A 56276-nucleotide genomic window follows, 5' to 3' on the forward strand; every position below is an offset into this window, starting at 1 on the left:
TGACTCACAACACACACGCGCCACAGAGCGCCTTGAGGCACCCCGCCCCAAAACCGCCTTATTCAGCAGGCTCCTAGGCCCAGCGGTTCGCCAGCAGCTTGAAACTCGGCATATCTTCCAGCGACGTGAGCGCCTCGTAGATGCGCTGGTACCCGGTGCCGGCGATCCGCCACACACCGTCCTCGTCCTTGCGGTAGGTATCCGAGTAGTAGCCCGAGCCGCGGATCATCGCGTGCCCCGGCACGATCACGGTGTCCTCGAACACCCACGACCCGTGCGCCGTGGTGTCGGAGTCGAGTTCGATCTCGGGGTGGCTGGCGATATGGGTCGTGACGATGCCGTTGTCGAGGTTGGTTCGCATGAAGTCGACGACGGCGTCGCGTCCCTCGTAGTGCACCGGCTCACCCATCGCGTGTGTGCCATAGCGGGTGACGACATCTGCCGTGAGGCAGTCCCCGAAGGTGTCCCACTCCTTGAGGTCCAAGGACCGGAAGTACCGGTACTTGAGTCGTTGAATGTCAGCGATCGCCTCCAGGTTACCCATGCCCAGAGACTAGAACGTGTTTCAGTTTCTGTCACGGAAATACGGAATGCAGGTCGCCACATGGCGGTATCGAAACTACGAAGCGTGCGGTGATGCGGGGCTTGACCTGAACCTAAGTTGAGGTTCTAGCGTGGCATGCATGTCCTTCAAACCACACGAAATCGAATTCATGAAGGCGGCAGACCTCGGGCGACTCGCCACGATCCAGCCCGACGGCACACCGCAGGTCAGCCCGGTGGGCTTCACCTACAACGAAGAACTCGGCACCATCGACATCTCTGGCTACAACATGGCCAAGAGCCGGAAGTTCCGCAACCTCGCCCACCACGACAAGGTCGCCTTCGTCGTCGACGACATCGCCTCTCGCGACCCGTGGCGCGTGCGTTGCCTGGAGATTCGCGGCACCGCAGAGCAGGCCGTGGCAACGCCAGGACAGCGCGGCCCCGCCGGAGATGCCCTCGATTCGGCGATCATCCGCATCACGCCACGTCGCATCATCAGCTTCGGCATCGACGACACCGATACCGAACCCCACTTGCTCAAACCCGACATCCGTAACGTCTGAGCCCGGGGCTTGCCGGCAAGACCCCAGCGACGCAGTCAAACGAAAAGGCCCGGCTCGTATTCGAGCCGGGCCTTTCTGGTGGAGCTGCCGGGAATTGAACCCGGGTCCTACGGCATTCCCTCAAGACTTCTCCGTGCGCAGTTCGCTATGCCTCTACTTGGATCTCCCGGTCACGCGAACAAGCCGAGATGACGATCCCAGTCGCTGTTTGATGTCCCCACGGGCCCCGCGACCGGCCCCGTGGGTGGGTCCCTCTAGTCGATGCCAGGGTCCGGGCCGAGGGCGCTCCCGGTCTGACAGACACGCGGTCGCTACTTAGGCAGCGAGGGCGTAGTCGCGCTGATGAGAATCGGCGCTTAATTGGTTACAACGACGCTTACGGTGGTCTCTTGCCTGCACCGGCACGCTTCCCTTGATTCGATGCGCGAAGTCGAAACCGTTCAGCCCCTCGCACCCCCGCCGACTTTCGGCAGGACCAACAATCTTACGCCAGACCCAACGGCGAACGCCAAGCCATTATTCCGAGCGCGTATACGAGGCCCGGTGCTGCCGTCCGACCAGGTCAGATGACGTAACCGAGGTTCTCCACGATGCGCCGTCCGACCTCGGCGTCGCCCTCGAACTCGATGGCGACCGGGCGCACCGCGCCCAGCGGACGCCCGCCACACAGCCGCGTGAACTGCCAGCCGTCCATCCGTATCACCGTGGTCGGCTCGGCGCCGCCGAAGTCTTGGACGACGGCCGCCCGCTCACCGACAGCGACCCGGATGGTGCGCGCCATGGGTCCGGTCAGCTCGATGGCGATCCGCGATCCGGCCGGCGCTCCCCCGCGCTTGGCGACGACGAAGCCCATCATCGTCTCGATTTCGTCGAGCGACAGCTGCGCTTCCGGCTTCTGCAATGCCGCGTCCGGCGCCGGGCGGGCGACGGATTCCCGGATGTCCTGCTCATGCATCCACGAGTCGAACGTCCGAATCCGCATGAAGCGACCGACGCTGTCCTGTCCGGCCGGCGTCATCGTCGGGGTGTTCCACTCTTCGTCCGACATCGCGGTCAAGGTGGCCCGCCGCTCGTCGGTGACGGCGCGGAACTTCTCCAACAGCTCGGCGCTCGAGAGCGCGGCCATCGACCGGTTCCAGCATTCGTTCATCACACCGATGGGGTTGTGCACGTGGTCGAGTTCGGACACGTCCATGTCGGCCTCCGGCACCGGTTCGCCCTTGAGCATGAGCTCGGTGCCGATGATGTGCGCGACGACATCACGGACATGCCAGCCGGGGAGCTCGGTCTGCGTGGTCAGCAGCTCTGCTTCGGAGATGGTGGCCAGCAGTTTGTCGAGGTCGTCCCACACCCCGAAGAGGGCGGGCAAGACGTCGGATTTTTCCAGGACGGTCACGGGTCGCGTTGAGCTGCTCACCGGCTGACCGTACGACGAGCGGACCCGTCCGCACCGGGAATTGCGCGATGCGTCCCAATTCGGTCATGCGACGATGGCCATATGGGGGACGACCGGGCCGAGGCGCAACGCCTGCGGGACATCACGGTGATCCGCAAGGTGCGGGACCGGATCGACCGGGAGTACGCCAAGCCGCTCAATGTCGAAGACCTGGCCCGTGGCGCGCACATGTCGGCCGGTCACCTGAGCCGCGAGTTCCGGCGCATCTACGGGGAATCGCCCTACTCGTACCTGATGACGCGGCGCATCGAGCGGGCGATGACGCTGCTGCGTCGCGGCGACCTCAGCGTGACGGATGTCTGTTTCGCCGTTGGCTTTTCATCACTGGGCACGTTCAGTACGCGGTTCACCGAGCTCGTCGGGGTGGCGCCGAGTGTGTACCGCCGCGACCATTCGCAGGCGGCCGACGGCATTCCCGCCTGTCTGGCCCGGCAGGTCACCAGACCGATCAGGAATCAAGAAGCACCGCCGCACTGACCGCCACTACCGTGACGGGCATGGACATCTCGATTCACTACGCATTCCTGCCCCATACCGACGCCGAGGCCGCGCTGAAGTTCTACCGCGACGATCTCGGTTTCGAGGTGCGCAAAGACGTTGGCTACCAAGACATGCGGTGGATCACGGTCGGCCCGCCCGGACAGCCGGGCACGTCGATCGTGCTGCACCCGCCGGCCGCCGACCCCGGCATCACCGACGACGAGCGTCGCACCATCCTGGAGCTCATCGCCAAGGGTTCCTACGGCGCCGTCACCTTGGCCACCGATGACCTGGACGCGTTGTTCGCGCGCCTGGAAGCGGCGGGGGCCGACGTGCTGCAGGAACCGACCGACCAGGATTATGGCGTGCGCGACTGCGCATTTCGCGATCCATCGGGCAACCTGATCCGGATCAACCAGCTGTAGTGCTGCCGGCTATCCCGCGGCGATCATCGCGACCGAGCCCAACGCCAGCACCATGCCGACGGCCTGCCAGGCCCGAACCCGCTCTTTGAGCACCACCATGGCCAGGGCGACGGTCGCCGCGGGATAGAGCGAGATCAGCACGCTCGCCAACGACAGCATCGAGGCCTGCAGCGCCAGCAGCATCGCGACGTTCGCGATGACGTCGAGTCCCGCCGCGATGAGGGCGAGCTTCAGCGGATGTCCGGCCGGCAGTGCGAAATTGCGGGTCACCACCGCGGCGATCATCACGACCGCGGTGGCCGCGAAGCGGGCGAACACCAACGGCCAGAGCTTCGCGTCGTGCGGCACCTGGTGGATCACGGCGAAGCTGAGCCCGAAGGTCAATCCAGAGCCGACGGTCAGCCAGGCGACCTTGGCCGTGAACCGGTGCGGCGTCTCGTCCTCATCGGTGGCCTGCGCGCTCACCAGCGCGACGGCGACCAACGCCAGCGCGATCCCGGCGATCGCCAGCCCGCTGGGCCGCTCCCCCATGGCGACGCCGACGGCGATCGGCCCTGCCGACACCAGGATCGCGGTCAACGGCGAGACGACGGATATCGGTCCGGAACCCAACGCGGCGTAGAACCACCAGATTCCGAACGCCTGCAGCACGCCGCACGACACACCCAAGAGCACCGCGTTCGACGAAACCTGGCCGCCGACAACGCATGCCATCACCGTCAGCAGTACCCCGGCGATGGGGTATGACACCAGCACCACCCGCAGTGCCGCGACGCGCCGTGCCGCGATCCCACCGACGAAATCGCTGATGCCGTAGCCCAGCGCCGACAGCAGCGCGAGCAGAACCCCGGTCAGATCTTGCCCTTGAAGCGGCGGCCCATCTCACGGGTGATCTCGCGCTGCGCATCGCGCTTGGCGATGTCGTGGCGCTTGTCGTGCGCTTCCTTACCGCGGGCCAGCGCCAGTTCCACCTTGACCCGGCCGTCGGAGAAGTACAGCTTCAGCGGAACCAGCGTGAAGTTGCCGTCGCGCAGCTTGCCGACCAGCGTGTCGATCTGCTTGCGGTGCAACAACAGCTTTCGGTTGCGTCGCGGCGCGTGGTTGGTCCAGGTGCCGTGGTGGTACTCGGCGATGTGCAGGTTGCGCAGCCACACCTCGCCGTCGTCGACGGTGGCGAACGCGTCGGCCAGCGATGCCAGGCCCTCGCGAAGGCTCTTCACCTCGGTGCCGACCAGCGCGATGCCGGCTTCGTAGGTGTCGATGATCGAATAGTTGTGTCGCGCTTTGCGGTTGGTGGCGACGACGGAGTTGTTGCCCGACTTGTCCTTGTCGTCCTTCTTCTTTGCCATCGCTACCGCCGGATGTACGCGCGCAGCGTGACGTACGCGGTGAGGCCCGCCATGCCGAGCCCCAGCAGCAGCATCCACGGCGCGCAGAACACGAGGACGTCGGCGTAGTCGACCTTGGCGATCAGGCCGGCTTGATAGAACTGGTTGAGCACGTCCTCGAGGAACATCGCCCGCACGATGATCAACCCGACCACGGCAAGCACCACACCGACCAACGCGGCGATCAACGCTTCGACGAAGAACGGCAATTGGGTGTACCACCGGGTGGCGCCCACCAGCCTCATGATGCTGATCTCGGTGCTGCGGGTGCGTGCGGCGATCAACACCGTGTTGGCGATCAACAAGGTCGCGGCGATGGCCTGCACGAGCGCCACCGCGAAGGCTGTCGCACTGATGCCGTCGAGGATGCCGAACAGCCGGTCGACCAGTTCCTTTTGATCGGTCACCTGGCGCACGCCCGGACGGCCGCGCAGCGCGTCCTCGAATCCCTTGTGCTGCTCGGGATTGTCGAGCTTGACGACGAACGACGCCGGGAACGCCTTCTTGCTCGCGTAGTCCTTGAACGCCGGGATGCGCCGGACGGCGTCGTCGTACGCCTGGTCCCGGTTCATGTACCGCACCGACTTGACGTCCTTGCGGTCGTCGATCAGCTTGCGCAGCGACTTGCACGGGTCGGCGTCGCAGTTGGGGTCGTTGGACGAGACGTCGTCGGTCAGGAAGACCTGGCTCTCCACGCGGTCCAGATAGATCTGCTTGGACTGGTCGGCCAGGCGGACGATCAGCAGACCACCGCCGAACAGGCCGATGGAGATGGCGGTCGTCAGGATCATGGCGACCGTCATGGTGACGTTGCGACGAAATCCAGTCAGGACTTCATTGACGAGAAAGCCGAAGCGCACTTAGCGATCCATTCCGTAGACGCCGCTCTGCTCATCACGGATGAGGCGGCCGAGTTCGAGTTCGATGACGCGCTGACGCATCGAGTCGACGATGTGATGGTCGTGGGTGGCCATCACGACCGTCGTACCGGTGCGGTTGATCCGCTCCAGCAGGTCCATGATGTCGTTGCTCGTCTCGGGGTCCAAGTTGCCGGTGGGTTCGTCCGCAAGGAGCACCAGCGGCCGGTTGACGAAGGCCCGGGCGATCGCGACCCGCTGCTGTTCGCCACCGGACAACTCGCCGGGCAGCCGGTTGGCCTTGCCCGACAAGCCCACCATCTCCAGCACATCGGGCACGATGCGGTTGATGGTGTCCGGGCGCTTGCCGATCACCTCCAGCGCGAACGCCACGTTCTCGAACACCGTCTTCTGCTGCAGCAGCCGGAAATCCTGGAACACGCAGCCGAGGACCTGGCGCAGGCTCGGGATGTGCCGGCTGGGCAGCTTGTTGACGTGGAACTTCGAGACGCGGATGTCGCCCGAGGTCGGCACCTCGGCACCGAGCAGCAGACGCATGAACGTCGACTTCCCGGAACCGGACGGACCGATGAGAAAGACGAACTCACCCTTGTCAATCTTGAGCGACACGTTGTCCAGGGCTGGGCGTGCCGAAGACTTGTAGTTCTTGCTCACGTGGTCGAGGGTGATCATCACGGCACGCCAGTGTAGTCGGACGCTCAGGTGTGACGGCTGAGGCTGATGCCGCTAGCTCGGCGCGGGTGCCGCGCCGGGCGAAATGATCGTGGTCGTGACCGGGCCATCCGCCGGTGCCGCGGCCGGGAGCGGTCCCGGTGGCGGGGACGGCGCGGGTGCCGGCGTCGGTGCCGGGGCCATGCCGGGCAACAACGGCAGCGTGACGGGCGGCAGGCCCGGCGCCGGCGTGATGACCGTCGTGGTGGGCGGCGCCGTCGTCGTGGTCGTGGTCGGCGTGCTCGAGGTCGTGGTCGTGGTGGTCGTCGGCGTCTCGGTGGTCTCCGTCGGCGTCGGCCGGTACGTCGTCTTCGGTCGGGTGTTCACGTCGGTACGCGGCACCCAGGTGTACTCGGGGTTGGGCACGAAGCCCGGCGGCACCACCGCGGGCTGTTGCGGGGGCGGCGGTGGCGGTGGCGCGTAGGTCTGGTGCAGCCAGTACGCCACGAAGAACGCCACGATCAGGCCGACCGTGGACGTCCGGACCCGGCCCAGGATGTAGGTGGGCCAGGAGCGGTCGGCGCGTTTGACGGCGATACGGGAGAGGGCGTTCATCACTGCTCGTCCCCCGGACCCTGGGTCTGTTCCGCGGCGCCGCCGACCGTGGCGGGATGCACCATGGCCTCCACTTCGGGCTCGTGGTCGGCAGGACTCTCGATGCCGGCCCGTCCGAACGCGGAGACGACCATCACGCGCAGTCGCCGGCCGACCTCGAACTGCTTGCCGGGCAGCGTCCGCGCCACCATCCGCAGGTTCACGGTGTCCAGCTCGATGCTCTCCACACCCATCAGCTGGGGCTTGTCGAGCAGCAGCGTGCGCAGCTGGCGGTCCTCCATCGCGCGTTCGCACACCCGGCCCAACACGTCGTTGACCTTGCCGAGGTCCGCTGTCGTGGGCACCGGGATGTCCACGACCGCACGCGCCCAGTCCTTCGACAGGTTGACGGTCTTGGCGATCTGGCCGTTGGGAATCGTGTACACCTCGCCGTCGCTGGAGCGCAGCTTGGTGACGCGCAGCGTCACGTCCTCGACGGTGCCCTCGGCCGGCACCGCGATGCCGGTGACGGTGAGCGACACCAGGTCACCGAACCCGTACTGCTTCTCGGTGATGATGAAGAACCCGGCCAGCAGGTCCTGCACGATGCGCTGCGCACCGAAGCCGAGCGCGGCGCCCAGCACGGCGGCGGGCGCGACCAGCGAACCGATGGGGATGCCGAGGATTTCGATGACGTCGACCAACACGACCACCGACACCAGCGCAATCGTCACCCACGAGATCACCGAGGCGACGGCCTGCCGGTGCTTGGTGGTCTCCGACCGGACCAGCGCGTCGCTCTCCTGAAAACGCTCGTCGATGCGGGCGGTGACGCGGTGCGTCAGCCAGCCGACGAACCGCGCGATGAGCATCGCCGCGATGACGAGCATGACGATCCGCAGCCCGCGGGTGATGATCCACTCGCCGATCGAGCCGCGCCAGAAGTCATGCCATTGCTGCGCCCACCAACCGAGCGATTGCGGTTGGCTCGCGGCTTGGAGAGAGAAAAAGTTAGTCATCTTCTTTTCGGTTGCGCCAGCGGATCCCGGCTTCGAGGAAGCCGTCGATGTCGCCGTCGAGCACCGCGGCCGGATTACCGACCTCGAACTCGGTGCGCAGGTCTTTCACCATCTGGTAGGGGTGCAGCACGTACGAGCGCATCTGGTTGCCCCAGGAGCTGCCGCCGTCGCCCTTCAACGCGTCCATCTCGGCGCGCTCTTCCTGGCGCTTGCGTTCCAGCAGCTTGGCGCTGAGCACTCGCATCGCGGAAACCTTGTTCTGCAGCTGCGATTTCTCGTTCTGACAGGTCACGACGATGCCCGTCGGGATGTGCGTGAGCCGGACCGCCGAGTCGGTGGTGTTGACGGACTGACCGCCCGGGCCGCTGGACCGGTAGACGTCGACCCGGACGTCGCCTTCGGGGATGTCGATGGAGTCGGCGGTCTCGACGACCGGCAGCACCTCGACGTCGGCGAACGACGTCTGACGGCGACTCTGGTTGTCGAAGGGGCTGATCCGCACGAGACGGTGGGTGCCCTGCTCCACCGACAGCGTGCCGTAGGCGAACGGGGTGTGCACCGCGAACGTCGCGCTCTTGATGCCCGCCTCCTCCGCGTACGACGTGTCGAAAACCTCGACCGGATACCCGTGCTTCTCGGCCCAGCGGATGTACATGCGCATCAACATCTCGGCCCAGTCGGCAGCGTCGACGCCACCGGCGCCGGAGCGGATGGTGACGACAGCTTCCCGCTCGTCGTATTCCCCCGACAGCAGCGTTCGAACCTCGAGCGCCTCGATGTCCTCACGCAACTTGGCCAGTTCGGCGTCGGCGTCGGCGATGGCGTCGGTCTTGGCCGCGCCTTCTTCCTCCTCGGCCAGCTCGTAGAGCACGGGCAGGTCCTCGACCCGACCGCGCAGCTCCTCGACCCGGCGCAGCTCACCCTGTGCGTGCGACAGGCTGCTGGTCACCTTCTGGGCGTTGGCCTGGTCGTCCCACAGCTTGGGGTCAGACGCCTCGTCTTCGAGTTTGGCGATTCGCGCGCGCAGACCTTCGACGTCGAGCACCCGCTCCACAGTGGTCAGGGTGCTGTCGAGGGCGGCAATGTCGGCTTGACGGTCGAGGTCCACAAAGGATGAGGGTACCGACCAGTGAGACGGACTTTCACATTGCGAGCCCTGATCGCTTAGACCGGTTTAGCATCGCCCTGTAGGCCCGCTCGGCCGCGTCGCGACAGCCCCTTGCGCGCACTGAGCAGAACAAGAAGGCAAACCATACATATGCGCCCTTACCATGTGGCGGTTGTCGGATCCGGCCCGTCAGGGTTTTTCGCTGCCGCGTCACTGTTGAAATTCGCCGATGCCAAGGCCGCCGCCGATGATCCGGTCGACGTGCGCATCGACATGCTCGAGATGCTGCCCACCCCCTGGGGTCTGGTGCGCTCCGGCGTGGCTCCGGACCACCCGAAGATCAAGACGGTGACGGCGCAGTTCGACAAGATCGCCGACGACCCGCGGTTCCGCTTCTTCGGCAACATCACCGTCGGTGAGCACGTGCAGGCCACCGAGCTCTCGGAGCGGTACGACGCCGTCATCTACGCCATCGGCGCCCAGTCCGACCGGCCGCTCGGCATCCCCGGTGAGGAACTGGAAGGCAGCGTGGCCGCCGTCGATTTCGTCGGCTGGTACAACGCGCATCCGCATTTCGCGGCCATGAACCCCGACGTCACGCAGGACCGGGCCGTGGTCGTCGGCAACGGCAACGTGGCGCTGGACGTGGCCCGCATCCTCGTCAGCGATCCCGGCGAGCTGGCGGCCACCGACATCGCCGACCACGCGCTGACGGCCCTCGGTGCCCGCGGCGTCCGCGAGGTCGTGATCATCGGCCGGCGTGGCCCACTGCAGGCTCCGTTCACGACGCTGGAACTGCGTGAGCTCGGTGATTTGGCAGCCATGGCCGACGTCGACGTGATCGTGGATCCGGCCGATGTCGACGGCATCACCGACGCCGACCTGGAGGCGGCAGGCAAGACCGTGCGGCAGAACATCAAGATTCTGCGCGGCTACGCCGAACGCGGGGCCCTCGGGCGCGAGCGCCGCATCGTGTTCAAGTTCCAGACGTCGCCGATCGAGATCAAGGGCACCGATCGTGTCGAGTCGATCGTGTTGGGCCACAACGACTTGGTCGACGAAGGCGGCCGGATCGTCGCGAAGGACAGCGGTCATCGCGAAGAACTGCCGGCGCAGCTGGTGGTGCGTGCCGTGGGTTACCGCGGCGTCCCGACCGCGGGCCTGCCGTTCGACGAGCGTGCGGCGACCATCCCGCACACCGACGGCCGGGTCGAGGGCAGCCGAAACGAGTACGTCGTCGGCTGGATCAAGCGCGGGCCGTCGGGTGTGATCGGCAGCAACAAGAAGGACTCGCAGGACACCGTCAACACCCTGATCGCGGACATCTGCGGCGCCGAGCTGGCCGACTTCGGGTCCACGCACACCGAGGATCTGGAGGCCTGGTTCCTGTCGCGGCAGCCCGCGTTGGTGACCAACGACCATTGGCGCCTGATCGACGCGCACGAACGGTCGGCCGGCGAAGGCCAGAACCGGCCGCGGGTGAAGCTGACAGATGTGGCCCACATGCTGCGGGTCGCGCACGGCTGACCAGCGGTGCGCTTCCGCTGCGCTCCCCCGGCTGCCTAGTGGCCGGGCCGCAGGATGCCCTGCACCGCGAATGTCGTCAGGTTGCCGCCTGAATTGAGCAGGGACGACGTGGCCGTCGACCCCGACAGCACGCCCGAGCTCAGCGACCCCACGCCGGCCTGCAGTCCGCCGGCGTTGATCGCGGCGATGCCCTCGAGTCCCCCGATGTTGTGGGTGGTGAAGTGCTGGGCAAAACCGACCTCGTTGGTCAGCGCGCCACCCAACCCGTCGAGTGGCCCGCCGTCGGCCGATGCCAGGCCGGCCGGCGCGAGGAGCATCAATCCGCCCGCCGCCAGGCCCACCCCGATCATCTTGATGGCGCTACCGGTCGACAACATCTGAGACTCGGGCATGTGCGTTCTGGTCCCCTTCTGCGGAAAACTCTGTCCGATGGTCGGATCCGAGCGCTGTGCGCCACTAGCCCAGCAAGCTCGATGCGATAGCTGGCCCATCGCACAGTGAATCTATTAGCACAGGGAAATACCCGAAATGGCCCAATCGCCGGAAATTTCAGCCGAAGCTGAGCAAACGGCCGGACCGTTATGAGGGACAGGGCCGGCAGGCCGGCGGACTACGCCTGCGGAGCGTGGGGCGCGAAGTTCCAGTTGTCGGGATTCTTGGGCGAGTAGACGACGGGCACCAACTGACCCACCGCGGGCCACTCGGCCACATCGATGGCGATCCGGCCGTACACCTCATGCTCGTTGACACTGGGGCCGTTGATGACGCCGGCGACGGTGACGAACTGCTCCCCCGTGGCATCGGGGCGGGGACTGACGCCGGTGATCAACAACGTCCCGCTCTCCCCGCTCCGCGTCCGCCGCAGCCATGGGGCGGCCAGCAACACGAGCGCTCCGAGCAAGACGATGAGCACGACGAATTCCCACACGTACTCATGGTAGGACTGCACTCATGAGTGCCACCCAAGCAAGTAGCGCAGCGGATTGCGCGTCCCGCCGAGACGACGTCACTTTGGCCTTGGCCCTGGCCGATCAGGCCGATGCCGTGACGCTGGACCGCTTCGGCGCGCTGGATCTGCGCATCGAGACCAAGCCGGATCTGACGCCGGTGACCGATGCCGACCAGTCCGTGGAACGGGTGCTGCGCGAGACGCTGGCGGCGGCCCGGCCGGACGATGCGTTGCTGGGCGAAGAGTACGGGGGCACAGCGGTTTTCGCGGGCCGGCAGTGGGTGATCGACCCCATCGACGGCACCAAGAATTTCGTCCGTGGCGTGCCGGTGTGGGCGACGTTGATCGCGTTGCTCGAGGACGGTGTGCCGGTCGTCGGTGTCGTCAGCGCCCCGGCCCTCGGACGCCGGTGGTGGGCCGGCACCGGCGATGGTGCGTTCAGTTCGTTCGGCGGGCGGACGCGCCCCATCTCGGTGTCGGGCGTCGACGCACTGGACGCCGCGAGCCTGTCCTACTCGGATTTGACCACCGGTTGGGAAGACCGGCGCGACGCGTTCGTCGCACTGACCGATGCGGTGTGGCGGGTGCGGGCCTACGGCGACTTCTGGTCCTACTGCCTTCTGGCCGAGGGCGCGGTCGACATCGCCGTCGAACCGGAGGTCAAGCTCTGGGATCTGGCGGCGCTGGACGTCGTCATCCGGGAGGCCGGCGGGTCGTTCACCAACCTGGCCGGCACACCCGGGCCGCACGGCGGCAGCGCGGTCGCGACCAACGGTCTATTGCACGAAAAAGTGCTCGCCGCCCTCTCCTGATTACGGAATCTGTGCCCGAAAACCCGCGTTCAGCGCGGGTTTTCGTGCATCAGCCACCGAGTCCTCGAATGTGAAGTTGATAACACGAGCGTCGTACCTTACTCCGGAGTAAGATACGGTCATAGCGCACTGCCCCAACGACGCGAGGCTGTCGAAATGACCAACACCCTTCCTCAGAACGGCACAAAAGCCGGCTCCGCCCAGCGCCCTGTGCGCAAGGGCCCGGAGAGCGCCATCGGACTCCAGCGACACAAGCGGACAGCGACCGACATCGGTCTGGCGCTGATCACGCCTTTTGTCGGCCAGGAGTTCCTGGACAAGTACAACCTGCGGGATCCAATGAACCGCGGCCTGAAGTACGGCATCAAGACGGCGTTCTCCACCGCCGGCGCCGCGGGCCGGACGTTCAAGCGCATTCCCGGGATCAACGGCGCCCCGACCCGCCTGAAGCCGGGCGGCTCGGACTACTTCGACCTGAACCCGGACGAAGACCAGCAGATGATCGTGGAGACCGTCCGCGAGTTCTCCGAGGAGATCCTGCGGCCGGCCGCACATGACGCCGACGCCGCCGCGACCTACCCGGCCGACCTGATCGCCAAGTCCGCCGAACTCGGCATCACCGCCATCAACGTGCCCGAGGAGTTCGACGGCATCGCCGCCTCTCAGAACACCGTCACCACGGCACTGGTCGCCGAGGCCCTGGCGTACGGCGACATGGGTCTGGCCCTGCCGATCCTGGCGCCCGGCGGCGTGGCGTCGGCCCTGACCCGTTGGGGCAGCGCCGGTCAGCAGGCCACGTATCTCCCGTCGTTCGCCGGTGAGAACGTCCCGCAGGCGTGCGTCGCGATCGCCGAGCCGCACGCGCTGTTCGACCCGACCGCGCTGCGGACCACTGCGGTCCGCACCCCCAGCGGTTACCGCCTCAACGGCGTCAAGTCGCTGGTTCCGGCCGCTGCCGACGCCGAGCTGTTCATCATCGGTGCGCAGCTCGACGGCAAGCCGGCGCTGTTCATCGTCGAGTCCAGCTCCGAGGGACTGTCGATCACGGCCGACCCGAGCATGGGCATCCGTGCCGCGGCCCTGGGCAAGATCGAGCTGAACAACGTCGCAGTCCCGCTCGCCAACCGCCTCGGCGAGGACGAAGCGACCGACAACGACTACTCCGAAGCCATCGCGCTGTCCCGATTGGGTTGGGCCGCACTGGCAGTCGGCACCTCGCACGCGGTGCTCGACTACGTGGTGCCCTACGTCAAGGAGCGCCAGGCGTTCGGTGAGCCGATCGCCAACCGCCAGGCGGTGGCCTTCATGTGCGCCAACATCGCCATCGAACTGGACGGCCTGCGCCTGATCGTCTGGCGCGGTGCGTCGCGTGCCGAGCAGGGCATGACCTTCCTGCGGGAAGGCGCGCTGGCCAAGCGGTTCGCCGCCGACAAGGGCATGCAGATCGGCCTCGACGGCGTGCAGCTGCTCGGTGGCCACGGCTACACCAAGGAACACCCGGTTGAGCGCTGGTACCGCGATCTGCGGGCACTCGGCGTCGCCGAGGGTGTTGTCGTCCTGTAGTCGCCCGAATCGCAGAACTCTTCCCACTCACCCGAAAGACCAATCATGGCAATCAATTTGGAACTGCCCCGCAAGCTGAAGGCTGTCGCGGAAAAGGGACATCAGGGCGCCGCCGAGATGCTCCGCCCCATCTCCCGTAAGTACGACCTCGCCGAGCACGCCTACCCGTCGGAACTCGACACCCTTGCCAGCCTGTTCGAGGGCGTGCAGGAGTCGAACACCGTCTCGGTGGCCGGCGCCGGCTTCTCGGCGAACGAGTCCAAGAGCAAGCACGCAAACGTCAACGGCGCCAACATGTCTGCGCTGCTGAACGCGCTCGAGGTCAGCTGGGGCGACGTCGCCCTGCTGCTGACCGTGCCCTACCAGGGCCTGGGCAATGCCGCCATCTCCGCGGTCGCCACCAAGGAACAGCTGTCCAAGTGGGGCAAGGTGTGGGCCGCCATGGCCATCACCGAGCCGAGCTTCGGTTCCGACTCCGCGGCGGTCACGACCACCGCCGTGCTCGACGGTGACGAGTACGTCATCAACGGCGAGAAGATCTTCGTCACCGCCGGTTCGCGCGCCACCCACATCGTGGTGTGGGCCACGGTCGACAAGTCGCTCGGCCGGGCCGCCATCAAGTCGTTCGTCGTGCCGCGCGAGCACCCCGGCGTCATCGTCGAGCGCCTGGAACACAAGCTGGGCATCAAGGCCTCCGACACCGCGGTCATCCGCTTCGACAACTGCCGGGTCCCGAAGGATTACCTGCTCGGTGATCCGGAGGTCAAGGTGGACAAGGGCTTTGGCGGGGTCATGGAGACCTTCGACAACACCCGTCCGATGGTGGCCGCCATGGCGATCGGCGTGGGCCGTGCCGCCCTGGAGGAGCTGCGGGCGATCCTGACCGACGCGGGCATCGAGATCTCGTACGACAAGCCGGCCCACGCCCAGAGCGCACCGGCCGCCGAGTTCCTGCGGATGGAGTCCGACTGGGAGGCCGCGTACCTGCTGTCGCTGCGCGCCGCCTGGCAGGCCGACAACAAGATTCCGAACTCCAAGGAAGCGTCCATGAGCAAGGCCAAGGCCGGGCGCATGGGCACCGACGTGACCCTCAAGGCCGTCGAATTGGCCGGTACCACTGGCTATTCCGAGCAGACCCTGCTCGAGAAGTGGGCCCGCGACTCGAAGATTCTCGACATCTTCGAGGGCACGCAGCAGATTCAGCAGCTCGTTGTGGCGCGACGCCTGCTGGGCCTGTCGTCGGCACAGCTCAAGTGACGGGCGCTCCGCCGGCACCGTGACAAGCAAAAGGCCCCGGGATTGCTCCCGGGGCCTTTTGCTGTCGTGGTTACGAGGAGGCGTTCGCGCCCAGCACGCGCTGCAGGTCAGGCTTCATGGCCTGCAGCTGCTGGCCCCAGTAGCCCCAGTCGTGGGTGCCGCTGTCGGGGAAGTTGAACACCGCGTTGTTGCCGCCCGCGGCCAGGTAGTTGTCCTGGAAGGTGCGGTTGGTGCGGATGGTCAGGCCCTCGAGGAACTTGGCCGGCACGTTGTCGCCGCCGAGCTCGCTCGGGTTGCCGTTACCGCAGTAGACCCACAGGCGGGTGTTGTTGGCAACCAGCTTGCCGATGTTGACCATCGGGTCGTTGCGCTGCCAGGCGTTGTTCGGGTCGCCCGTCGAGCCCCACATGTCGTCGGCCTTGTAACCGCCGGCGTCACCCATCGAGACGTTGATCAGGAACGGCCACCAGCCCTCGGACGGGTTCAGGAAGCCCGACATCGAACCGGCGTAGATGAACTGCTCGGGGTGCCAGATGGCCAGGGTCATCGCGGACGAACCAGCCATCGACAGACCGACTGCCGCCATCCCGGTCGACTTGACCTCGCGGTTGGCCGCCAGCCACTGCGGCAGCTCCTGGGTCAGGAAGGTCTCCCACTTGTAGGTGGAGCAGCCCGCCTTGCCACACGCCGGCTTGTACCAGTCGCTGTAGAAGCTGGACTGGCCGCCGACCGGCATGACGATCGACAGACCGGAGTTGAGGTACCACTCGAAGGCGGCGGTGTTGATGTCCCAGCCGTTGTAGTCGTCCTGCGCACGCAGGCCGTCGAGCAGGTACACCGCGGGCGACCCGTTACCACCGCTCTGGAACTGGACCTTGATGTCGCGTCCCATGGCAGGTGACGGGACCTGGAGGTATTCGACCGGCAGGCCGGGGCGCGAGAACGCGCCGGCGGTCGCTGTCTGGCCGGCAAGTCCGATAAGACCGGGGAGCAGGACGGCGGCCGAGACGGCGCCGGCGACCCTGCGTGCCCAACGGCCGCGAATCTTGTCAACGAACATTCACAATCCCATTTCAGTGTCGGGTACCGGGTAAAGTGCCCACTCCACGCGATCGGATGGCGTTGGTGGCACGGCCGCGATTCCCGCAGCCGCGTGCGGTGAGCTCAGCCTGGTACGGGAACTGAACACACCGAATGATTCAGTTGTCTGTGGGCAGTAAAACACGCACCCGACACGCCGAGGAACCCCCGAATCGCGCTTGAGACCAGGTTGTTGCGGACTTCGTATCGTTCAGCTATCACCCGGCGGCTCTGCTGGGAGCCGTTCATCCGGCCGTAGGCTGCCGTTTGTGACGAGCGATCGGAACGACGTCGACGACCTGGCGGACACCCGGCCGGGCAGCCGGTTGGGTATCGACGACTGGCGCGCGGCCGGTTACGCGATCCTGGCGGAAGAGGGCCTGAAGGCGCTGAAGATCGATCGCCTGTGCGCCCGGTTGAACGTCACGAAAGGCAGCTTCTACTGGCATTTCGCCAACATCGCCGCCTACCGGACCGCCCTCGTCCAGGGCTGGGGCGAGCTCCGTGACGCCGACCGCAGCCAGATCGACGAAATCGGCGCCCTGCCGCCGCGGGACCGACTGATCCAGATGATGAACTCGCTGGTCAGCCCCCGGCACTGGACGCTGGAGCGGGCCATGCGGGAGTGGGCGCGCTCGGATGAGGCGGTCGCCGAGAGTGTGCGCGCCGCGGATCGGCGCATTCTCGCCGCGGTTCGGCGCGCGTTCGAGGATTACGGCTTCGACGGCGACGAGGCGGAGCTGCGGGCCGACGCCACCTTCGCGGTCGGCATCGGGTTCCTACACCTCTCCGGCGACTCCCCCCATCCGCGGTTGGCCGCCCGCAGCGAACGATTCCTCGACCTGATGCTCGCGACCTGATCTCCATACCAAAAGGTATGGTACGGTCCGCTCATGTTGAGTACGCAGGCCGGCATAACCGATGGCTTCGTGACCGCGCTCGGCGAACGCGCCGCCGAGGCCGAAAAACTCCGGCGCCTTCCGGACGACACCGTGCGCGACCTGATCGCGTCCGGGTTCACCGAACTTCTGGTGCCCGCGCGTTTCGGCGGACAGCAGGCGCCGTTCCCCGACATCCTCGACCCGGTACGCCGACTTGCCCACGGCTGCACCTCGAGCGCCTGGACCATCGGCTTCCTCACGCTGCACAACTGGATGCTGGCGCTGTTCGGCGAGCAGGCCCAGCAGGAGGCGTTCGAGAGCCGCCCCTTCCTGGCGCCCGCACCGCTGGCCCCCACCGGCAGAGGACTGCCGGTCGACGGCGGCATCCGACTGTCCGGGCGCTGGTCCTGGGCCACCGGGGTGATGCACGGCAACTGGATCATCGTCGCCGCGCTCTGCGGGCCCGATGACGGCATCTACCCCGCCCTGGCGCTCCTGCCGATCAGTGCCATCACCGTCGAGGACGTCTGGCACACCGACGGCATGCGAGCCACCGGATCCAACGACGTCGTCGCCACGGACGTCTTCGTGCCCGAGCACCGACTGGTCAAGGTGACCGACATCTACGCCGGCACCGCGCCCGGCGCCGGACTGCATGACAGCGCCACCTACCGCTGGCCGATGGTGCCGGCGCTGGCCCTGCTCGCCGCCATGCCCGCCCTGGGCAGCGCCGAGAGGGTCACCGAGAACTACGCGCAACGGCTGGCCGAGCGGGTGCTGCCGTACGAGGGCGTCATGCAGAAGGACAAGCCAATCGCCCAGGCGCACTTGGCCGGAGCACAGGTGCGGTTGCGGTCACTGCGCGCACTGCTCGCCGACACCGTCGGGGAGATCGAGGAGATCGTCGTCGCCGGCGATCCCGTGGAGAAGCCGGTGCGCGCACAGGCCCGGCTGACGGCCGCGCACATCGTGGCCGAATCGCGGGCGGTGATCGGTGACCTGATGGGCGCCGGCGGAGCCAGCATCCATTTCCTGGCCAGCCCGATGCAGCGGTTCAAGCGCGACGTCGACGTGTTGGCCGGGCACGTCGTCTTCGATTACGACACCAGCCGGGAACTGGCCGGCGCACTCACGCTCGGGATGAAGATCCCGCGGACGTCGATGATCTGATGAACACGAGGGTGTGAAATAGCCAGATGCCAAACCCACAGCCCGCTTTCACCAACTTCTTCCAGAAGCGGATCGCCAATCCCGTCATGCGGCGGTTGCCGTTTCAGACGCTACTCGAGACCACAGGGCGCAAGTCCGGTGAACCCCGTCGCACTCCGCTGGGCGGCAAGATCGTCGACGGGCAGTTCTGGTTCGTCTCGGAATTCGGTGAGAAGTCCCAGTACATCCGCAACATCCAGGCTGATCCCCGGGTTCGGGTGCGGTTGCATGGCAGATGGCACAGCGGGACTGCGCACCTGGTACCCGACGATGACGCGGCCGCGCGACTTCGCGAATTGCCGCAGTTCAACAGCTTCGGGGTACGCACGTTCGGCACCAACCTGCTGACCGTGCGCGTCGACCTGGACGGTTAGGCCGCGCCAATCTCCGTCGGGTCATTGACATCGGTCCATAAGTAAAACTAACGTTATTTTTAGTTCCAGGGCCACGTACAGGAGCAAGCATGGAATCATTCGTCCACCTGCGCAAAGGCAAAACTCCCAAGCGAGTGCACGCCGACCTCGATGGGCTCAAGGACGACGAACTCGGGCGCGGCGGCTTCGTCGGGCGTACCGCGAACATGTACCGGCGCAACGACCCCACCGCATACCGCACCGTCGGCCCGCTCCGGCCCACAGACGTGCTGTCCTCCGAATTGAAGCCCTCGGATGCGACCGACGCGGCGGGCGCTCCCCTGCTGATGTTCTCCAACGCCGACTGCCAGGTGCTGCTGAGCCGGCGGAGCACCGAGATGCCGTTCTTCGTCCGCTACGTCGACGGTGATCTACTCCTGTTCGTACACAAGGGTTCCGGGCTGCTGGAGACCGAATTCGGGCCGCTGCGGTACCGCGAGGGCGACTGGGTCTACATCCCGAAGGCGTGCACGTTCCGGCAGGTGCCGGATGACGAGTCGACGTGGCTCATGATCCAGGCCACCGATGACTTCCGGGTGCCGCCGGCCGGGACCTTGGGACGACACTTCCCGTTCGACCCGGCGCAGGTCACCATCCCCGAACCCGAGCCGCTTGAAACTGGCGACGGCCCGCAAAAAGACGGAGAGTACGAGGTGCGGATGTACCACGCCCCGGTCGATGGGGTTGGGACCACCTCGCTCATCTACCAACACAATCCGCTCGATGTGGAGGGCTGGCGGGGCGACAACTTCCCGTTCACCTTCAACATCGAGGACTACACCGTCATCACGTCCGAGAGCGTGCACCTGCCGCCGACCGTGCACCTGTTCATGCAGGCGACCGGCGTCTACGTGATGAACTTCCTACCCAAGCCGGCCGAGAGCGTGCCGGGTACCGAGCGCACCCCCTGGTACCACCGCAACGTCGACTACGACGAGATCGCGTTCTTCCACTCCGGCTCGCTGTACGGCATCCCGATGCCGCCGGGCCTGATCTCCCATGCGCCCCAAGGTGTTCACCACGGCGCACCGGAAGCGGCGCGGGAGCGCGCCCGCCGCAAGTTCGACCAGTACGACCGCGTCGACTGGTCGGTGATCGCCATCGATACGCGCCGACGTCTCACACCCTCCGCCGAAATCCTTGCCAATGATCTGGGGCAGCACTGATGAGCGCTTGCGCGAAGAAGAGAGAGCACTGATGACAACCGCCGAAGCACCCGTCAAGCACGACTACGACCGCATCCCGTATCTGGTTGCGTACCAGAACAACTCGGCAGTGCGCGATGTGTACGGCGGCGTGGCGGAGTTGGTGGTGCTGGAAAGCTACCTGCTGAAGCCGAAAGCCAAGCCGAGTGACACGGTGCTGGTGTTCATGCACCCCATCGGGGGCGGCGCCTACCTGCCGATGATCAACGCACTGGCGCGCGCCGGCCACCACGTCATCTACTGCAACAGCCGCTTCCGCGGCACCGACTCGGCATTGCTGATGGAGAAGGTGGTCGAGGATCTCGGTGAGTGCATCAAGGATGCCAAGAACCGGCTGGGCTACGCGAAGGTGGTCCTCGCCGGGTGGAGCGGCGGCGGCTCGCTGTCGGTCTTCTACCAGCAGCAGGCGCAGCACCCGACGGTGACGGCCAGTCCCTCCGGGGACGGGCCGGACCTGACGAAGCTGGGCCTGATCCCGGCGGACGGTCTCATGCTGCTGGCCGCCCACATCAGCCGCCACGGCACCATGACCGAGTGGATGGACGCCTCGATCCTCGATGAGAACGACCCGTCGAAGCGCGATCCCGAACTCGATCTCTACAACCCGGACAACCCCAACCAACCGCCGTACTCCCCCGAGTTCCTGCAGCGGTACCACGAGGCACAGATCGCCCGGAACCGGCGAATCACCAAGTGGGTCAAGGAAAAGCTCGCCGAGCTCAAGGCGGCGGGGCGGCCCGATGACGAGTTCGCGTTCGTCGTGCACGGCACCATGGCCGACCCGCGCTGGCTCGACCCGACGGTCGATCCCAACGAACGCACCCCGGGACAGTGCTATCTGGGGGATCCTCGAGTGGTGAACATGAGCCCCGTCGGCCTGGCCCGATTCTGTACGTTGCGCAGCTGGCTGTCGCAGTGGAGTTACGACGACGCCAACGGTGACGCCGTGAAGGCGGGTCCGGACATCGCGGTGCCGACACTGGTGATCGGCAACCTCGCCGACGACGCCTGCACGCCCAGCCACACGCGGCGGCTCTACGAGGCGATCGGGCATCCGGACAAGGAGATGCACGAGATTCCCGGCGCCAACCACTACTACTCCGGACCGGATCAGCGCGGCACGCTGCGGCAGGCCGTCGGCATCTGCACGGACTGGCTGCACCAGCGGGGGTTTTCGCTGTGACGACGGGTGCTCTGGACGGCATCCGGGTGCTCGAACTCGGCACCTTGATCTCCGGTCCGTTCGCCGGCCGGCTGCTCGGCGACATGGGCGCCGAGGTCCTCAAGATCGAGTTGCCGTCGGCCCCCGATCCGCTCCGGACCTGGGGCCAGGCCGAGCTCGACGGCCACCGGTTCTTCTGGACGGTCCACGCGCGCAACAAGAAAGCGGTGACGCTCGACCTGCGCACCGCGCGCGGCCGGGAGCTGTTCCTCGACCTCGTCGAGCAGTCCGATGTGATCGTGGAGAATTTCCGGCCCGGCACGCTCGAGAAATGGAACCTGGGTTACGACGTTCTGCGCGAACGCAATCGGGGCATCATCCTGGTGCGGGTGTCGGGCTACGGCCAGACGGGTCCCGACGCCGGGAAGGCCGGCTACGCGTCGGTCGCCGAGGCGGCGAGCGGGCTGCGGCACATGAACGGTTTCCCCGGCGGTCCCCCGCCGCGACTCGCGTTGTCGCTGGGCGACAGCCTCGCCGGCATGTTCGCCGCGCAAGGCGCGCTCGCCGCACTGTACCGGCGCAGTGTCACCGGCGAGGGCCAGGTCGTGGATACGGCACTCACCGAAAGTTGTTTGGCCATCCAGGAATCCACCATTCCGGACTACGACATCGGCGGCGTGGTGCGCGGACCGTCGGGCACCCGGCTCGAAGGTATCGCGCCGTCGAACATCTACCAGAGCGCGAACGGCAGCTGGGTGGTGATCGCGGCCAATCAGGACACGGTGTTCCGGCGGCTCTGTCAGGCCATGGACCGGCCCGAACTGGCGACCGACGAACGGTTCGCCGACCATCTGGCGCGTGGCCGCAACCAGGACGAACTCGACAAGATCATCGGCGACTGGGCAGCGCAGCGGGAGCCCCACGACATCATCGCCACCCTGTCGGAGGCCGGCGTGATCAGTGGGCCCATCAACACTGTCGCCGAGGTGGTACAAGACCCACAACTGCAGGCACGCAACATGATTGCCGACCACTGGGACGAACGGGTGCAACGCAATGTGAAGGGTCCCGGCGTCGTCCCGGTGCTCTCGGACACGCCCGGCACCATCCGCAACGGTGGCTCGGCGCGGCCAGGCCAGGACAACGCGGAGGTGTTCGGCCGTCTCCTCGGTCTCGATGCCGGGCAGTTGTCGGCACTGCGCGAGGAGGGTGTGTTGTGACCGACCTGCCGGCCCACGTGACCGTCCGCGAGGTCTGCCTGCGCGACGGCCTGCAACTCGAAGACCCGATTCCGTTGTCCGCCAAGCTCGAACTGCTCGAGGCCATCGTTGCCACCGGTGTGCAGGAGGTCGAGGCCACCGCATTCGTCTCACCGTCCAAGGTGCCCGCACTGGCCGATGCCGCCGAATTGGCCGCGGCGCTGGACGCTTTTCCCAACGTCGAGTTCTCCGCGCTCGTGGCGGGGGCCGGCGGCGCCGGCCGTGCGCTGGCGGCCGGCATGCGGTCGCTGGAATACGTGGTGTCCGCCGCGGACGGGCACAGCCGGGCGAACGTCGGGCGCTCGACGGCCGATTCGACGGCCCTGATCTCCGACATCGTCGGCCTGGCCCACGACAGCGGCGCCAGCGCCGAAGTCATCATCGCCACCGCCTGGGACTGCCCCTTCGACGGACCGACCGACCCGGGCCGGGTGGTCGATATCGCCGCGGCAGCAATGGAATTCGGGGCGGATCGGGTGGCCATCGCCGACACCATCGGCACCACCACCCCGCGGCGTGTCAGCGACCTGATCAGCCGCGTCCGCCCGGTCATCGGAGACCTGCCGCTCGGCGCGCACTTCCACAACACGCGGGGCTCCGGCCTGGCCAGCGCCTACGCCGCCGTGCAGGCCGGTGTGACGCGACTCGACGCGTCGGTGGGCGGCCTGGGCGGCTGCCCGTTCGCACCCGGCGCGACCGGCAACATCGCGACCGAAGACCTGGTCTACCTGTTGCGGGACAGCGACATCGACACCGGCATCGACCTGGACCTGGCGATCGACGCGGCCATGGTGGCGCAGCGTGTTGTGGGCCATGAGCTGCCCAGCGCCCTGCTGCGCGCCGGCGACCGGCTGCTGGGCTGAGCATGCCCACCGCAAATTTGACCGCCAAGGGCCGACAGACCCGCGAGGCCATCGAACTCGCCGCCCGGAAGCTGTTCGCCGAGCGGGGCTTTCACGGCACCACGCTGGCCGACATCACGTCGGCTGCCGGAAAGTCGTCGGCGGTGTTCTACCGCTATTTCGACGACAAGGAGGACCTGCTGGCCGAGCTGGCCGAGTCTTTCCTGCACGACATCGTCACCCCGTCGGGGATGAGTGTGCCGCTGCCGGAGTCCCCCGAGGACACCGAGTACTTCACCACCGTGGTGACGGGGTACTGGAACCTCTTCAAGCAGAACATCGGCATCATGATCGCGGTCGCCCAGCTGGGCGCCACGCAGCCGCGCTTCGCCAAGGTACAGAACGAGTTCCGGCGCTTCGGGATGGACCTGGTCGCCGATTCGGTCCGCCACGCCACGGAGCAAGGCCATGCGCAGGGCATCCACCCCGGGCAGCGCCTCGATCCCGAACACATCGCCGCGGCGATTTCGCTGCTGTTCGAGAACTTCACCGTCGTGGTGGTCGGCAACCCGGACTCCGGGCTGCAGATCAGCGACGAGGACGCCATCACCACCCTGTCGACCATCTGGAAGAAAACCCTGTACGGCTTCTGACCGACGAAAGAGATCACCGTGGATTTCGCTCTACCGGAACACCTTCCGGGCCTGCTGGCAGAGATGGATGCCTTCATCGAGGCGGAGATCAAACCGCTGGAACGAGAGAACCTGCAGTACTTCGACCGGCGCCGGGAATTCGCCCGTACGGACCTCGAGAACGGCGGTGTGCCCACCCGGGAATGGGAGGATCTGCTCGACGAGATGCGCCGCCGTGCCGACGCAGCCGGATGGCTGCGCTACGGCCTGCCCAGCGAGTTCGGTGGCCGCGACGGCACCAATCTGGACATGGCCGTCATCCGGGAACACCTGGCGCACAAGGGCCTCGGCCTGCACAACGACCTGCAGGACGAGTCATCGATCGTCGGCAACTTCCCGCAGGTCATCATGATGAGCCGGTTCGGCACCCCGGCGCAGCAAGCCGAATGGGTCGAGGCCATGATCACCGGTGAACGGTCGATGGCGTTCGGGCTCACCGAACCCGACCACGGCAGCGACGCCACCTGGCTCGAGACCACGGCGGTCCGGGACGGTGACGGGTGGATCATCAACGGCCGCAAGCGCTGGAACACCGGAGTGCACCGCGCCACCCACGACCTGATCTTCGCCCGCACGTCGGGGGATCCCGGGCAGGCGGTCGGTATCACCGCGTTCCTCGTGCCCACCGACACCCCCGGTTTCACCGTGCCGTACTACTGGTGGACGTTCAACATGCCGAGCGACCACGGCGAGGTCGAACTGAACGATGTTCGGGTGCCGGCTGATGCGGTGCTCGGCGAGGTGGACCACGGCTTGGAGGTCGGCCAGACGTTCCTGCACGAGAACCGCATCCGTCAGGCCGCCAGCAGTCTGGGCGCCGCGCAGTACTGCATCGACCGGGCCGCGCAGTACGCCGGCGAGCGCGTCGTCTTCGGTAAGCCCCTGGCGGTGAACCAGGCCGTGCAGTGGCCGCTGGCCGAGCTGCAGACCGAGGCCCAGATGGTCCGGCTGCTGGTGTATTACGCCGCCTGGCACCTCGATCGGGATCACCACATGGAGGTTTCCGACAAGGTGTCGATGGCCAATTACCGCGCCAACAGACTGGTATGCGAGGCGGCCGACCGAGCCATGCAGATCCACGGTGGCGTCGGCTACAGCCGGCACGAGCCGTTCGAGCACATCTACCGGCACCACCGCCGCTACCGGATCACCGAAGGGGCGGAAGAGATTCAGATTCGCCGGGTGGCGCAGCGGATGCTGAAGTTCGGGCGCAAGTGATCGACGCGCCGGAATTGGCCCGAGCGCTCGCCGCGGTGCTCGAACCGGAGCTCGGCGAGGTCAGCGTCGAGAACCTGCGGGAACTCACCGGCGGTGCCAGCCGCGCGACGTGGGCGTTCGCGGCGACCACCGCGGCCGACGCCCGCCCATTGATCCTGCGGGTCGGACCGCCCGACGAAATCCACGCCGGCATGGAGCTCGAGGCCGCCGCGCTGTCCCGGGCCGCGGCCACGGGCGCGCCCGTGCCCCGGGTGCTGGCGGCCAGCAACTCACCGGAGGCCCTCGGCAGTCCGTTCCTGGTGTGCGATTTCGTACCCGGGGAGACCATCGTCCGCAAGATCCAGCGCGCACTCGACGACGACGGCCGGACCACCCTTCTCGGGCAATGCGCCGCAGCGCTGGCGGCGATCCACCGCGCCGACCCCACCGGCATCGGGCTGTCGAGCGAAGACCAACTGAGTTCATGGCGGCGCGAACTCGACGAGATCGGTGACACCACAGCCACTTTCGAGTGGGCCTTCCGCTGGTTGGCGCGCAACCAGCCGGCGGACACCGGCGGTGCGGTGTTGGTGCACGGCGACTTCCGGATGGGCAACCTGATCGTCGACGGCAGCCGGCTGGCGGCAGTGCTGGATTGGGAGCTCACCCATCTGGGCTCGCGCGCCGAGGACCTGGCCTGGTTCTGCATTCGGGCCTGGCGCTTCGGGGCGCCGCGGACGCTGGACGCCGGCGGCCTGGGCCGCATCGAGGACTTCCTGACCGCCTATGAGCACTCCAGCGGAATCACTCTGGACCGCAAGGCCTTTCACTGGTGGCTGGTGTCCGCCACCTTGCGCTGGGGCATCATCTGCCGGTATCAGGCGCAGCGCCACCTGTCCGGACAGGCCAGGTCGGTGGAGTTGGCGACCATCGGCCGGCGGGTGTGTGAAACCGAATGGGACCTGCTCAACCTCGTGGCGGCCCGATGAGCCATTACCGTCCCACCGCCGCTGAACTGGTCGCCGCCGTGGCCGAGTTCCTGGAGACCGAGGTACGCGCGGCCACCGATGGCGCGGTGAACTTCCATGCCCGCGTGGCCGCGAACGCGCTGCGGATCGTCGAACGCGAGCTGTCTCAGGACGGCGCAGAACCGGGGCTGCTGGGATTCGACGACGAGCAGGCCCTGGCGCGCGCGATACGCGACGGGGAGTTCGACGACCGTGGCCCCGAACTCGAGCCCGTGCTGCGGGCGCTCGTGCGGCATCGGCTGGACGTGGCCCATCCGGGCTATGCCGACGAGTAGCCGAACCCGGCCTACCTGATCGCCGTACTGTCGTAGCCTGAGCACGTGGCCGACTCCGCGCTCAAGATCCTGGTGTACAGCGACAATCCGAACACCCGTGACCAGGTGCGCACGGCGCTGGGACGGCGCATCCACCCGGACCTGCCCGACCTGACGTATCTCGACGTGGCGACGGCGCCCGTCGTGGTGAGTTCCGTCGACGCGGGCGGGATCGACTTGGCGATCCTGGACGGCGAGGCCACACCCGCCGGCGGGATGGGGCTCGCCAAGCAACTCAAGGACGAGGTCGCGAACTGCCCGCCGATCGTGGTGCTCACCGGCCGCCCGGACGACGCCTGGCTGGCCTCCTGGTCGCGCGCGGAGGCTGCAGTGCCCCATCCGATCGACCCGATCCGGCTCGGCGAGGCCGTGGTGGCGGTGCTGTCTCCACAGCGGTGAAACCGTGCGTTAACCAGCACGAAATGGCCTGTGGCCGTTCACTCTTCGCGTCAGCGGCGATGAGACGCGGGAACGTCAGGAACTGATCATGATCCTAGCCAAAATGCGGCGGCCGTTCCGTTAACCGAGCTAAGCTGTGGGCCAGCTCACATCGACAGCTCGACGAGGGAGCCACACAGGGCATGACGAACGCATGAACGTCTACATCCCCATCCTGGTACTCGGCGCGATCGCCGCGGCGTTCGCGGTGGGTTCGGTCGGAATCGCGCTGGTCATCGGCCCCCGCCGGTACAACCGGGCCAAGCTGGAGGCCTACGAATGCGGCATCGAGCCGATGGCCCCAGGCTCCCCCGGGCATGAGACCACCGGGCAGCGGTTCCCGGTCAAGTACTACCTGACCGCCATGCTGTTCATCGTCTTCGACATCGAGATCGTCTTCCTGTATCCCTGGGCCGTTTCCTTCGAATCGCTCGGGGTATTCGCCGTGGTGGAGATGTTGCTGTTCATGCTGACGGTGTTCGTCGCCTACGCATACATCTGGCGCCGCGGCGGACTGAGCTGGGACTGAGGGCAGACCCATGGGACTCGAAGAACGCCTGCCCGGCGGCATCCTGCTGTCCACCGTCGAGAAGGTCGCAGGCTACGTACGCAAGGGGTCGCTGTGGCCCGCCACCTTCGGCCTGGCCTGCTGCGCCATCGAGATGATGGCCACCGCGGGCCCGCGCTTCGACATCGCGCGCTTCGGCATGGAGCGGTTCTCCGCGACGCCGCGCCAGGCCGATCTGATGATCGTCGCGGGCCGCGTGAGCCAGAAGATGGCGCCGGTGCTGCGTCAGGTGTACGACCAGATGGCCGAACCCAAATGGGTGCTGGCCATGGGCGTGTGCGCCTCCTCCGGCGGCATGTTCAACAACTACGCGGTGGTGCAGGGCGTCGACCACATCGTGCCCGTCGACATCTACCTGCCCGGCTGCCCGCCGCGGCCCGAGATGCTGCTCAACGCAATCCTCAAGCTGCACGCCAAGATTCAGGAGATGCCGCTGGGCGTGAACCGGGCCGAGGCGATCGCCGCGGCCGAGGAAGCCGCCCTGCAGGCCCGCCCCACCATCGAGCTGAAGGGACTGCTGCGGTCATGACGGACGCGCCGGACCAGACGGGACCCGAGGTGATCGGGACGCGGCGCGGCATGTTCGGTGTGCGCGGCAGCGGCGACACGTCGGGCTACGGCCGGTTGGTCCGGGAGGTGGCCCTGCCCGGCAGCTCACCCCGGCCCTACGGCGGCTACTTCGACGACGTCGTCGACACGTTGGCGGCGACCCTCGGTCCCGACGAGTTCGGCGCCGCGATCGAGCGCGTCGTGGTCTTCCGCGACGAACTGACCCTCGAGGTGCGCCGCGAACACCTGGTCGCGGTGGCCCAGGCACTGCGCGACGAGCTGCGATTCGAGCTGTGTCTGGGAGTGTCCGGGGTGCACTACCCCGACGACACCGGTCGCGAACTGCACGCCGTCTACCCGCTGATGTCCATCACCCACAACCGCCGCATCCGCGTCGAGGCGTGTGCACCGGACGCCGATCCGCATGTGCCGTCGCTGTATTCGGTGTACCCGACGACCGACTGGCACGAGCGGGAGACCTACGACTTCTTCGGCATCATCTTCGACGGCCACCCTGCCCTGACCCGGATCGAGATGCCCGACGACTGGGTGGGCCACCCGCAGCGCAAGGACTACCCGCTCGGCGGAATCCCGGTCGAGTACCACGGTGCGAAAATCCCGCCCCCGGACGAACGGCGGGCCTACAACTGATGACTCAGGACAACGAACCCGATGGCCGCGAACGCGTGGTCACCGTCGGCGGTCAAGACTGGGCCGACGTCGTGGCCGCGGCACGGGAGAGCGCGGTCGCCGGCGAGCGCATCGTGGTCAACATGGGCCCGCAGCATCCGTCCACCCACGGCGTGCTGCGCCTGATCCTCGAGATCGACGGCGAGACCATCACCGAGGCCCGGTGCGGAATCGGCTACCTGCACACCGGAATCGAGAAGAATCTCGAATACCGGACCTGGACGCAGGGCGTCACCTTCGTGACCCGCATGGACTACCTGTCGCCTTTCTTCAACGAGACGGCGTACTGCCTCGGCGTCGAGAAGCTGCTCGGCGTCACCGACGCCATTCCCGAGCGCGCGAGCATCATCCGGGTGCTGCTGATGGAACTCAACCGCATCTCGTCACACCTGGTCGCGCTGGCGACCGGCGGTATGGAGCTGGGTTCCATGTCGGCCATGTTCTTCGGCTTCCGGGAACGCGAACTGGTGCTGTCGATCTTCGAGACCATCACCGGGCTCCGCATGAACCACGCCTACATCCGCCCCGGCGGCCTGGCCGCCGACCTGCCCGACGAGGCCCTGCCGCAACTGCGGGAACTGCTGAAGCTGCTGCCCAAGCGGTTGCGCGACATGGAGAATCTGCTCAACGAGAACTACATCTGGAAGGCCCGCACGCAGGGGGTCGGCTACCTGGACCTGACCGGGTGCATGGCGCTGGGCATCACCGGACCGGTGCTGCGCTCGACGGGGCTGCCGCACGATCTGCGAAAGGCGCAGCCGTACTGCGGATACGAGTCCTATGACTTCGACTGCATCACCGACGACCAGTGTGATGCCTACGGCCGCTACATCATTCGGGTCCGCGAGATGCACGAGTCCATCAAGATCGTCGAGCAGTGTGTCGAGAGGCTCGGCAAGGTCACCGGGCCGGTGATGATCACCGACAAGAAGCTGGCCTGGCCCGCGGACCTGAAGCTCGGCCCCGACGGCCTGGGCAATTCGAAGGAACACATCGCCAAGATCATGGGCTCGTCGATGGAGGCCCTGATCCACCACTTCAAGATCGTGACCGAAGGCATCCGGGTGCCCGCCGGGCAGGTGTACGTCGCGGTCGAATCGCCGCGCGGCGAGCTGGGTGTGCACATGGTCTCCGACGGTGGCACCCGGCCCTACCGGGTGCACTACCGCGACCCCTCGTTCACCAATCTGCAAGCGGTGTCGGTGATGTGCGAGGGCTCCATGGTCGCCGACGCCATCGCCGCGGTGGCATCGATCGATCCGGTGATGGGAGGCGTGGACAGGTGACCGCTATCGAACTGCGTCTCGGGCCGCGTCCGGACGAGCCCGGCCCACCGATCGGCCAAGGGCCGCAGTCGTATTCGCCTGACGTGACCGAGCGCCTGGCCGCCGACGCCGCGACGATCATTGCCCGCTACCCCAGTGCCCGTTCCGCGCTGCTGCCGCTGCTGCATCTCGTCCAATCCGAGGACGGGTACCTCACCCCTGCCGGAATCTCTTTCTGCGCTGCGCAATTGGACCTCAGCACCGCCGAGGTCACCGCGGTCGCGACGTTCTACTCGATGTACCGCCGCACCCCGACAGGCGAGTACCTCGTCGGGGTGTGCACCAACACGCTGTGCGCCATCATGGGCGGCGACGCCATCCTCGAATCACTGGAGGACCACCTGGGTCTCGGCGCCGGCGAGACCACCGCCGACCGCCGGGTCACGCTGGAGCACATCGAATGCAACGCCGCCTGCGACTACGCACCCGTGGTCATGGTGAACTGGGAGTTCTTCGACAACCAAACCCCCGGTTCCGCACGTGATCTCGTCGACTCGCTGCGGGCCGGTGAGCCGGTCACCCCGACGCGGGGCGCGCCCCTGTGCACCTTCAAGGACACCGCACGCATCCTCGCCGGCTTCCCCGATGAACGCCCCGGCAGCAACGACTCCGAACCGGGCGCGGCCACCCTCGCCGGGTTGCGCGTCGCCCAGGAGCGCGGGATGGAGGCGCCGCAATGACACTCGCGCCGGTGCTGAGCAGACACTGGGATGAGCCGCAGTCGTGGACGCTGCAGAGCTACGTCCGGCAGGGCGGCTACCAGGCACTGCGGGCGGTGTTGCGGATGCAACCCGCCGAAGTCATTGCGCTGGTCAAGGATTCCGGACTGCGCGGCCGCGGCGGCGCGGGTTTCCCCACGGGGACCAAATGGTCGTTCATCTCCCCCGACGACGGCCGTCCGCACTATCTGGTCGTCAACGCGGACGAATCCGAACCCGGGACGTGCAAGGACATTCCGCTGATGCTGGCCTCGCCGCACGCGCTGGTGGAAGGCGCGATCATCGCGTCGTACGCCATCGGCGCCCGCCACGCATTCATCTACGTGCGCGGTGAGGTGGTTCCGGTCCTGCGCCGGCTGCAGGGTGCGGTCGCCGAGGCCTACGCGAACGGCTATCTCGGCACCAACATCGCCGGCACCGGCTACGACCTGGATCTGGTGGTCCACGCCGGGGCGGGTGCGTACATCTGCGGCGAGGAGACCGCGCTGCTCGACTCCCTGGAGGGCCGGCGCGGCCAGCCCCGGTTGCGTCCGCCGTTCCCCGCGGTCGCCGGGCTGTACGCCTGCCCGACCGTGGTCAACAACGTCGAGTCGATCGCCAGTGTCCCGTCGGTGATCCGCGGCGGGGTCGACTGGTTCCGGTCCATGGGGTCGGAGAAGTCGCCCGGCTTCACGCTGTACTCGTTGTCGGGTCACGTCACCCGGCCGGGGCAATACGAGGCACCCCTGGGGATTTCGCTGCGCGAACTGCTGGAATACGCCGGCGGGGTGCGGGCCGGGCACCAGCTGAAGTTCTGGACGCCGGGCGGATCGTCGACGCCGATGCTCACATCCGAACACCTGGACGTCCCGCTGGACTACGAAGGCATGGCCGGGGTCGGCTCGATGCTGGGCACCAAGGCACTGCAGATCTTCGACGAGACGACCTGCGTGGTGCGGGCCGTCCGCCGGTGGACCCAGTTCTACGCCCACGAGTCCTGCGGCAAGTGCACGCCGTGCCGCGAGGGCACCTACTGGCTGGCGCAGATCTATGCCCGGCTGGAGAACGGACAGGCCCACGCGGCCGACCTGGACAAACTGCTCGACATCTCCGACGCCATCCTCGGCAAGTCGTTCTGTGCCCTCGGCGACGGTGCGGCGAGCCCGATCATGTCCTCGCTCAAGTACTTCCGCGACGAGTACGTCGCGCACCTGAACGGCGGCTGCCCCTTCGACCCGCACGCCGCCACGCTCTTCGCCACGGAAGGAGCGGGCGCATGACGGTCACCGAGCCGGCGAAGGACGCGGCCGCGGTCGAGATGGTGACGCTGACCATCGACGACCAGCAGATCAGTGTGCCCAAGGGCACGTTGGTGATTCGAGCGGCCGAGCTCATCGGCGTCCAGATTCCCCGGTTCTGCGACCACCCCCTGCTCGACCCGGTGGGCGCCTGCCGGCAGTGCCTCGTCGAGGTGGAGGGTCAGCGGAAACCGTTGGCGTCGTGCACCACCACGGTCACCCCGGACATGGTCGTGCGTACCCAGGTGACGTCGGAGGCCGCCGACAAGGCACAGCACGGCGTGATGGAACTGCTGCTGATCAACCATCCGCTGGACTGCCCCGTCTGCGACAAGGGCGGCGAATGCCCACTGCAGAACCAGGCGATGTCCAACGGCCGCGCCGATTCTCGCTTCGAGGACGTCAAGCGCACCTTCCCCAAACCCATCAACCTGTCGGCTCAGGTCCTGCTCGACCGGGAACGCTGCGTCCTGTGCGCGCGCTGCACCCGGTTCTCGAACCAGGTCGCCGGCGACCCGTTCATCGAACTGCTGGAACGTGGCGCACTGCAGCAGGTCGGTATCGGGGGCGATGACCCGTTCGACTCCTACTTCTCCGGCAACACCGTGCAGATCTGTCCCGTCGGCGCGCTGACCGGGACTGCGTACCGGTTCCGGGCCCGGCCTTTCGACCTGGTCTCCTCCCCCAGCGTCTGCGAACACTGCGCCTCGGGCTGTGCGCAGCGCACCGATCATCGCCGCGGAACGGTGTTGCGCCGCTTGGCCGGTGACGATCCCGAGGTGAACGAAGAGTGGAACTGCGACAAGGGCCGGTGGGCCTTCACCTACGCCACGCAGGGTGACCGGATCACCACACCCTTGATCCGCGAGGCCGACGGCACCCAGCGCCCGGCGTCGTGGCCCGAGGCCGTCGCCGTCGCGGTGCGCGGCCTGTCGGCGGCCGGGGCCCGGACCGGCGTGCTGGTCGGCGGACGACTCACGACCGAAGACGCCTATGCGTATGCCAAGTACGCGCGGATTGTGCTGGGCACCAACGACATCGACTTCCGCAACCGGGTGCACAGCGACGAGGAAGCCCAGTTCCTGGCGGCGTCCGTCGCGGGTCAGCCGATGCGGGTGACGTACGCCGACCTGGAGCAGGCGCCCGTCGTGCTGCTCGTCGCGTTCGAGCCGGAAGACGAATCGCCGATCATCTACCTGCGGCTGCGCAAGGCCTTCCGCAAGCACGGTCTGAAAGTTGTTGCGGTGGCGCCGTTCGCGAGCCGCGGTCTGGCGAAGATGGGCGGCACCCTCATCTCCGCCGCACCCGGCCGCGAACCCCGCGCCCTCGACGCCGTCGAGGTGTTGCCGCCCGGTTCGGTCATCCTCACCGGTGAGCGGCTGGCCGGTATCCCAGGCGGGTTCTCCGCTGTGGCCCGGTTGGCCGAGCGGACCGGCGCGGCCGTCGGCTGGGTACCACGGCGGGCCGGCGAGCGCGGTGCACTGGAAGCCGGTGCGGCCCCGAATCTGTTGCCCGGCGGTCGTTTGGTGACCGATGTGCCGTCACGCACGGAAGTTGCCGTCGCCTGGCACGTCGACGAACTGCCCGACGCTCCGGGCCGCGACACCACCGGGATCCTCGCCGCCGCAGCCGACGGCGAGCTCGAGGCTGTCCTGGTCGCCGGTGTCGAGCTGGCCGATCTACCCGACCCAGCACTGGCGCAGCAGTCGCTCGGCGCCGCGAAGTTCGTGGTGAGCATGGAAGTACGTCGCAGCGCCGTCACCGATCTCGCGCACGTGGTGTTCCCGGTGGCACCCGTCGTCGAGAAAGCCGGCAGCTTCGTGAACTGGGAAGGCCGACATCGCGCATTCGGCGCGGCGCTGCCGCCCGCCACGCGAGCGGACATGGGGGTGCTGGCCGCGCTCGCCGACGAGCACTGCATCGATCTGGGTCTGCGCGATGTCGCGACCGTGCGCAACGAGATGAACCGACTGGGGTGCTGGACCGGACCACGGCCCGCCGCACCGGAATTCACCGCGCCCCCGAACCCCGTGCCCGGTCCCGGTCAGGCGGTTCTTGCCGGCTGGCGGATGCTGCTGGACGCCGGCCGGCTGCAGGACGGCGAACCCCATCTGGCCGCCACGGCGCGTCCGGCGGTGGCCCGCTTGTCGCCCGACACGGCCGCGAGCGTCGGCGCGTCCGAAACCCTCACCGTCAGTACCGATCGCGGCAGCATCACCCTGCCGCTCGAGATCACCGACATGCCGACCGGCGTGGTGTGGCTGCCGCTGAACTCGCCGGGTTCGCCCGTCCATGCCACGCTCGGCGTCGCCCCCGGCGCGGTCGTCTCGATCAGCGGGGCGGCAACGTGAACTATCCCGACCTCTCCTCGTTCGGCCTGGACCCGTGGTGGCTGGTCCTCGCCAAAGCCCTTGGCATTTTTGTGTTCCTGGTGCTGACGGTGCTCGTCGCGATCCTGCTCGAACGACGAGTCCTGAGCTGGATGCAGATGCGCATCGGGCCGAACCGGGTGGGGCCGTTCGGGTTACTGCAGAGCCTCGCCGATGGCATCAAGCTCGCCCTCAAAGAAGGGCTGGTCCCGGCCGGGGTGGACAAGCCGATCTACCTGCTGGCGCCGATCATCTCGGTGATCCCGGCGATCATGGCGTTCGCCGTCATCCCGATGGGGCCGCTGGTCCACGTCTTCGGGCACGAGACGCCGCTGCAGTTGACCGACCTGCCGGTCGCGGTGTTGTACGTCCTTGCGGTCACCTCGATCGGGGTCTACGGAATCGTGTTGGCGGGCTGGGCTTCCGGCTCGACCTATCCCCTGCTCGGCGGGCTGCGGTCCAGCGCGCAGGTCATCTCGTACGAGATCGCGATGGCGCTGTCGTTCGCCGCGGTGTTCCTGTACGCGGGCACCATGTCGACGTCGCAGATCGTCGCGTCACAACAGGGCCGCTGGTACGTCTTCCTGCTGCTGCCGTCGTTCCTGATCTACGTGGTGTCGATGGTCGGCGAAACGAACCGGGCGCCGTTCGATCTGCCCGAGGCCGAAGGCGAGCTGGTCGGCGGATTCCACACCGAGTACTCGTCACTGAAGTTCGCGATGTTCATGCTCGCGGAATACGTCAACATGACAACGGTTTCCGCACTGGCCACCACCCTGTTCCTCGGTGGTTGGCAGGCGCCCTGGCCCCTGAGCCTCATCCCCGGCGCCAACACCGGCTGGTGGCCGCTGCTGTGGTTCGTCGGCAAGGTGTGGGCGTTCCTGTTCTTGTTCATGTGGCTCCGGGCCACGCTCCCGCGCCTGCGGTACGACCAGTTCATGGCGCTGGGCTGGAAGGTGCTCATCCCGATCTCGCTGGCGTGGATCATGATCGTCAGCATCGTGCGGACGCTGCGTCTGCAGGGGCACGACAGCTGGCCCGTCGTGCTGGCCTTCGCCGGCGCCATCGCCGTGGTGGCCATCGCCGGTGCGTTGTGGAACACGGTGCGGCGCAAGTCGGCTCGCACGCGGGCCCCGGCCGTCGAACCGCAGCCCGGCGCGTTCCCGGTGCCGCCCATCCCGGCCAAGGAGGTTCACCATGCCCGGTAGGCCCAAGTTCATCGACGCGATTGCCGGTTTCGGCGTCACCTTCGGGACCATGTTCAAGAAACCGGTCACCGAGCAGTATCCCGAGGAGCCCGGTCCGGTCGCTCCGCGCTATCACGGCCGGCATCAGCTCAACCGGTACGACGACGGCCTCGAGAAGTGCATCGGTTGCGAACTGTGCGCGTGGGCCTGCCCCGCGGACGCGATCTATGTCGAGGGCGCCGACAACACCGAGGAACAACGGTTCTCGCCCGGCGAGCGGTACGGCCGGGTGTACCAGATCAACTATCTGCGGTGCATCGGCTGCGGGCTCTGCATCGAGGCCTGCCCGACGCGGGCGCTGACCATGACCAACGACTACGAGATGGCCGACGACAACCGGTCCGACCTGATCTACGGCAAGGACAAGCTCCTGGCGCCGCTGAAACCCGACATGACCGCGCCACCGCACGCCATGGCCGAGGGCAGCACCGACGAGGACTACTACCGCGGCAATATCACCGCGGACGGCCTGAAGCGGCGCGAGGCGGCCAAGTGACCGGAGAGGCCGTGACGTTCTGGGTGCTCGGTACCGTGTCGGTGCTCGGCGCCATCGCCATGGTGGCCGCCCCCAAAGCGGTGTACTCGGCAATGTTCCTGGCCAGCACCATGATCAGCCTGGCGGTGCTCTACATCGCCCAGGACGCGGTGTTCCTCGGTGTCGTGCAGGTGGTGGTCTACACCGGTGCGGTCATGATGCTGTTCCTGTTCGTCCTCATGCTCATCGGTGTCGATTCGGCGGACTCGCTGATCGAAACCATTCGGGGACAACGCGTTGCCGCCATGGTGGCCGGCATCGGATTCGGCATCGCGGTGATCGCCGGGATCGGCAGTCTCGGGGCCAACTTCGTCGGGCTGGAGCACGCCAACCGGGCCGGCAACGTCCAGGGCCTGGCGGTGCTGATCTTCACGCGCTACCTGTGGGCCTTCGAGGTCACCAGCGCGCTGCTCATCACCGCGGCGCTGGGTGCCATGGTGCTGACCCACCGCGAACGCTTCGAGCGTCGAAAGACCCAGCGCGAGCTGGCAATCGAACGGTTCGCCGGCGGCGGGCACCCGACACCACGGCCCAACCCCGGGGTGTACGCGCGGCACAACGCCGTCGACATCCCGGCGAAGCTGCCCGACGGCTCGGACGCCGACATGTCCGTCAGCGCCATCCTGCCGCGGCGCAGTGTGTCCCTCGACGATGGGAACGCCTCATGAATCCCACCAATTACCTGTATCTCTCGGCGCTGCTGTTCACCATCGGCGCGGCCGGTGTGCTGGTGCGCCGCAACGCCATCGTCATGTTCATGTGCGTCGAATTGATGCTCAACGCAGCCAATCTGGCGTTCGTCACGTTCTCCCGGATGCACGGCGAGCTCGACGGTCAGGTGGTGGCGTTCTTCACCATGGTCGTGGCGGCATGTGAGGTGGTGGTGGGACTGGCGATCATCATGACCATATTCCGGACCCGGCGATCGGCGTCGGTCGACGCCGCGAACCTGCTGAAGCAGTGACCATGACGACATCGGTGTGGTTGCTGATCGCGCTGCCGCTGGCCGGCGCGGCGATACTGCTGCTCGGCGGCAAGGCCACCGACGCGTGGGGGCATCTGCTCGGCTGCGCCACGGTGGTCGGCGCCTTCCTCGTCGGCGCCACCCAGTTCGCGGCAATGTCCGGTCGCGACAACGACGTCCGGTTGGTGCACGAGACGCTGTTCTCCTGGGTTCCGGTGGCCCAACTGCAGGTCGATTTCGGCTTGCGTCTGGACCAGCTGTCAGTGTGCTTCGTCCTGCTCATCACCGGAGTCGGCGCGCTGATCCACATCTATTCGATCGGCTACATGGCGCACGACCCGGCCCGGCGGCGCTTTTTCGCCTATCTCAACCTGTTCGTCGCGGCCATGCTGCTGCTGGTGCTGGCCGACAACTATCTCGGTCTGTACGTGGGGTGGGAAGGCGTCGGCCTGGCGTCGTACCTGCTGATCGGGTTCTGGTCGCACAAACCGTCGGCGGCGGCGGCCGCCAAGAAGGCGTTCGTCGTCAACCGGGTCGGTGACATCGGGCTGGCGCTGGCCCTGGCGGCGATGTTCGCGCACACCGGAACCCTCTCGTACACGGGTGTTTTCGCGCAGGCGCCACATCTCGCCGCGACCACCGTCACCCTCATCGGTCTGCTGTTGCTGCTGGCGGCCTGCGGCAAGTCCGCTCAGGTACCGCTGCAGTCGTGGCTCGGCGATGCGATGGAGGGCCCGACCCCCGTGTCGGCGCTGATCCACGCGGCCACCATGGTCACGGCCGGCGTGTACCTGGTGGTGCGGTCGGCTCCGATCTTCAACCAGTCCGCCGACGCCCGGTTGGCGGTCGCCGTCGTCGGCGCCGTCACGCTGTTGTTCGGCGCGGTGATCGGCTGCGCCAAAGACGACATCAAGAAGGCCCTCGCGGCGTCGACCATGAGCCAGATCGGCTACATGATGCTGGCCGCGGGTCTCGGACCCGCCGGCTACGCGCTCGCGATCCTGCATCTGCTGGCGCACGGTTTCTTCAAGGCCGGACTGTTCCTCGGTGCCGGTTCGGTGATGCACGCCATGGACGACGAGACCGACATGCGCCGCTACGGCGGGCTGCGCACCGCGATGCCCGTCACGTTCGCCACGTTCGGCATGGGTTACCTCGCGATCATCGGTATCCCGCCGCTGTCCGGGTTCTTCTCGAAAGACCCCATCATCGAGACCGCGTTCGCGGCCGGCGGCGCCAAGGGTCTGCTGTTCGGCGGCGCCGCCCTGCTGGGCGCGGGCATCACGGCGTTCTACATGACCCGCGTCATGCTGATGACGTTCTTCGGCGAAAAGCGCTGGCGTGCCGAGGCGCATCCCCACGAGTCGCCGTCGGTCATGGGCTGGCCGATGGTGGTGCTGGCCGCCGGATCGATCGGTGCGGGCGCGCTTCTCGCCGTCGGTGGGAAGTTGGAGCATTGGCTCGAACCGGTCGTCGGCTTCCACGAGCCCGAGCATGCGGTGCCCGCTTGGCTGCTCACGGTCATCACGCTCGCGGTGGTCGGCGTCGGCGTCGCGATCGCCTACCGGATGTATGCGCGCCAACCCGTCCCGATCAGCGCCCCGGTCAACGTCTCCGGGCTGACGGTCGCCGCGCGCAACGACCTGTACGGCGATGCGTTCAACGAGCGGGCCCTGATGGTGCCGGGCCGGCGGCTCACCGAGAACCTTGTCGACTTCGATGACGTCGCCGTCGACGGCGTCACCCGCGAGCTCGCCGCGCTGGTCCGCACCGGGTCGCAGGATCTTCGACGCTGGCAGAACGGGTTTGCCCGGTCGTATGCGCTGTCCATGTTGGCCGGAGCGGCATTGATTGCGGCCGCCATTCTCACGGTGAGGGTGTGGTGACCGGAATGTGGTGGCTGACAGCGTTGTGGGCCGTCCCGATAGCCGGCGGGGCGGCAGTGATCCTGTTGCCCGCCGGCGCACGGGCTTTCGCCCGCTGGGCGGCCCTGGCGGTGTCGCTGGTGGTGCTCGTCATCGCGCTGGTGCTGGCGCTGCGCTTCGACCCGGCCGGGGCGCGCTACCAGTTCGTCGAGAACCACCCGTGGATACCGTCGTTCGGCACCGGCTACATCCTCGGGATCGACGGCGTGGCCCTGGTCTTGGTCGCACTGACCGCTGTCCTGGTACCGCTGCTGATCATCGCCGGCTGGAATGACGGTGACTCGAATGATGCCGGCGCGCAGGCCAAGTCGACCCACGCCTACTTCGCGCTGATCCTCGCCGTCGAATCGATGGTGCTGATCTCCCTGGTGTCACTGGACATCCTGCTGTTCTATGTGTTCTTCGAGGCCATGCTGATCCCGATGTACTTCCTCATCGGCGGTTTCGGCGCGGACCGGCCCGCCGCGTCCAAAGCAGCGGTGAAGTTCCTGCTGTACAACCTGTTCGGCGGCCTGATCATGCTGGCCGCGGTCATCGGACTGTACGTTGCCACCGCCAACAGTCCCGCTTTCAACCACGGCTCCTTCGATTTCCGTGCCGTCGCGGATGCCGTGCGCTACGGCAGCCTCAACATCAGCCCGGGGATAGCCAATGCACTGTTCGGTGGGTTCATGTTCGCGTTCGCAGTCAAGGCACCTCTGTGGCCCCTGCACCGTTGGCTGCCCGACGCGGCGGTGCACGCCACTCCGGCCACGGCCGTGCTGATGATGGCCGTCGTCGACAAGGTGGGCACATTCGGCATGCTCCGGTACTGCCTGCAGCTGTTCCCGTCGTCCGCAGCGACATTCCGGCCCTTGATCATTGCGCTGGCCGTTATCGGCATCGTCTACGGGGCCATCGTCGCCATCGGCCAGACGGACGTCATGCGCTTGATCTCCTACACCTCGATCTCGCACTTCGGCTTCATCATTCTGGGCATCTTCGCCATGACCGAGCAGGCGCAGTCCGGCGCCGCGCTGTACATGGTCAACCACGGCATCTCGACCGCCGCGCTGTTCCTGATCGCCGGGTTCCTGGTGTCCCGCCGCGGGTCTCGCGCCATCGCCGACTACGGCGGTGTGCAGACCGTCGCACCGATACTGGCCGGCACGTTCCTGATCGCCGGACTCGCGACGCTGTCGCTGCCCGGCCTGGCACCGTTCATCAGCGAATTCCTGGTTCTGGTCGGCACATTCATCCATTACCCGGCCGTCAGCGCCGTCGCGGCCACGGCCCTGGTGCTCTCCGCGCTCTACATCCTGTGGATGTACCAGCGGATGATGACGGGCCCCGTCGCCGACGGCAACGACAAGCTGCGCGACCTCGTGCCGCGGGAACTGGCCGTGGTCGTGCCGTTGGTCGCCCTGCTGCTGATGCTCGGCGTCTACCCCAAGCCCGCGTTGGACGTCATCAATCCGGCTGTCGGACATACCTCGTCGAGTACCGCCCAGGGGGTCGCCCGGTGACGCCCATCCCCGCGCCGTCCGTCGAGTACGGCCTGCTGTCGCCGATGCTGATCGTGTTCGGCATCGCGCTGGCAGGTGTGCTCGTGGAAGCCTTCGCACCGCGCCCGGCGCGGTACCGCGCCCAAGTGGTGTTGAGTATCGGTGGCCAGGCGGTGGCCCTGGTGGCCGTGGTTTCCCAAGCGCTGCACCTGGGTTCGGCGATCGGCCGGCCTGCAGTTCTCGGGGCCATCGCCATCGACCGCCCGGCGCTCTTCCTGCAGGGCACTCTGCTGGGGGTCAGCCTGTTGGCCACCTTGCTGATGGCACAACGGGTTTCGGACGGCAGTGGGCTGGCCGCGTTCACCCCGCAGGCCGCGACAGTGCCCGGTAGCGCCGCCGAGCAGATCGCCCTCAAGACCGGTGTCGCCCAGACCGAGGTGTTCCCGCTGGCGATGTTCGCGCTCGGCGGCATGATGCTGTTCGGCGCGTCCGATGATCTGCTGACGATGTTCGTCGCGCTCGAGGTGCTGTCCCTGCCGCTGTACCTGATGTGCGGTCTGGCCCGCCGGAATCGGCTGCTGTCGCAGGAAGCGTCGCTGAAGTACTTTCTGCTGGGGGCATTTTCGTCGGCATTCTTCCTCTTCGGCGTCGCGATGCTCTACGGCTACTCCGGCAGCCTGAGCCTCTCGGGCGTCGCCGCCGGCCGCGGACCGGCCTCTCTTGGGCTCATCGGCATCGCGCTGCTGTGCGTGGGCCTGCTGTTCAAAGTCGGTGCGGTGCCATTCCATTCGTGGGTGCCCGACGTCTATCAAGGGGCACCCACACCAGTCACGGCCTTCATGGCGTCGGCCACCAAGATCGCCGCCTTCGGCGCGCTGCTGCGGGTCTGCTACGTGGCGCTGCCGGCGCTGGCCAATGATTGGCGGCCGGTGCTGTCGATCATCGCGGTGCTGTCCATGGCGGTGGGCACGGTGATCGCCATCGCGCAGAACTACGTCAAGCGCATGCTGGCGTACTCCTCGGTGGCACATACCGGCTTCATCCTCACCGGCGTGATCGCGCTCAACGACAACGGACTGTCGGCGTCGTTGTTCTACCTGTTCGCCTACGGTTTCAGCACGCTCGGCGCATTCGCGGTCGTGAGTGTGGTGCGCCGCGCCGACGGGGACGAGGAAGATGACCTGCGGCGGTGGGCCGGACTCGGACGCCGGCATCCATTCTTCGGTGTCGTGTTCGCGTTGTTCTTGCTTGCTTTCGCCGGCATTCCCCTGACCAGTGGATTCGTCAGCAAGTTCGCCGTCTTCAAAGCCGCAGCCGAAGGTGGTGCCGCATCGCTTGTCGTCATCGGTGTGATCGTCAGCGCCGTCGCCGCGTACTTCTACGTCCGCGTGATCGTCCTGATGTTCTTCACTGATGCGGTCGAGGACGGCCCGCAAGTTCAGTCGGGCAGTCTGAGCACCGCGATGATCGGGCTCACCGCCTTTGTGACGCTGGCGCTGGGCGCCGTCCCGCAGCCGGTGCTCGACCTGGCCAACCACGCGGGTCAGTTCCTGCGGTGAGTGGCTGACCAACGGCCGGGCCGCCGCGGCCGGCTGCGGGCCGACACCCGGCCCCGAACACTGTTGAGTTGTCAAGGTGCGCAATGCTTTAGGTGTTAGGCGGCTGTGTCGAGGCGCATGGTGCGGCGGTTGTGGGCGGGGATGGGTTTTCGGTGTGGGTCGACGGCCGCGGGTGGGATGAGCCAGGGGTGTTTGTCCAGTCCCATGACGACGTCCCAGCCGTCGTGGTGGACGTTGGCGTGGCAGGCCGGGCACAGCAGGCACCCGTTGGCTAGTGATGTCTGACCGTGGTGGGTCCAGTGGATGATGTGGTGGGCGTGGGTGCGTCCGGGTGGGGCGCCGCATTTGATGCAGCACTGATCCCGCAAATACAGCGCTTTGCGCAGGTGCGCCGGGAACAAACGTTTCTCCCGCCCCATATCGAGGGGTACGTGTTCGCCGTCGACGATCATGGTGGTGACGGTGGTGTCGCAGCAGATTCGTTCCAGGGTCATGGTGCTGATCGACCCGATGAATTCCAACGCCGCCAGGTCCGGGGCGTCGGCGGGCACGGTCACCAGTAGCTGCGTGCGCGGCGCGTAAGCGGTGTCGCCGCCGCGGGCGGCGATGTCCAGCACCGCTTCCAGCGCGTCGGCCCGCCGCCGGCCCGCCGTGCGGGTGTCGGGGCTGCCGTCGGGTTCGGGCCGCGGCGCCGATCCTTGTTCGATCGCCGCGATGTACTTGGCCCCGACTTCGGCGTCCAGGTCCGCCCGGATCTGGACCCGCCCGTCGCTGGTGACGCGGTGGTCGGCGGTGTTGACCGACCGGTCCTCGGCCGCCGGCAGGCCACCTTCGGCGGCCGCATGCCGGTTGCCCAACCGGCGGGCGCGGGCCCCGATGTCTGCGGGGGTGGCGCCGGAGAAGAACTGCCCCAACAGATCGGTCACCTGCCCGAACCGGGTCTCCTCGTCTACCTCACCGGGTGCGCGGGCTCGGATGTGGTTGATGCCTTTGACGATCGCATCGACATGCTCCCCGGAGATCGCCCCATCAGCGGCATGCGCCGCGAGCGTGGGCAACGCCGACAAGGCTGCCGATACCCGGATAAAGCGCTCGGCCACCGATGGCGCACACCCCAACGCCATCAACAACTCCCGCGGCGTCCGGCCCTGCGCGGCCGCCACCCCGCAGCGGTCCAACACCCCGGTCAGCATCGCTGCCAGATGATCGGCCATATTGCGCAGTTTCATCACGCACGTCATGGCCGCCACTGCGTCGTCCCGGGACATGTCGTCGGGGACGGCCACGTCGCGGAGGCGCTCGAGAAGAGCGTTGAGATCCGGTGTGATTCCCATGCCCAATTGTATCGAACGTATGTTCGAACCGCAAGGACTTTTTGGGCCTACATCAGGACACCGGTGACAGTGCGGCTGATCGTGGTGAAGCCCATCGGGTGACCTGATGCGTCCCGTGGGGAGCTCGGCATTCTGCGACGAGTGCGACAATTGCCGAAAGTCGTTCTACACCTTGCGTAAAGGAGCGATGGACGACGCGGTTTTGATCGTCAACAGCCGGCAACGCGATCATCGCCGTCCCAAAACCACAGAACTGCCACCAAGGTCCTGGTACATCGCGTTCCGAATTCTGCAGTGCCTCAAGACGTTGCCGACTCAAAGCGTCTACACACCGGACCATACGCGGCGATCGCTGCCGTCTCGCCGTCCCGACGCTCGTTGAACTTGTCATCAGCGCGCGGCGCCCGCCCGAGTGGTACCCGGTTCCGCCACGAAACTGGCCCCTGACAAGCGGCCAATGAGTACCTAGCCTCGTAGTCATGGCGACGGAGTTGGCAGTTGGGCATGCGCGCCAGGTGAGCCTGGCAAGCGTGGCTCTGCCCCCAAGCCTCCGGCAGGCTGACTACCTCGACATCTTCGAAGTCACCGTCGCCGAATCTGACGCGCGTACGCCCGAAACGCTGGCACGGCAGGCTCTCGAGCAATCCGGTCCAGCCATCCGCGAGGGAATCCGGTTCGCGCACAAGGCGTTACTGCGATTCCGGCTCGGGCCGACGGACTCATCGCAGCATGTCCTCGGCTGGCGTATCGCGGCGTCGACTCCCGATGCGGTTCGCCTGGAGGCCGAATCGCCGCTGATGGACGGAACTCTGATCCTCCGACGAGTCGATGCCTCGACGGGCCAACTCATCACCGCACTGCACTACAAACAGCAGCGGCCTGCGACGGTGATCTGGCGGGCCATCGGCCCCATCCACCGCACGGCTGCTCCATACCTGATGAACAAGGTGGTCACCCGATGATCGGTGACCGCTGGGGCGTCACCGACGCCGAGACCATGGCGCGCTACGACTGCGACAGCTACGTCGCCAGCCCATCGCTCGAGGCGTGGCGCGGAGTCACTGTCAACACCACACCAGATCGGTTGTGGCCGTGGCTTGTTCAAGTGCGCCTGGCACCGTACTCCTACGACTGGATCGACAATCTGGGCCGTGAGTCACCACGCAAGCTGCACAACCTGAACGACCCCCGGCCCGGCGATCCGTTCACCGCCAGCGCCGGCCGGCCACTGGGCAAGGTGCTCTCGGTGGACCACCAAGCGCAGTTGACGGCGCAGATCATGGGCGCTCACATGTCCTATCGGCTCACCCCGCTCGATGACCACAGAACTCGGTTGGTACTGAAAGTGACTGCGCCACAGTCGTGGCGGCTCGCCGCTCCCCTACTCAGTGTGGGGGATCTAGTGATGGCCCGACGGCAGCTACTCAACTTCAAGCAGCTCGCCGAGAAGTAGCGCCTCCAACTTTGTGATGCACGTCACATTGTGGACCTGTCACAAAACGGGCTCCAGATGCATCTCAGAGGTAAGGCGTTCATCAAAGGAGGCAGGACATGAAGGCCGGTACGGTCACGCGAACTCCACGACACATGCCAGCGTCGAATCGCGCCGCCGCCCAGGGGAATGCGATCGACTCGCGGTATCACCCGTCCGCGGCGGTGCGTCGGCAACTGAACAAGGTCTTCCCGACGCACTGGTCCTTCCTGCTCGGTGAGATCGCCATGTACAGCTTTGTGGTCCTGCTGCTCACCGGCGTGTACCTGACGCTGTTCTTCGACCCGTCGATGGCTGAAGTCACGTACAACGGCGTCTACCAGCCGCTGCGCGGTGTGCAGATGTCGCGCGCCTACGAGTCCGCACTCGACATCAGCTTCGAGGTCCGCGGCGGCCTTCTGGTGCGTCAGATTCACCACTGGGCCGCGCTGATGTTCGCCGCGTCGATCATGGTGCACATGGCGCGGGTGTTCTTCACCGGTGCGTTCCGTCGGCCACGGGAAGCCAGCTGGGTGACGGGGGCGCTGCTGCTGATCCTGGCCATGTTCGAGGGCTACTTCGGCTACTCGCTGCCTGACGACCTGCTCTCGGGTATCGGTCTGCGCGCCGCCCTGTCCTCGATCACCCTGGGCATTCCGGTCATCGGCACCTGGATGCACTGGGCCCTCTTCGGCGGGGACTTCCCCGGCCAGACCATCATCCCGCGGATGTACGCGCTCCACGTATTGATCATTCCCGCAATCATTTTGGGCCTTGTGGCCACGCACCTGATCTTGTTGTGGTTCGGCAAGCACACCCAGTTCCCCGGCCCCGGCCGCACCGAGAAGAACGTCGTCGGCGTGCGCGTCATGCCGGTCTTCGCCTTCAAATCCGGCGCGTTCTTCGCCATGGTCACCGGAGTCCTCGGAATCATGGGTGGTCTGCTGCAGATCAACCCGATCTGGGAACTGGGCCCCTACAAGCCCTCGCAGGTGTCCGCCGGTAGCCAGCCCGACTTCTACATGATGTGGACCGAAGGCCTGGCGCGCATCTGGCCGGCCTGGGAGTTCTACCCCTTCGGCCACACCATCCCCGCTGTGGTCGCGGTGGCGTTGATCATGGGTCTGGTCTTCACGTTGCTCATCGCGTATCCCTTTATCGAGGCCAGGGTTACGGGTGATCGTGCCAACCACAACCTGCTGCAGCGTCCGCGTGACGTGCCGGTCCGCACCGCCATCGGTGCCATGGCCATCGCGTTCTACATGGTGCTGACCCTGGCCGCGATGAACGACATCATCGCGCTCAAGTTCGACATCTCCCTGAACGCCACCACCTGGATCGGCCGCATCGGCATGGTCGTCCTGCCAGCAGTGGTCTACTACCTGACCTACCGCTGGTGCGTCGGCCTGCAACGCAGCGACCGCGCCGTCCTCGAGCACGGCATCGAGACCGGCATCATCAAGCGACTGCCGCACGGCGCCTACGTCGAACTGCACCAGCCCCTGGGACCGGTCGACGACCACGGCCACCCCATCCCGCTGGAATACCAGGGTGCCGCACTGCCCAAGCGCATGAACAAGCTCGGCTCCGCCGGATCCCCCGGCACCGGCAGCTTCCTGTTCGCCGACTCCGCCGTCGAACAAGCCGCCCTCGCCGACGCCGAACACGCCGCCGAGCACAAAGCACTCACCGCCCTCAAGGAATACCAGGACGAAATCTCGCCCAACGGCTCGGGCGGGCACCAATAGTTTGAGACACGCCCACATTGGTTGTGAAACAAGGTGTTTCCGCTCATGATGCTGGTGTGACCGAGTGTGAGAATGGCGCGGCCGACGGAGTTCATCCCCTATTGGTGGAGCGGTTCAGCCCGGTGTCGTTCGACCGGGACGCGACCCTGAGTGACGCGGAGGTCGACGTTCTGCTCGACGCCGCCCGTCTCACACCATCGGCGGGGAACTCCCAGCCGTGGATGTTCATCGTGGGGCGCCGTGACGACCCCGTCCACTCTCGGATCGTGAATCACCTGGCACCCAGCTCAGCGCGCTGGGCGCCCGATGCCGCACTGCTGATCGTGAACCTGGCTCACGTCCTCGTCGAAGACACGGACTGGGAGTTCTCCGAATTCGCGCGATACGACCTCGGACAGGCGGTGGCCCACATGACGATTCAAGGGCTGGTCATGGGACTCGGTGCACATCAGTTCCGCGCGTTCGATCGTGACGGTGTCGCGCGCGAGTTCGGCGTCCCGGCCGCATGGGAGGTGACGTCGATGACTGCCCTAGGGCGGGCTGGGCGGCCGTCGGACGAAAAGACCGGCCCTTCCCCGAGTCGCGCTCGACTGTCACGACGCGAAATCACCTGGGCCAGAGTGTGATGGGCTCAGCCCCGCCCGTTTGGCAGCCAGCGCATCACGCGACGGAATCGTTTGTGCCAGTTCGCGCCTCGGGCTGCGGGATCAGGCACACCGTTCCACCCGCCGTGTCCATCGGCCGAATGCCCAGACCCTGGTTGAGCCGACCACGCTGGTTCTCCCAGGCGATTTCGGCAGCGATTTCCATCAACTGAGCCTTACTGAGGTGCGTGAGCAGCTCCTCACGCAAGCCTTCGGAGATGATCGCGGGCGTACGGGACATCTCTTCGGCGAATTGAATGCACAGCTTTTCGAGGTGAGTGAACTCATCACTGTCCCGGTAGTTCACCAAGGCGATCAGTTTCTGCTCCGAGAACCCCTCACTCCGGCCGAGGGTATCGGAGATGTCGATGCAGAATTCACAGTGCGTCAACATCGCGGCTTTGATTCCCGCGAGCAGCTTCAGTTCGGTCGGCGCCCGGCCGCTGAACAACAGCGCCATTTCGTAGAGCCCGTTCGCTGCTGCGATGAGCGGGCGCCGGATCAGCCAACCCGGGAGGTCCCAACGGTTTTGGCGGGACTTGGCCAGGACCACGAGGTGTACCCAGATGCGCTTCAGGATTCTCACGATGCTTTCTCCTCGATTCCCTCGCCACCGGACGGCGCCTGCGGTATAGCCTCATGCTAGGTCGCTATTGGACGCAGGTTAGGAACCAATATTTCGATTGAATCGGGTACCACTTCAGGTCCGGAGCTGCTCATCGAGCTGGACCGGACCAGTGGTGCCGGCGCGCTGCATCGCCAGCTGGCCGATGGCCTGCGGGACGCGATCCGGACGGGACGGCTCACGCCGAAAACCCGTCTGCCTTCCAGTCGCGTGCTCGCCGCAGACCTCCAGGTGTCGCGACGCCTCGTCGTCGACGCGTACAGCCAACTCGTCGCAGAGGGGTTCCTGCAGAGTCAACAAGGTTCTGGCACAACGGTTGCCGCAGTCGACACGGCCACTGGGGAATCGCAACCGTCACGCCCGGACCGTCGAACATTCGACATAGACTTCGCACCCGGAGTGCCCGACCTGTCGAGCTTCCCCCGGCACAGTTGGTTGCGCGCGCTGCGTCAGGGGCTGTCGTCCATCGAATCTCAGTCGCTCGGATACGTTTCATCGAAGGGCCTACCCGACGCCCGCACCGCGGTGTCGGACTACCTACGACGCACCCGCGGGGTACGGGCCGATCCGCAGCGTGTCGTGTTGTGTTCGGGAGCGACGCAGGCCGTCGCATTACTCGCGCATGTGGTGGGAGATCGCGCGGTTGCGATGGAGAATCCCGGATTCTGGTTGCACCGCATGGTTTTCCGTCACCACGGCATCGAGCCGTTGCCCGTTCCGGTCGACGACGACGGACTCGACGTCGCCGCGCTCGCCAACACCGCGGCATCGGCGGTGCTGACAACCCCGGCCCACCAGTCTCCGACCGGTGTCGTCCTGTCACCCGCCCGTCGCACAGCGCTGCTCGAATGGGCCCGCGCGGGCAATATTGTCATCGAGGACGACTACGACGCCGAATACCGTTACGACCGCGCACCCGTCGGTGCGCTGCATGCCCTGGCCCCCGACCGCGTCGTCTACCTCGGCTCGGTGAGCAAAACACTGGCCCCCGGCTTGCGGCTCGGTTGGATGGTCCTACCGCCGGACCTTGTCGGTCCTGTGGTGTCGGCGAAAAGTCTTGCCGACACCGGTAGTTCGGTCATGGATCAACTCGCGTTCGCAACACTGCTCCGTTCCGGCGACTACGACCGGCACCTGCGGCTCATGCGCCGGCGCTATCTTGCCCGACGCAACGCACTACTGGCAGCGCTCGGTCGGTACCTCCCCGAGGCGAAGGTGCTCGGCGCCGCCGCCGGCGTCCATCTCACAGTGCGCCTGCCCACCGACTGCGACGTCGACGACATCGTCCGCGAGGCCGCGAGCCGGCGGGTACGTATCGATCCGCTGTCCTGGTGCTATACCGAACCCGACTGTGCGCCACCGGGATTGATTCTCGGCTACGCCAACCTGACGGAGTCGCAGATCGACACCGGCGTGCGGAGCATTGCGGCCGCAGTTGCTCGCGCGACGTAAGTGGTACCCGGTACCACCGCCAAAGTGGCGCCTGACACTGGGCCATTGCGCGCCTAATCTCGAGCAATGACGACGCGAACACCGTTGCGGATCGTGCTGGTGACCTGCGCGATCCTCGGCCTGATAACGCTGATCCTCGGCATCTGGGCGTTCGTCGCACCGATGTCGTTCTTCGAGGTGCTCGCACCGTTCGAGCCCTACAACCGCCACCTTCTGCATGACGCCGGCGTCCTGCAGATCGGTGTCGGAGTCGCGATGCTGCTGGCCGCGGCGCAGCGGTCACCCGTGGAGGTGGCGCTCGGCGGCTTCATCGCGTTCGAAGCGCTCCACGTCGTCTCGCACGTGATCGACCGGGATCTCGGTGGCCGGCCGGCATTCGACATCACGGCTCTCACGATCCTCACGCTTGCCGGCGTCGCCGCGTTGGTCATCGGTCGACGTAACTAGCGCGGCACTCGCTGTCTCGCAATCGATTTGCCGCCGACTCCACCGAGGGAGTCGCCACTCCCAATGTGCCTGGCCCCTTGTGGCGTACCGACGGCCGCATCCGCTGAGCGGGAATTCGGCAGCTCACACCGCCGACCTCTGGGCCGAGAGTTGATCCACTCCGAACGCAGCAGCCCATTCCCGAAATCCCGGTAGGAGGGAATCGCGATGGCGGGGCCCGAAGCGCGGCTGCCAATCTTCCTCGGTGGGACGTGTCCCGGGTCACATTGACCCGCAGGTCCCGGTAGAGAAACGGAGTACGTCATGCCGCAGCGATCGTTCGCCGGTCCGTTGCAAGCGGTCGGCGGGTTGTTCGCCATGACGGCCGACGCCGCCAAATTCGCGTTCCAGAGGCCGGTCCAGTGGCGCGAATTCCTCGACCAGTCATGGTTTGTCGCGCGCGTGTCGCTGGCACCCACACTTCTCGTCGCAATCCCGTTCACCGTATTGGTGTCGTTCACTCTGAACATCTTGCTCCGCGAACTGGGTGCCGCCGATCTCTCCGGAGCCGGTGCCGCGTTCGGCGCTGTCACACAGGTCGGTCCCATGGTGACGGTCCTGATCGTGGCCGGCGCCGGCGCGACCGCCATGTGCGCCGATCTCGGATCGCGCACCATCCGGGAAGAGATCGACGCCATGGAAGTGCTCGGGATCAATCCCGTGCAGCGGCTGGTGACCCCGCGCATGCTGGCCTCGGGACTCGTCGCACTGCTCCTCAACAGTCTTGTGGTCATCATCGGCATCCTCGGCGGATACCTGTTCTCGGTATTCGTGCAGGACGTCAACCCCGGTGCCTTCGCCGCCGGCATCACTCTGCTCACCGGTGTTCCCGAAGTCGTCATCTCCTGCATCAAGGCGACGCTGTTCGGCCTCATCGCCGGCGTAGTGGCCTGTTACCGCGGACTCACCATCTCCGGTGGTGGCGCCAAAGCGGTGGGCAACGCCGTCAACGAGACCGTCGTGTACGCGTTCATGTCGCTGTTCGTGGTCAATGTGGTGGTCACCGCCATCGGCATCCAGATGACCACACGATGACCCGCAGCACAGCGCCGCTTCGGTCCACGTACCCGCGGCTGACACGCGCCGTTCAGACGCCCGTGAAGATCACCTCCGGCATCGGCGATCACATCTTGTTCTACGGTCGTGCGATTGCCGCGGTGCCCTACGCCGCCGCGCACTACCGACGCGAAGTGATCCGGCTCATGGCTGAAATCAGCATGGGCGCAGGCACGTTGGCGATGATCGGCGGCACCGTCGTCATTGTCGGATTTCTCACTCTCGCCACGGGCGGCGTCCTGGCGATCCAGGGGTACAGCTCGCTGGGCAACATCGGCATCGAAGCGCTGACCGGATTCCTGGCGGCGTTCATCAACGTCCGAATCTCGGCACCCATCGTCGCGGGGATCGGCCTGGCGGCCACCTTCGGCGCCGGCGTCACCGCCCAGTTGGGCGCGATGCGGATCAACGAAGAGATCGACGCACTCGAGTCCATGGGCATCCGATCTGTCGAGTACCTTGTCAGCACCCGTATCGCTGCGGGAATGCTCGCGATCACACCGCTGTACGCCATCGCGGTGATCCTGTCCTTCGTCGCAAGCCAATTCACCACCGTGGTGCTACTCGGACAGTCCGGCGGCCTGTACAACCACTACTTCGACACGTTCCTCAACCCGATCGACCTGCTCTGGTCGTTCCTGGAAGCGGTCTTGATGGCGCTCGCAATCCTGCTGTTGCACACCTACTACGGCTTCTTCGCCAGCGGCGGCCCGGCCGGGGTGGGTGTGGCAGTCGGCAATGCCGTCCGCACTTCGCTGATCGTCGTCGTCTCCATCACGCTGCTCATCTCACTGGCCATCTACGGGCCCAACGGCAACTTCAATCTCTCTGGCTAAGTAGGCATCGAATGTCACGTGACTCAGTACGTTTGCTCACCGGCTGTGCTGCAATGGGGCTGGCCGCTGCCCTCGTCGTCGGTGCCGTTGTGTTGTTCCGCGGCGGTGCAACGTCCACGGCATCCGTCACAGTGCTCTCACCACGCGTGGGTCTGATCATGAATCCCGATGCCAAGGTGAAACTCCATGGCGCGCAGGTAGGCAAGGTGGCCGCCATCGAGAATCGGCCGGACGGCAGCGCCGCGATTCGTCTGGCGATGAATCCGGACTACCTCCAACTGATTCCGGCGAATACCCGGGTGCAGATCGTGTCCAGCACGGTGTTCGGCGCCAAGTACGTCGATCTCGTGCCGCCGGCCGAACCATCTGCCCAGTCGCTGCACGCGGGACAGGTTCTCGACGCCGGCCACGTCACCGTCGAGATCAACACGGTCTTCGAGCACTTGGTGGATGTGCTGTCCCAGGTCCAACCCGAGAAACTCAACGAAGCACTCGGCGCCATGGCCCAAGCGCTGGGCGGCCGCGGCGACAAACTCGGTCAGACCCTGGTCGATTTCGACGCCATGCTCGCCAAGATCGATCCGAGCCTTCCGGCAATGAGCCAGGAAATCGCCACTGCTCCAAAGGTACTCAGTGCCTATGCCGACGCCGGCCCCGATCTGATGGACGCCGCACGCAACGCATCTCAGCTCAGCGACACCATCGTCGAGCGCCAGCAGGACCTCGACTCGGTACTGCTGAGCGCCATCGGATTGGCAGACATCGGCAATGACGTAGTCGGTACCAACAGCAACGCGGTCGTCGACGCCATGCACCTATTGGTACCCACGACCAACCTGACCAATCAGTACAACCAAGCACTCACCTGCGCGCTCAAGGGCATGGAGCCGCTCGCGATGGGACCGCCGCAACCGTTGCCCGGGATCATGCTGCTGGACTCGTTCCTGCTGGGCACCGAACGCTACCGCTATCCGGGCAACCTGCCGAAGGTCGCCGCGTCGGGCGGTCCGCAATGCATGGGCCTGCCCAACGTGGGCTTCGGGGAGCGGCCACCGTTCGTGGTCACCGACATCGACGCCAACCCCGCACAGTACGGAAATCAAGGGATCCTGTTGAACTCTGATGCCCTCAAGCAAGCTCTGTTCGGCCCGCTCGACGGACCACCGCGCAACACTGCTCAGACAGGGCAACCCGGATGACGCGTCACAACTCGACCGCTCTGAAGTTCGGCGCCTTCGGCATCACGATGCTCCTGGTGACCGCAGCGCTTTTCGCAATCCTCGGGCAATACCGAACCGGCTCGACAAACACCTACTCGGCAGTGTTCACCGACGCCTCCAGCCTGAAAACCGGTGACTCCGTGCGAGTCGCGGGCATCCGGGTCGGCACGGTCGACAGCATCGCGTTGCGACCTGACAACACTGTGGTCGTAGGTTTCGACGCCGACCGCGACGTCGTGCTGACCACCGGCACCAAAGTCGTTGTGCGTTACCTCGATCTGGTGGGCAACCGGTACCTGGAGCTCGTGGACAACCCGGGGTCGACCAAAATCCAACAGGCCGGCACGCAGATTTCGGCCGACCGCACGGAGCCCGCGTTGGACCTCGACCTGCTCCTGGGCGGCCTCAAACCCGTCATCCAAGGGCTCAATGCCCAGAACGTCAACGCGCTGACCAATTCGCTGATCCAGATTCTGCAGGGCCAAGGCGGGACCATGGAATCGCTGATGGCTCAAACGACTTCATTCACGACGGCACTGGCCGACAACGGCCAGACGGTTCAACAATTGATCGACAATCTGAACACTGTCGTTGCGACAGTCGCCAAGGACGGCGACAAATTCTCCGGCGCCGTAACCCGCCTGCAACAGCTGATCACCGGCCTGTCCCAGGAACGTGACCCGATCGGCGATGCCATCACCGCTCTGGACAACGGAACAGGTTCCCTGGCCGAACTGATGACACAGGCCCGGCCGCCTCTCACAGGAACGGTCAACCAGCTCAATCGAATGGCCACATTGCTGGACAACGACAAAGACAAGGCCCGCATGGATCTCGCGCTGCAGAAGGCGCCCGCCAACTACCGGAAATTGGTTCGCCTCGGCGCCTACGGCAGCTTCATCAACCAGTACCTGTGCGGCATGAACGTTCGCGTGACGGATCTGCAAGGCCGCACCGCGTACTTCCCCTGGATCATGCAGAACACCGGACGCTGCGGGGAGCCCTGATGCTGAAATACCGCGGATCGCAACTGATGCGCACCGGACTCATCGGTTTGGTGCTGGTCATTCTCGTCATCGCTGTCGGCCTTCAACCGCAGAAACTGTGGTCGTGGGCCACGTCGATCAGGTACCACGCGGTGTTCGCCGACGCCGGTGGGCTGTCGCCGGGAAACGACGTCAAGGTCTCCGGCGTCACCAAGGGCACCGTAAGCGCCGTCACCCTCAGTCGCGGAAACGCCCTGGTGACGTTCACTCTCGATGGCACGGTCACGCTGGGCACACAGACCACCGCCCACATCAGAACAGCAACCGTCCTCGGCGCCCGGATGATGACTCTGGAACCCGCCGGAACCGGCAGCCTGCACGCCGCCGACACCATCCCCCTTGCCCGCACCGGGTCTCCGTACTCACTGACCGACGCCGTCAGCGACTTCACCTCCAACACCGCCGAGACCGACACCGCAACACTCACCCACTCGCTGGACACGCTGTCGGAAACCATCGACCGGATGGCCCCACAACTGGGACCGACGTTCGACGGGCTCACGCGCCTGTCACGAACGCTCAACAGCCGCAACGAATCCCTGGCCGCGCTGCTCAAGAACGCGGCCGACGTAACCGGCATTCTGTCGCAGCGCAGCGCGCAGGTGAACACCCTGCTGCTCGATGCCAACGCGCTCACCGGAGTGCTCAACCAGCGACGGCACGCGATCGTCGATCTGCTGGCCAACACGTCGGCGCTTTCTCAGCAGCTGTCGGGACTTGTGCACGACAACGAAAAGGTTCTCGCGCCCACGCTGCAGAAAGTCAACTCCGTCACCGCGATTCTTGAAAAGAACCGCGACAACATCGCCAAGGCCCTCGCCGGACTGGCCAAATATCAAGTCACGCAGGGCGAATCAGTGAACAACGGCTGGTACTACAACGCCTTCGTCGGCAACCTCATCCCCTCACAGACCATTCAACCGTTCCTCGACTACGCCTTCGGATTCCGTCGCGGCACCAACGCCGGCCAGCCGCCTGACAACGCCGGCCCACGCGCCGAGTTCCCCTGGCCCCACAACGGTATTCCGGGAGGCCACTGATGATCACCCGTCATCGCAAACCCTTGACACGTGTCGCCGCGGCCCTACTGGTGGCGCTGGCGCTCGCCGGCGGCGTGCTGCTCGTGCGGCAGACCGTTTTCCGTCCCACCACCATCACCGCGTACTTCACCTCCGCCACCGCGATTTACCCGGGCGACGAAGTCCGCGTCGCCGGCGTCAAAGTGGGAACGATCACCAGCATCGAACCTGCCGGCAGCCAAGCCCGGCTGACGCTCTCGATCGATCATGGCGTACCGATCCGGGCAGACGCGAAAGCCATCATCATGGCGCAGAACCTGGTGGCCGCCCGCTACGTGCAGTTGGCGCCCGCGTACGAAGATGCCGGCCCGACAATGGCCGATGGTGCGCGGATCGGCGTTGAGCGGACCGCGGTACCGGTGGAATGGGACCAAGTCAAAGACCAGCTCATGCGGCTGGCCACCGATTTGGGTCCGGTCAGCGGATCCGCCGCTACCTCACTGAGCCGTTTCATCGACAGTGCCGCGACCGCGATGGATGGCAACGGCGAGAAACTGCACCAAGCGATCAGCCAACTCTCGGGGATCGGACGCATATTGGCGCACGGCAGCGGCAACATTGTCGAGATCATCAAGAATCTGCAGACCTTCGTCACCGCGCTGCGCGACAGCAACACCCAGATCGTCGAGTTCCAGAACCGCCTCGCGAGTGTCACGAGCGTCGTCGACGGCGCGCGGTCCGATCTCGATGCCGCCCTGACGAACCTGGCTTCCGCCGTCGGCGAGGTGCGGCGCTTCGTCGCGGGTACCCGCGATCAGACCGTCGAACAGTTGCAGCGGTTGACGAACGTCACCCAGAACCTCGTCGACAACAAACTCAAGCTGGAAAATGTGCTGCACGTGGCGCCCAACGCCATCGCCAACGGCTACAACATCTACAACCCCGACAGTGGTACGGCCGTCGGCGCTTTCGCGATGTCGAACTTCGCCGATCCCGTGTCGGTGGTCTGCTCAGCGATTGCGGCAGTCAAGAATGCCACGGCAGCCGAATCGTCGAAGTTGTGCGCGCAGTATCTCGGCCCAGCCCTGTCGCTGATCAACTTCAATTACCTACCACTGCCGACGAATGTCTATCTCCGCAAGGCACCGAGTCCGGAGAATCTGGTTTACACCGACCCCAAACTCGCCCCCGG

The 56276-nt window shown here is 66.3% G+C and carries 58 protein-coding genes, 1 other RNA gene and 2 pseudogenes (1 of these 61 running past the window's edge); 46 read left to right on the forward strand and 15 right to left on the reverse strand.

Annotated elements, in window-relative coordinates:
- Window positions 1-73: 73 nt before the first annotated feature.
- A complete protein-coding gene (locus tag ACJH6J_RS03085) occupies window positions 74-544 on the reverse strand; it encodes a nuclear transport factor 2 family protein (RefSeq protein ID WP_212813650.1) in 471 nt (156 codons plus the stop codon).
- A 139-nt stretch (window positions 545-683) separates the two neighbouring features.
- Here ACJH6J_RS03085 and ACJH6J_RS03090 point away from each other — a divergent pair, with 139 nt between their 5' ends.
- On the forward strand, window positions 684-1109 hold the full coding sequence (locus ACJH6J_RS03090) for a PPOX class F420-dependent oxidoreductase (RefSeq protein ID WP_212813648.1): 426 nt from the start codon (window positions 684-686) through the stop codon (window positions 1107-1109).
- Window positions 1110-1185: 76 nt separating this feature from the next.
- Here ACJH6J_RS03090 and ssrA read toward each other — a convergent pair.
- Both ssrA and ACJH6J_RS03100 read right to left on the reverse strand, forming a co-directional pair.
- Window positions 1186-1557, reverse strand: a transfer-messenger RNA (tmRNA) gene (gene ssrA, locus ACJH6J_RS03095).
- A 114-nt stretch (window positions 1558-1671) separates the two neighbouring features.
- Window positions 1672-2526 (reverse strand): maleylpyruvate isomerase family mycothiol-dependent enzyme, encoded by an 855-nt coding sequence (locus tag ACJH6J_RS03100; RefSeq protein ID WP_212813645.1) that lies wholly within the window; start codon window positions 2524-2526, stop codon window positions 1672-1674.
- A gap of 81 nt (window positions 2527-2607) precedes the next feature.
- Here ACJH6J_RS03100 and ACJH6J_RS03105 point away from each other — a divergent pair, with 81 nt between their 5' ends.
- The gene (locus ACJH6J_RS03105; RefSeq protein WP_020102682.1) at window positions 2608-3042 is read left to right on the forward strand and encodes a helix-turn-helix transcriptional regulator; all 435 of its coding nucleotides are present in this window, start codon (window positions 2608-2610) and stop codon (window positions 3040-3042) included.
- A 20-nt stretch (window positions 3043-3062) separates the two neighbouring features.
- Window positions 3063-3470 carry a VOC family protein gene (locus tag ACJH6J_RS03110; RefSeq protein WP_029119569.1) on the forward strand — a complete coding sequence of 136 codons (408 nt, stop codon included), beginning with the start codon at window positions 3063-3065 and terminating at the stop codon, window positions 3468-3470.
- Window positions 3471-3479: 9 nt separating this feature from the next.
- Here ACJH6J_RS03110 and ACJH6J_RS03115 read toward each other — a convergent pair whose 3' ends face one another.
- Genes ACJH6J_RS03115 through prfB form a run of 7 tightly spaced genes read right to left on the reverse strand, consistent with a single transcriptional unit; the run spans window position 3480 to window position 9108 of the window.
- Entirely contained in the window at window positions 3480-4325 is an 846-nt protein-coding gene (locus tag ACJH6J_RS03115; protein WP_212814730.1) for a DMT family transporter, read from the reverse strand.
- Window positions 4322-4819: an SsrA-binding protein SmpB gene (gene smpB / locus ACJH6J_RS03120; RefSeq protein ID WP_212813643.1), complete on the reverse strand. Its 498-nt coding sequence runs from the start codon at window positions 4817-4819 to the stop codon at window positions 4322-4324. Before smpB ends, ACJH6J_RS03115 begins: the two co-directional genes overlap by 4 nt.
- Before the next feature lie 2 nt (window positions 4820-4821).
- Window positions 4822-5718: a permease-like cell division protein FtsX gene (gene ftsX / locus ACJH6J_RS03125; protein WP_212813641.1), complete on the reverse strand. Its 897-nt coding sequence runs from the start codon at window positions 5716-5718 to the stop codon at window positions 4822-4824.
- Window positions 5719-6408: a cell division ATP-binding protein FtsE gene (ftsE, locus tag ACJH6J_RS03130; RefSeq protein WP_020102687.1), complete on the reverse strand. Its 690-nt coding sequence runs from the start codon at window positions 6406-6408 to the stop codon at window positions 5719-5721.
- 54 nt (window positions 6409-6462) lie between these two features.
- Window positions 6463-7002, reverse strand: coding sequence for a hypothetical protein (locus ACJH6J_RS03135; protein ID WP_212813639.1), 540 nt, complete (start codon window positions 7000-7002; stop codon window positions 6463-6465).
- Entirely contained in the window at window positions 7002-8000 is a 999-nt protein-coding gene (locus tag ACJH6J_RS03140; RefSeq protein ID WP_212813637.1) for a mechanosensitive ion channel family protein, read from the reverse strand. The genes ACJH6J_RS03135 and ACJH6J_RS03140 overlap by 1 nt, the downstream gene beginning before the upstream one ends.
- Entirely contained in the window at window positions 7993-9108 is a 1116-nt protein-coding gene (prfB, locus tag ACJH6J_RS03145; protein WP_053855950.1) for a peptide chain release factor 2, read from the reverse strand. Before prfB ends, ACJH6J_RS03140 begins: the two co-directional genes overlap by 8 nt.
- Before the next feature lie 150 nt (window positions 9109-9258).
- Here prfB and ACJH6J_RS03150 point away from each other — a divergent pair, with 150 nt between their 5' ends.
- Window positions 9259-10635: an FAD-dependent oxidoreductase gene (locus ACJH6J_RS03150; RefSeq protein ID WP_212813635.1), complete on the forward strand. Its 1377-nt coding sequence runs from the start codon at window positions 9259-9261 to the stop codon at window positions 10633-10635.
- A 35-nt stretch (window positions 10636-10670) separates the two neighbouring features.
- On the opposite strand, the gene ACJH6J_RS03155 is transcribed toward ACJH6J_RS03150, so the two are convergent.
- Window positions 10671-11027 (reverse strand): hypothetical protein, encoded by a 357-nt coding sequence (locus ACJH6J_RS03155; protein ID WP_212813633.1) that lies wholly within the window; start codon window positions 11025-11027, stop codon window positions 10671-10673.
- 218 nt (window positions 11028-11245) lie between these two features.
- Window positions 11246-11542 carry a hypothetical protein gene (locus ACJH6J_RS03160; RefSeq protein ID WP_371824577.1) on the reverse strand — a complete coding sequence of 99 codons (297 nt, stop codon included), beginning with the start codon at window positions 11540-11542 and terminating at the stop codon, window positions 11246-11248.
- Between the two features lie 44 nt (window positions 11543-11586).
- Between ACJH6J_RS03160 and hisN the strand changes: the two genes are divergently transcribed.
- From hisN to ACJH6J_RS03175, 3 genes are all read left to right on the forward strand, one after another.
- Complete coding sequence (hisN, locus tag ACJH6J_RS03165; protein ID WP_212813631.1) at window positions 11587-12396, forward strand: histidinol-phosphatase; 810 nt, start codon at window positions 11587-11589, stop codon at window positions 12394-12396.
- Between the two features lie 156 nt (window positions 12397-12552).
- Entirely contained in the window at window positions 12553-13959 is a 1407-nt protein-coding gene (locus ACJH6J_RS03170) for an acyl-CoA dehydrogenase family protein (RefSeq protein WP_212813629.1), read from the forward strand.
- A gap of 45 nt (window positions 13960-14004) precedes the next feature.
- The gene (locus ACJH6J_RS03175; RefSeq protein WP_020102696.1) at window positions 14005-15216 is read left to right on the forward strand and encodes an acyl-CoA dehydrogenase family protein; all 1212 of its coding nucleotides are present in this window, start codon (window positions 14005-14007) and stop codon (window positions 15214-15216) included.
- A gap of 70 nt (window positions 15217-15286) precedes the next feature.
- Here the strand turns inward: ACJH6J_RS03175 and ACJH6J_RS03180 are convergent, their stop codons facing one another.
- On the reverse strand, window positions 15287-16276 hold the full coding sequence (locus ACJH6J_RS03180; RefSeq protein WP_212813627.1) for an esterase family protein: 990 nt from the start codon (window positions 16274-16276) through the stop codon (window positions 15287-15289).
- Window positions 16277-16565: 289 nt separating this feature from the next.
- On the opposite strand from ACJH6J_RS03180, the gene ACJH6J_RS03185 reads away from it, so the two are divergent.
- The 26 genes and pseudogenes from ACJH6J_RS03185 (at window position 16566) to nuoN (ending at window position 42147) form a co-directional block, all read left to right on the forward strand.
- Entirely contained in the window at window positions 16566-17156 is a 591-nt protein-coding gene (locus ACJH6J_RS03185) for a TetR/AcrR family transcriptional regulator (RefSeq protein WP_212813625.1), read from the forward strand.
- 33 nt (window positions 17157-17189) lie between these two features.
- Window positions 17190-18347 (forward strand): acyl-CoA dehydrogenase family protein, encoded by a 1158-nt coding sequence (locus ACJH6J_RS03190; RefSeq protein ID WP_212813623.1) that lies wholly within the window; start codon window positions 17190-17192, stop codon window positions 18345-18347.
- A 26-nt stretch (window positions 18348-18373) separates the two neighbouring features.
- Window positions 18374-18760, forward strand: a complete 387-nt coding sequence (locus ACJH6J_RS03195) for a nitroreductase/quinone reductase family protein (RefSeq protein WP_212813621.1) — start codon at window positions 18374-18376, stop codon at window positions 18758-18760.
- Window positions 18761-18849: 89 nt separating this feature from the next.
- Window positions 18850-19965, forward strand: coding sequence for a homogentisate 1,2-dioxygenase (locus ACJH6J_RS03200; protein WP_212813618.1), 1116 nt, complete (start codon window positions 18850-18852; stop codon window positions 19963-19965).
- A 31-nt stretch (window positions 19966-19996) separates the two neighbouring features.
- Complete coding sequence (locus ACJH6J_RS03205) at window positions 19997-21187, forward strand: S9 family peptidase (RefSeq protein WP_212813617.1); 1191 nt, start codon at window positions 19997-19999, stop codon at window positions 21185-21187.
- Window positions 21184-22386, forward strand: coding sequence for a CaiB/BaiF CoA-transferase family protein (locus ACJH6J_RS03210; protein WP_212813615.1), 1203 nt, complete (start codon window positions 21184-21186; stop codon window positions 22384-22386). Before ACJH6J_RS03205 ends, ACJH6J_RS03210 begins: the two co-directional genes overlap by 4 nt.
- Window positions 22383-23288, forward strand: a complete 906-nt coding sequence (locus ACJH6J_RS03215; protein ID WP_212813613.1) for a hydroxymethylglutaryl-CoA lyase — start codon at window positions 22383-22385, stop codon at window positions 23286-23288. The genes ACJH6J_RS03210 and ACJH6J_RS03215 overlap by 4 nt, the downstream gene beginning before the upstream one ends.
- 2 nt (window positions 23289-23290) lie before the next feature.
- On the forward strand, window positions 23291-23920 hold the full coding sequence (locus ACJH6J_RS03220; RefSeq protein ID WP_212813611.1) for a TetR/AcrR family transcriptional regulator: 630 nt from the start codon (window positions 23291-23293) through the stop codon (window positions 23918-23920).
- Between the two features lie 18 nt (window positions 23921-23938).
- Entirely contained in the window at window positions 23939-25177 is a 1239-nt protein-coding gene (locus ACJH6J_RS03225) for an acyl-CoA dehydrogenase family protein (RefSeq protein ID WP_212813609.1), read from the forward strand.
- Complete coding sequence (locus tag ACJH6J_RS03230; protein ID WP_244872837.1) at window positions 25174-26145, forward strand: phosphotransferase family protein; 972 nt, start codon at window positions 25174-25176, stop codon at window positions 26143-26145. The genes ACJH6J_RS03225 and ACJH6J_RS03230 overlap by 4 nt, the downstream gene beginning before the upstream one ends.
- A complete protein-coding gene (locus ACJH6J_RS03235) occupies window positions 26142-26459 on the forward strand; it encodes a DUF6285 domain-containing protein (protein WP_244872836.1) in 318 nt (105 codons plus the stop codon). The genes ACJH6J_RS03230 and ACJH6J_RS03235 overlap by 4 nt, the downstream gene beginning before the upstream one ends.
- 45 nt (window positions 26460-26504) lie before the next feature.
- A complete protein-coding gene (locus tag ACJH6J_RS03240; protein WP_135357290.1) occupies window positions 26505-26897 on the forward strand; it encodes a response regulator transcription factor in 393 nt (130 codons plus the stop codon).
- Window positions 26898-27090: 193 nt separating this feature from the next.
- Window positions 27091-27465 carry an NADH-quinone oxidoreductase subunit A gene (locus ACJH6J_RS03245; RefSeq protein WP_043400785.1) on the forward strand — a complete coding sequence of 125 codons (375 nt, stop codon included), beginning with the start codon at window positions 27091-27093 and terminating at the stop codon, window positions 27463-27465.
- A gap of 10 nt (window positions 27466-27475) precedes the next feature.
- Window positions 27476-28033: an NADH-quinone oxidoreductase subunit B family protein gene (locus ACJH6J_RS03250; protein ID WP_029119553.1), complete on the forward strand. Its 558-nt coding sequence runs from the start codon at window positions 27476-27478 to the stop codon at window positions 28031-28033.
- Window positions 28030-28704 (forward strand): NADH-quinone oxidoreductase subunit C, encoded by a 675-nt coding sequence (locus ACJH6J_RS03255; protein WP_406803508.1) that lies wholly within the window; start codon window positions 28030-28032, stop codon window positions 28702-28704. The genes ACJH6J_RS03250 and ACJH6J_RS03255 overlap by 4 nt, the downstream gene beginning before the upstream one ends.
- On the forward strand, window positions 28704-30029 hold the full coding sequence (gene nuoD / locus ACJH6J_RS03260) for an NADH dehydrogenase (quinone) subunit D (RefSeq protein WP_406803509.1): 1326 nt from the start codon (window positions 28704-28706) through the stop codon (window positions 30027-30029). Before ACJH6J_RS03255 ends, nuoD begins: the two co-directional genes overlap by 1 nt.
- Entirely contained in the window at window positions 30026-30748 is a 723-nt protein-coding gene (gene nuoE, locus ACJH6J_RS03265) for an NADH-quinone oxidoreductase subunit NuoE (RefSeq protein ID WP_406803510.1), read from the forward strand. Before nuoD ends, nuoE begins: the two co-directional genes overlap by 4 nt.
- Window positions 30745-32046, forward strand: coding sequence for an NADH-quinone oxidoreductase subunit NuoF (gene nuoF, locus ACJH6J_RS03270; protein ID WP_212813601.1), 1302 nt, complete (start codon window positions 30745-30747; stop codon window positions 32044-32046). Before nuoE ends, nuoF begins: the two co-directional genes overlap by 4 nt.
- The gene (locus ACJH6J_RS03275; protein WP_406803511.1) at window positions 32043-34415 is read left to right on the forward strand and encodes an NADH-quinone oxidoreductase subunit G; all 2373 of its coding nucleotides are present in this window, start codon (window positions 32043-32045) and stop codon (window positions 34413-34415) included. Before nuoF ends, ACJH6J_RS03275 begins: the two co-directional genes overlap by 4 nt.
- Complete coding sequence (gene nuoH, locus ACJH6J_RS03280) at window positions 34412-35641, forward strand: NADH-quinone oxidoreductase subunit NuoH (RefSeq protein WP_346416835.1); 1230 nt, start codon at window positions 34412-34414, stop codon at window positions 35639-35641. The genes ACJH6J_RS03275 and nuoH overlap by 4 nt, the downstream gene beginning before the upstream one ends.
- Window positions 35631-36190: pseudogene (nuoI, locus tag ACJH6J_RS03285) on the forward strand (NADH-quinone oxidoreductase subunit NuoI); the annotation flags it as partial. The gene nuoH and the pseudogene nuoI, both read left to right, overlap by 11 nt.
- Window positions 36173-36883: an NADH-quinone oxidoreductase subunit J gene (locus ACJH6J_RS03290; RefSeq protein WP_346416836.1), complete on the forward strand. Its 711-nt coding sequence runs from the start codon at window positions 36173-36175 to the stop codon at window positions 36881-36883. The pseudogene nuoI and the gene ACJH6J_RS03290, both read left to right, overlap by 18 nt.
- Window positions 36880-37179 (forward strand): NADH-quinone oxidoreductase subunit NuoK, encoded by a 300-nt coding sequence (nuoK, locus tag ACJH6J_RS03295; protein WP_061002954.1) that lies wholly within the window; start codon window positions 36880-36882, stop codon window positions 37177-37179. The genes ACJH6J_RS03290 and nuoK overlap by 4 nt, the downstream gene beginning before the upstream one ends.
- A gap of 2 nt (window positions 37180-37181) precedes the next feature.
- Complete coding sequence (nuoL, locus tag ACJH6J_RS03300; protein ID WP_406803512.1) at window positions 37182-39065, forward strand: NADH-quinone oxidoreductase subunit L; 1884 nt, start codon at window positions 37182-37184, stop codon at window positions 39063-39065.
- A 5-nt stretch (window positions 39066-39070) separates the two neighbouring features.
- Window positions 39071-40609, forward strand: a complete 1539-nt coding sequence (locus ACJH6J_RS03305) for an NADH-quinone oxidoreductase subunit M (protein WP_406803559.1) — start codon at window positions 39071-39073, stop codon at window positions 40607-40609.
- A gap of 5 nt (window positions 40610-40614) precedes the next feature.
- Window positions 40615-42147, forward strand: coding sequence for an NADH-quinone oxidoreductase subunit NuoN (nuoN, locus tag ACJH6J_RS03310; protein WP_212814728.1), 1533 nt, complete (start codon window positions 40615-40617; stop codon window positions 42145-42147).
- A 95-nt stretch (window positions 42148-42242) separates the two neighbouring features.
- On the opposite strand, the gene ACJH6J_RS03315 is transcribed toward nuoN, so the two are convergent.
- Window positions 42243-43481, reverse strand: coding sequence for an HNH endonuclease signature motif containing protein (locus tag ACJH6J_RS03315; RefSeq protein ID WP_212806410.1), 1239 nt, complete (start codon window positions 43479-43481; stop codon window positions 42243-42245).
- Between the two features lie 479 nt (window positions 43482-43960).
- Between ACJH6J_RS03315 and ACJH6J_RS03320 the strand changes: the two genes are divergently transcribed.
- The 4 genes from ACJH6J_RS03320 (at window position 43961) to ACJH6J_RS03335 (ending at window position 47326) form a co-directional block, all read left to right on the forward strand.
- Window positions 43961-44443, forward strand: coding sequence for a hypothetical protein (locus ACJH6J_RS03320; protein ID WP_346416839.1), 483 nt, complete (start codon window positions 43961-43963; stop codon window positions 44441-44443).
- Window positions 44440-44934, forward strand: coding sequence for a polyketide cyclase (locus ACJH6J_RS03325; RefSeq protein ID WP_212806412.1), 495 nt, complete (start codon window positions 44440-44442; stop codon window positions 44932-44934). Before ACJH6J_RS03320 ends, ACJH6J_RS03325 begins: the two co-directional genes overlap by 4 nt.
- Window positions 44935-45068: 134 nt before the next feature.
- Window positions 45069-46700, forward strand: a complete 1632-nt coding sequence (locus ACJH6J_RS03330; protein ID WP_212806413.1) for a cytochrome bc complex cytochrome b subunit — start codon at window positions 45069-45071, stop codon at window positions 46698-46700.
- A gap of 56 nt (window positions 46701-46756) precedes the next feature.
- Window positions 46757-47326, forward strand: coding sequence for a nitroreductase family protein (locus ACJH6J_RS03335; RefSeq protein ID WP_212806414.1), 570 nt, complete (start codon window positions 46757-46759; stop codon window positions 47324-47326).
- A gap of 34 nt (window positions 47327-47360) precedes the next feature.
- Here the strand turns inward: ACJH6J_RS03335 and ACJH6J_RS03340 are convergent, their stop codons facing one another.
- Window positions 47361-47897, reverse strand: coding sequence for a carboxymuconolactone decarboxylase family protein (locus ACJH6J_RS03340; protein WP_244872834.1), 537 nt, complete (start codon window positions 47895-47897; stop codon window positions 47361-47363).
- A 234-nt stretch (window positions 47898-48131) separates the two neighbouring features.
- Between ACJH6J_RS03340 and ACJH6J_RS03345 the strand changes: the two are divergent.
- The 9 genes and pseudogenes from ACJH6J_RS03345 to ACJH6J_RS03385 form a co-directional block, all read left to right on the forward strand.
- Window positions 48132-48227, forward strand: a pseudogene (locus tag ACJH6J_RS03345) (hypothetical protein); the annotation flags it as partial.
- A 141-nt stretch (window positions 48228-48368) separates the two neighbouring features.
- Window positions 48369-49421, forward strand: coding sequence for a PLP-dependent aminotransferase family protein (locus tag ACJH6J_RS03350; RefSeq protein ID WP_244872833.1), 1053 nt, complete (start codon window positions 48369-48371; stop codon window positions 49419-49421).
- A 66-nt stretch (window positions 49422-49487) separates the two neighbouring features.
- On the forward strand, window positions 49488-49868 hold the full coding sequence (locus tag ACJH6J_RS03355) for a hypothetical protein (RefSeq protein WP_212806416.1): 381 nt from the start codon (window positions 49488-49490) through the stop codon (window positions 49866-49868).
- Between the two features lie 303 nt (window positions 49869-50171).
- Window positions 50172-50942: an ABC transporter permease gene (locus tag ACJH6J_RS03360; protein ID WP_212806417.1), complete on the forward strand. Its 771-nt coding sequence runs from the start codon at window positions 50172-50174 to the stop codon at window positions 50940-50942.
- Complete coding sequence (locus ACJH6J_RS03365) at window positions 50939-51799, forward strand: ABC transporter permease (RefSeq protein WP_212806418.1); 861 nt, start codon at window positions 50939-50941, stop codon at window positions 51797-51799. Before ACJH6J_RS03360 ends, ACJH6J_RS03365 begins: the two co-directional genes overlap by 4 nt.
- A gap of 11 nt (window positions 51800-51810) precedes the next feature.
- Complete coding sequence (locus ACJH6J_RS03370) at window positions 51811-52998, forward strand: MCE family protein (protein WP_212806419.1); 1188 nt, start codon at window positions 51811-51813, stop codon at window positions 52996-52998.
- On the forward strand, window positions 52995-54026 hold the full coding sequence (locus ACJH6J_RS03375) for an MCE family protein (RefSeq protein ID WP_212806420.1): 1032 nt from the start codon (window positions 52995-52997) through the stop codon (window positions 54024-54026). Before ACJH6J_RS03370 ends, ACJH6J_RS03375 begins: the two co-directional genes overlap by 4 nt.
- A complete protein-coding gene (locus ACJH6J_RS03380) occupies window positions 54026-55105 on the forward strand; it encodes an MCE family protein (protein ID WP_212806421.1) in 1080 nt (359 codons plus the stop codon). Before ACJH6J_RS03375 ends, ACJH6J_RS03380 begins: the two co-directional genes overlap by 1 nt.
- Window positions 55105-56276, forward strand: the 5' portion of a protein-coding gene (locus ACJH6J_RS03385) for an MCE family protein (RefSeq protein ID WP_212806422.1). Its footprint extends 283 nt past the window's final position; 1172 of the gene's 1455 nt are visible here — the first part of the coding sequence; the start codon lies at window positions 55105-55107; the stop codon falls past the right edge of the window. Before ACJH6J_RS03380 ends, ACJH6J_RS03385 begins: the two co-directional genes overlap by 1 nt.

This window comes from Mycobacterium sp. SMC-18 (genome assembly GCF_045310895.1).
GTDB lineage: Bacteria > Actinomycetota > Actinomycetes > Mycobacteriales > Mycobacteriaceae > Mycobacterium.

Bases quoted from the DNA above. Each gene is read 5' to 3' on its own strand.
- ACJH6J_RS03275 (WP_406803511.1), top strand. From the start codon at position 32,043: ATGACGGTCACCGAGCCGGCGAAGGACGCGGCCGCGGTCGAGATGGTG.
- ACJH6J_RS03235 (WP_244872836.1), top strand. From the start codon at position 26,142: ATGAGCCATTACCGTCCCACCGCCGCTGAACTGGTCGCCGCCGTGGCC.
- ACJH6J_RS03250 (WP_029119553.1), top strand. From the start codon at position 27,476: ATGGGACTCGAAGAACGCCTGCCCGGCGGCATCCTGCTGTCCACCGTC.
- ACJH6J_RS03135 (WP_212813639.1), bottom strand. From the start codon at position 7,002: ATGAACGCCCTCTCCCGTATCGCCGTCAAACGCGCCGACCGCTCCTGG.
- ACJH6J_RS03315 (WP_212806410.1), bottom strand. From the start codon at position 43,481: ATGGGAATCACACCGGATCTCAACGCTCTTCTCGAGCGCCTCCGCGAC.
- ACJH6J_RS03370 (WP_212806419.1), top strand. From the start codon at position 51,811: ATGTCACGTGACTCAGTACGTTTGCTCACCGGCTGTGCTGCAATGGGG.
- ACJH6J_RS03365 (WP_212806418.1), top strand. From the start codon at position 50,939: ATGACCCGCAGCACAGCGCCGCTTCGGTCCACGTACCCGCGGCTGACA.
- ACJH6J_RS03200 (WP_212813618.1), top strand. From the start codon at position 18,850: ATGGAATCATTCGTCCACCTGCGCAAAGGCAAAACTCCCAAGCGAGTG.
- nuoF (WP_212813601.1), top strand. From the start codon at position 30,745: ATGACACTCGCGCCGGTGCTGAGCAGACACTGGGATGAGCCGCAGTCG.
- ACJH6J_RS03170 (WP_212813629.1), top strand. From the start codon at position 12,553: ATGACCAACACCCTTCCTCAGAACGGCACAAAAGCCGGCTCCGCCCAG.
- ACJH6J_RS03195 (WP_212813621.1), top strand. From the start codon at position 18,374: ATGCCAAACCCACAGCCCGCTTTCACCAACTTCTTCCAGAAGCGGATC.
- nuoD (WP_406803509.1), top strand. From the start codon at position 28,704: ATGACTCAGGACAACGAACCCGATGGCCGCGAACGCGTGGTCACCGTC.
- smpB (WP_212813643.1), bottom strand. From the start codon at position 4,819: ATGGCAAAGAAGAAGGACGACAAGGACAAGTCGGGCAACAACTCCGTC.
- ACJH6J_RS03205 (WP_212813617.1), top strand. From the start codon at position 19,997: ATGACAACCGCCGAAGCACCCGTCAAGCACGACTACGACCGCATCCCG.
- ACJH6J_RS03190 (WP_212813623.1), top strand. From the start codon at position 17,190: ATGTTGAGTACGCAGGCCGGCATAACCGATGGCTTCGTGACCGCGCTC.
- ACJH6J_RS03245 (WP_043400785.1), top strand. From the start codon at position 27,091: ATGAACGTCTACATCCCCATCCTGGTACTCGGCGCGATCGCCGCGGCG.
- ACJH6J_RS03375 (WP_212806420.1), top strand. From the start codon at position 52,995: ATGACGCGTCACAACTCGACCGCTCTGAAGTTCGGCGCCTTCGGCATC.
- ACJH6J_RS03140 (WP_212813637.1), bottom strand. From the start codon at position 8,000: ATGACTAACTTTTTCTCTCTCCAAGCCGCGAGCCAACCGCAATCGCTC.
- ACJH6J_RS03090 (WP_212813648.1), top strand. From the start codon at position 684: ATGTCCTTCAAACCACACGAAATCGAATTCATGAAGGCGGCAGACCTC.
- ACJH6J_RS03085 (WP_212813650.1), bottom strand. From the start codon at position 544: ATGGGTAACCTGGAGGCGATCGCTGACATTCAACGACTCAAGTACCGG.
- ACJH6J_RS03325 (WP_212806412.1), top strand. From the start codon at position 44,440: ATGATCGGTGACCGCTGGGGCGTCACCGACGCCGAGACCATGGCGCGC.
- ACJH6J_RS03330 (WP_212806413.1), top strand. From the start codon at position 45,069: ATGCCAGCGTCGAATCGCGCCGCCGCCCAGGGGAATGCGATCGACTCG.
- ACJH6J_RS03110 (WP_029119569.1), top strand. From the start codon at position 3,063: ATGGACATCTCGATTCACTACGCATTCCTGCCCCATACCGACGCCGAG.
- ACJH6J_RS03355 (WP_212806416.1), top strand. From the start codon at position 49,488: ATGACGACGCGAACACCGTTGCGGATCGTGCTGGTGACCTGCGCGATC.
- nuoK (WP_061002954.1), top strand. From the start codon at position 36,880: ATGAATCCCACCAATTACCTGTATCTCTCGGCGCTGCTGTTCACCATC.
- hisN (WP_212813631.1), top strand. From the start codon at position 11,587: ATGAGTGCCACCCAAGCAAGTAGCGCAGCGGATTGCGCGTCCCGCCGA.
- ACJH6J_RS03175 (WP_020102696.1), top strand. From the start codon at position 14,005: ATGGCAATCAATTTGGAACTGCCCCGCAAGCTGAAGGCTGTCGCGGAA.
- ACJH6J_RS03320 (WP_346416839.1), top strand. From the start codon at position 43,961: ATGGCGACGGAGTTGGCAGTTGGGCATGCGCGCCAGGTGAGCCTGGCA.
- ACJH6J_RS03155 (WP_212813633.1), bottom strand. From the start codon at position 11,027: ATGCCCGAGTCTCAGATGTTGTCGACCGGTAGCGCCATCAAGATGATC.
- ACJH6J_RS03360 (WP_212806417.1), top strand. From the start codon at position 50,172: ATGCCGCAGCGATCGTTCGCCGGTCCGTTGCAAGCGGTCGGCGGGTTG.
- ACJH6J_RS03180 (WP_212813627.1), bottom strand. From the start codon at position 16,276: ATGTTCGTTGACAAGATTCGCGGCCGTTGGGCACGCAGGGTCGCCGGC.
- ACJH6J_RS03255 (WP_406803508.1), top strand. From the start codon at position 28,030: ATGACGGACGCGCCGGACCAGACGGGACCCGAGGTGATCGGGACGCGG.
- ACJH6J_RS03150 (WP_212813635.1), top strand. From the start codon at position 9,259: ATGCGCCCTTACCATGTGGCGGTTGTCGGATCCGGCCCGTCAGGGTTT.
- ACJH6J_RS03380 (WP_212806421.1), top strand. From the start codon at position 54,026: ATGCTGAAATACCGCGGATCGCAACTGATGCGCACCGGACTCATCGGT.
- ACJH6J_RS03305 (WP_406803559.1), top strand. From the start codon at position 39,071: ATGTGGTGGCTGACAGCGTTGTGGGCCGTCCCGATAGCCGGCGGGGCG.
- nuoL (WP_406803512.1), top strand. From the start codon at position 37,182: ATGACGACATCGGTGTGGTTGCTGATCGCGCTGCCGCTGGCCGGCGCG.
- ftsE (WP_020102687.1), bottom strand. From the start codon at position 6,408: ATGATCACCCTCGACCACGTGAGCAAGAACTACAAGTCTTCGGCACGC.
- ACJH6J_RS03220 (WP_212813611.1), top strand. From the start codon at position 23,291: ATGCCCACCGCAAATTTGACCGCCAAGGGCCGACAGACCCGCGAGGCC.
- ACJH6J_RS03105 (WP_020102682.1), top strand. From the start codon at position 2,608: ATGGGGGACGACCGGGCCGAGGCGCAACGCCTGCGGGACATCACGGTG.